The 57671-nt window shown below is 66.9% G+C and carries 35 protein-coding genes (2 of these 35 running past the window's edge); 20 read left to right on the forward strand and 15 right to left on the reverse strand.

The window, feature by feature from the left end; genetic code table 11:
* The 3 genes from mutT1 to cofC form a co-directional block, all read right to left on the reverse strand.
* Window positions 1–886, reverse strand: partial view of an 8-oxo-(d)GTP phosphatase MutT1 gene (gene mutT1 / locus MAAFP003_RS08210; RefSeq protein ID WP_096290971.1) — the 5' portion only. Its footprint begins 62 nt before the window's first position; only the first 886 of its 948 coding nucleotides appear in the window; it begins with the start codon at window positions 884–886; its stop codon lies off the left edge, out of view.
* 72 nt (window positions 887–958) lie between these two features.
* The gene (locus MAAFP003_RS08215; RefSeq protein ID WP_096285968.1) at window positions 959–3142 is read right to left on the reverse strand and encodes an RNA degradosome polyphosphate kinase; all 2184 of its coding nucleotides are present in this window, start codon (window positions 3140–3142) and stop codon (window positions 959–961) included.
* Between the two features lie 80 nt (window positions 3143–3222).
* The gene (cofC, locus tag MAAFP003_RS08220) at window positions 3223–3873 is read right to left on the reverse strand and encodes a 2-phospho-L-lactate guanylyltransferase (protein WP_096285970.1); all 651 of its coding nucleotides are present in this window, start codon (window positions 3871–3873) and stop codon (window positions 3223–3225) included.
* Window positions 3874–3996: 123 nt separating this feature from the next.
* Here cofC and MAAFP003_RS08225 point away from each other — a divergent pair, with 123 nt between their 5' ends.
* Entirely contained in the window at window positions 3997–5019 is a 1023-nt protein-coding gene (locus tag MAAFP003_RS08225) for an NAD(P)H-dependent glycerol-3-phosphate dehydrogenase (RefSeq protein WP_096285972.1), read from the forward strand.
* 88 nt (window positions 5020–5107) lie between these two features.
* Entirely contained in the window at window positions 5108–6217 is a 1110-nt protein-coding gene (locus MAAFP003_RS08230) for a D-alanine--D-alanine ligase family protein (protein ID WP_096285974.1), read from the forward strand.
* Here MAAFP003_RS08230 and MAAFP003_RS08235 read toward each other — a convergent pair.
* Window positions 6214–6786 carry a DUF3515 domain-containing protein gene (locus MAAFP003_RS08235; RefSeq protein WP_096285976.1) on the reverse strand — a complete coding sequence of 191 codons (573 nt, stop codon included), beginning with the start codon at window positions 6784–6786 and terminating at the stop codon, window positions 6214–6216. The genes MAAFP003_RS08230 and MAAFP003_RS08235 overlap by 4 nt on opposite strands.
* A 148-nt stretch (window positions 6787–6934) precedes the next feature.
* Here MAAFP003_RS08235 and MAAFP003_RS08240 point away from each other — a divergent pair, with 148 nt between their 5' ends.
* Together MAAFP003_RS08240 and MAAFP003_RS08245 are read left to right on the forward strand one after the other, a co-directional pair.
* Complete coding sequence (locus MAAFP003_RS08240) at window positions 6935–7903, forward strand: thiamine-phosphate kinase (protein ID WP_096285978.1); 969 nt, start codon at window positions 6935–6937, stop codon at window positions 7901–7903.
* Window positions 7904–7912: 9 nt separating this feature from the next.
* Window positions 7913–8596, forward strand: coding sequence for a uracil-DNA glycosylase (locus MAAFP003_RS08245; protein WP_096285981.1), 684 nt, complete (start codon window positions 7913–7915; stop codon window positions 8594–8596).
* 2 nt (window positions 8597–8598) lie between these two features.
* Here MAAFP003_RS08245 and MAAFP003_RS08250 read toward each other — a convergent pair whose 3' ends face one another.
* The 4 genes from MAAFP003_RS08250 to MAAFP003_RS08265 are packed head-to-tail and all read right to left on the reverse strand — an operon-like array spanning window position 8599 to window position 12318.
* Window positions 8599–9429, reverse strand: coding sequence for an oxidoreductase (locus tag MAAFP003_RS08250; RefSeq protein WP_096285983.1), 831 nt, complete (start codon window positions 9427–9429; stop codon window positions 8599–8601).
* A gap of 1 nt (window position 9430) precedes the next feature.
* A complete protein-coding gene (locus tag MAAFP003_RS08255; protein ID WP_096285985.1) occupies window positions 9431–10675 on the reverse strand; it encodes a DUF1214 domain-containing protein in 1245 nt (414 codons plus the stop codon).
* Window positions 10668–11870 (reverse strand): sulfotransferase family protein, encoded by a 1203-nt coding sequence (locus tag MAAFP003_RS08260; RefSeq protein ID WP_096285987.1) that lies wholly within the window; start codon window positions 11868–11870, stop codon window positions 10668–10670. Before MAAFP003_RS08260 ends, MAAFP003_RS08255 begins: the two co-directional genes overlap by 8 nt.
* A gap of 4 nt (window positions 11871–11874) precedes the next feature.
* Window positions 11875–12318, reverse strand: coding sequence for a nuclear transport factor 2 family protein (locus tag MAAFP003_RS08265; RefSeq protein ID WP_096285989.1), 444 nt, complete (start codon window positions 12316–12318; stop codon window positions 11875–11877).
* A gap of 61 nt (window positions 12319–12379) precedes the next feature.
* Here MAAFP003_RS08265 and MAAFP003_RS08270 point away from each other — a divergent pair, with 61 nt between their 5' ends.
* On the forward strand, window positions 12380–13279 hold the full coding sequence (locus MAAFP003_RS08270; protein WP_096285991.1) for an SDR family NAD(P)-dependent oxidoreductase: 900 nt from the start codon (window positions 12380–12382) through the stop codon (window positions 13277–13279).
* Window positions 13280–13287: 8 nt separating this feature from the next.
* Here the strand turns inward: MAAFP003_RS08270 and MAAFP003_RS08275 are convergent, their stop codons facing one another.
* Together MAAFP003_RS08275 and MAAFP003_RS08280 are read right to left on the reverse strand one after the other, a co-directional pair.
* Window positions 13288–13794 (reverse strand): hypothetical protein, encoded by a 507-nt coding sequence (locus tag MAAFP003_RS08275; protein WP_096285993.1) that lies wholly within the window; start codon window positions 13792–13794, stop codon window positions 13288–13290.
* A 53-nt stretch (window positions 13795–13847) separates the two neighbouring features.
* Complete coding sequence (locus MAAFP003_RS08280; protein WP_096285995.1) at window positions 13848–15509, reverse strand: putative alpha/beta hydrolase; 1662 nt, start codon at window positions 15507–15509, stop codon at window positions 13848–13850.
* Window positions 15510–15569: 60 nt separating this feature from the next.
* Between MAAFP003_RS08280 and MAAFP003_RS08285 the strand changes: the two genes are divergently transcribed.
* Window positions 15570–16391: a mycofactocin-coupled SDR family oxidoreductase gene (locus tag MAAFP003_RS08285; protein WP_096290972.1), complete on the forward strand. Its 822-nt coding sequence runs from the start codon at window positions 15570–15572 to the stop codon at window positions 16389–16391.
* A gap of 6 nt (window positions 16392–16397) precedes the next feature.
* Here MAAFP003_RS08285 and rpmB read toward each other — a convergent pair whose 3' ends face one another.
* Window positions 16398–16592, reverse strand: coding sequence for a 50S ribosomal protein L28 (gene rpmB, locus MAAFP003_RS08290; protein ID WP_036467958.1), 195 nt, complete (start codon window positions 16590–16592; stop codon window positions 16398–16400).
* Between the two features lie 225 nt (window positions 16593–16817).
* Here rpmB and MAAFP003_RS08295 point away from each other — a divergent pair, with 225 nt between their 5' ends.
* Genes MAAFP003_RS08295 through MAAFP003_RS08305 form a run of 3 tightly spaced genes read left to right on the forward strand, consistent with a single transcriptional unit; the run spans window position 16818 to window position 21492 of the window.
* Complete coding sequence (locus MAAFP003_RS08295; protein ID WP_096285997.1) at window positions 16818–18491, forward strand: DAK2 domain-containing protein; 1674 nt, start codon at window positions 16818–16820, stop codon at window positions 18489–18491.
* A gap of 2 nt (window positions 18492–18493) precedes the next feature.
* A complete protein-coding gene (recG, locus tag MAAFP003_RS08300; RefSeq protein WP_096285999.1) occupies window positions 18494–20731 on the forward strand; it encodes an ATP-dependent DNA helicase RecG in 2238 nt (745 codons plus the stop codon).
* Window positions 20732–20778: 47 nt separating this feature from the next.
* A complete protein-coding gene (locus MAAFP003_RS08305; protein WP_096290973.1) occupies window positions 20779–21492 on the forward strand; it encodes an HNH endonuclease family protein in 714 nt (237 codons plus the stop codon).
* A gap of 83 nt (window positions 21493–21575) precedes the next feature.
* Here MAAFP003_RS08305 and MAAFP003_RS08310 read toward each other — a convergent pair whose 3' ends face one another.
* Both MAAFP003_RS08310 and MAAFP003_RS08315 read right to left on the reverse strand, forming a co-directional pair.
* On the reverse strand, window positions 21576–22427 hold the full coding sequence (locus tag MAAFP003_RS08310; protein WP_423790865.1) for an aldo/keto reductase: 852 nt from the start codon (window positions 22425–22427) through the stop codon (window positions 21576–21578).
* The gene (locus MAAFP003_RS08315) at window positions 22428–23273 is read right to left on the reverse strand and encodes an aldo/keto reductase (RefSeq protein ID WP_096286000.1); all 846 of its coding nucleotides are present in this window, start codon (window positions 23271–23273) and stop codon (window positions 22428–22430) included. It lies immediately after the preceding gene.
* Here MAAFP003_RS08315 and MAAFP003_RS08320 point away from each other — a divergent pair.
* The 6 genes from MAAFP003_RS08320 to coaD all read left to right on the forward strand — a co-directional run bounded on the left by MAAFP003_RS08320 (window position 23272) and on the right by coaD (window position 30326).
* The gene (locus MAAFP003_RS08320; RefSeq protein WP_096286002.1) at window positions 23272–24390 is read left to right on the forward strand and encodes an alpha/beta hydrolase; all 1119 of its coding nucleotides are present in this window, start codon (window positions 23272–23274) and stop codon (window positions 24388–24390) included. The two genes, MAAFP003_RS08315 and MAAFP003_RS08320, sit on opposite strands and share 2 nt — an antisense overlap.
* Before the next feature lie 90 nt (window positions 24391–24480).
* A complete protein-coding gene (locus MAAFP003_RS08325) occupies window positions 24481–25248 on the forward strand; it encodes a DsbA family protein (RefSeq protein ID WP_096286004.1) in 768 nt (255 codons plus the stop codon).
* A complete protein-coding gene (locus MAAFP003_RS08330) occupies window positions 25245–25883 on the forward strand; it encodes a vitamin K epoxide reductase family protein (protein ID WP_423790866.1) in 639 nt (212 codons plus the stop codon). Before MAAFP003_RS08325 ends, MAAFP003_RS08330 begins: the two co-directional genes overlap by 4 nt.
* Before the next feature lie 10 nt (window positions 25884–25893).
* Complete coding sequence (locus MAAFP003_RS08335; protein WP_096286006.1) at window positions 25894–29277, forward strand: pyruvate carboxylase; 3384 nt, start codon at window positions 25894–25896, stop codon at window positions 29275–29277.
* The gene (gene rsmD, locus MAAFP003_RS08340) at window positions 29274–29828 is read left to right on the forward strand and encodes a 16S rRNA (guanine(966)-N(2))-methyltransferase RsmD (RefSeq protein ID WP_096290976.1); all 555 of its coding nucleotides are present in this window, start codon (window positions 29274–29276) and stop codon (window positions 29826–29828) included. The genes MAAFP003_RS08335 and rsmD overlap by 4 nt, the downstream gene beginning before the upstream one ends.
* A gap of 24 nt (window positions 29829–29852) precedes the next feature.
* Window positions 29853–30326 (forward strand): pantetheine-phosphate adenylyltransferase, encoded by a 474-nt coding sequence (gene coaD / locus MAAFP003_RS08345; RefSeq protein WP_096286008.1) that lies wholly within the window; start codon window positions 29853–29855, stop codon window positions 30324–30326.
* A gap of 7 nt (window positions 30327–30333) precedes the next feature.
* Here coaD and MAAFP003_RS08350 read toward each other — a convergent pair whose 3' ends face one another.
* Entirely contained in the window at window positions 30334–31884 is a 1551-nt protein-coding gene (locus MAAFP003_RS08350; protein ID WP_096286010.1) for an HNH endonuclease signature motif containing protein, read from the reverse strand.
* Between the two features lie 209 nt (window positions 31885–32093).
* Here MAAFP003_RS08350 and MAAFP003_RS08355 point away from each other — a divergent pair, with 209 nt between their 5' ends.
* The 3 genes from MAAFP003_RS08355 (at window position 32094) to MAAFP003_RS08365 (ending at window position 47789) form a co-directional block, all read left to right on the forward strand.
* The gene (locus MAAFP003_RS08355; RefSeq protein ID WP_096286012.1) at window positions 32094–33698 is read left to right on the forward strand and encodes a PfaD family polyunsaturated fatty acid/polyketide biosynthesis protein; all 1605 of its coding nucleotides are present in this window, start codon (window positions 32094–32096) and stop codon (window positions 33696–33698) included.
* A 643-nt stretch (window positions 33699–34341) separates the two neighbouring features.
* Complete coding sequence (locus MAAFP003_RS08360; RefSeq protein ID WP_096286014.1) at window positions 34342–40374, forward strand: type I polyketide synthase; 6033 nt, start codon at window positions 34342–34344, stop codon at window positions 40372–40374.
* A 26-nt stretch (window positions 40375–40400) separates the two neighbouring features.
* Window positions 40401–47789 (forward strand): beta-ketoacyl synthase N-terminal-like domain-containing protein, encoded by a 7389-nt coding sequence (locus MAAFP003_RS08365; protein ID WP_096286016.1) that lies wholly within the window; start codon window positions 40401–40403, stop codon window positions 47787–47789.
* Here the strand turns inward: MAAFP003_RS08365 and MAAFP003_RS08370 are convergent.
* Complete coding sequence (locus MAAFP003_RS08370) at window positions 47783–48952, reverse strand: permease (RefSeq protein WP_096290977.1); 1170 nt, start codon at window positions 48950–48952, stop codon at window positions 47783–47785. The two genes, MAAFP003_RS08365 and MAAFP003_RS08370, sit on opposite strands and share 7 nt — an antisense overlap.
* Before the next feature lie 556 nt (window positions 48953–49508).
* Between MAAFP003_RS08370 and MAAFP003_RS08380 the strand changes: the two genes are divergently transcribed.
* Window positions 49509–51248, forward strand: a complete 1740-nt coding sequence (locus MAAFP003_RS08380; RefSeq protein ID WP_096290978.1) for an AMP-binding protein — start codon at window positions 49509–49511, stop codon at window positions 51246–51248.
* A protein-coding gene (pks2, locus tag MAAFP003_RS08385; RefSeq protein WP_096286020.1) for a sulfolipid-1 biosynthesis phthioceranic/hydroxyphthioceranic acid synthase crosses the window boundary here: on the forward strand, window positions 51245–57671 show its 5' portion. 131 nt of this gene lie beyond the right edge of the window; 6427 of the gene's 6558 nt are visible here — the first part of the coding sequence; the start codon lies at window positions 51245–51247; its stop codon lies beyond the right edge, outside the window. Before MAAFP003_RS08380 ends, pks2 begins: the two co-directional genes overlap by 4 nt.

A 57671-nucleotide genomic window follows, 5' to 3' on the forward strand; every position in this document is an offset into this window, starting at 1 on the left:
CGGACAGCGACAGCACCCAGGTGCTGCCCTTGTGGTTGCGTGACTTGTCCGGGTCCACGCCGTCGCGTTCGCACCACCAGGTGATCAGATCCGGAATCACCTTGCCCTGCGTGCAGATCACCGGTGTGCCCTCGCGGCCGGCGATGCGCAGCATCCGCTGCCGGCCCCGTTTGGGGCTCTTGGCGTACGCCTCTTCGGTGAGCGTGGACTCGCTCTCGATGCTCACACCCAGTTCCTCGGCGAGTGGTTCGACCGTCTGATGGCAGCGCACCCGATCGGCGGCGTACACGTCGGTGACGCCGAACGCCATCAGCTGGGCGACCAGCGCCTCGGCTTGCGCGCGTCCTTTCTTGTCCAGCGGTCGCTTGGTGTCGTCGCCGGAAAAGCGTGACTTCCGGCCTGCGGTGCCGTGCCGCACCACCAACACGGTATGCGTGTCGGCGGGCTGTTTCATGAAGCGCCGCAACACATTTCGGTCCTGAGTGTAGTCGAGCTTCTTCATCGCGGCAGCGACGGGCAACCAGATCAGTTCGTCGACCTCTTTGCCCGGCACGAATTTGCCGCCGGTGCTGCGCGCCGCCCAGTAGTACACCTTCTTGACACCCGCGTCGATCGGATAGCTCACCTTGGCCAGGCGCCGGCCGAGGACGGCGTGGTGCCCGGTCTCCTCCAGTACTTCGCGTACTGCGGCCATGGGCGCCGTTTCACCCGGGTCCACCTTGCCCTTGGGCAACGACCAGTCGTCGTAGCGGGGGCGATGGATGAGCGCGATCTCCAGCTCGGGGTTGTCCGAATCAGCACTGCTGTGTCGCCACAGCACCGCGCCTGCGGCGTAGACGATCCGCTTCCCTGAGCGCCGACCGCCCGACGAGTTCTGGTCCGACAACTTACTCCTGCAGGTCAATTCGGCCAGCGCCATGCCGGCCATCGGGTGGCCTGGAAAATTACCACATGGGCGTTAGGCGCCCCGGTGCCGCTCCATCAGCGACTCCTGGTGGTCGCGCACGGAGTGACCTTCCCGTGGCGACGCGATCCACTGCCCGTCGGCCTCGAGCTCCCAGCACCGCGTGGACGGGTCCAGCGCCGAGTCGAACAACTCGTTCAGATAGGAGGTCAGCTTCGGATCCTTGACCTGAACCAGCGCCTCGACGCGACGGTCGAGATTGCGGTGCATCATGTCGGCGCTGCCGATCCAGAACTCGTTGAGGCGATTGAAATGCATGATCCGCGAGTGCTCCAGGTACCGGCCGAGGATCGAGCGCACGGAGATGTTCTCCGAGAACCCTTCTGCGCCCGGGCGCAGCGCGCAGATTCCGCGCACCACCACCTCGACTTGCACACCGGCTCGCGAGGCGCGATACAACGCGTCGATCACCTGCTCGTCGACCAGAGCGTTCATTTTCATCCGGATCCGGCCGCCGCCGTGTTCGCGGTGCGCCGCGATCTCGAGATCGACGCGTTCGATGATGCCCGTCCGAATGCTGTGCGGCGCAACCAACAGATTGCGGTAGGAAACCTTGCGCGAGTAGCCGGTCAGCGAATTGAACAGATCGGTCAGGTCGGCCCCGATTTCGGGAGACGCGGTGAGCAGACCGACGTCCTCGTAGAGCCGCGCCGTCTTTCCGTTGTAGTTGCCGGTCCCAATGTGGCAGTAGCGCCGGATGGTTGAACCTTCGCGGCGCACCACCAGACACGTCTTGCAGTGCGTCTTGAGCCCGACGTAGCCGTAGACGACGTGCACGCCCGATTGCTCAAGGGTGCGTGCCCAGCGGATGTTGGCCTGCTCGTCGAAACGTGCCTTGATCTCCACCATTGCCACGACTTGCTTTCCGGCCTCGGCGGCTTGGATCAGCGCCCGAACGATCGGCGAGTCACCGGAGGTGCGGTACAGCGTCTGTTTGATCGCCAGCACGTTGGGGTCGGCGGCGGCCTGCTCGATGAATCGCTGCACGCTCGTGGAGAACGACTCATACGGATGGTGAAGCAGCACATCGCCTTCGCGCAGCGTCGCGAAAATGCTCTTGGGTGTTTCCTTGTCGGCGAACGCCGGGCTGGTGGCCGGGACGAAGGTCCAGTCCTTGAGCGCCGGCCGGTCGATGCCGTAGATCTGCCACAGCGACGAGAGGTCGAGCAGCCCGGGCACTTCGATGACATCGCTGGGATTTACGTCGAGTTCGCGCAGCAGCAGCTCCAACATGCCCTCGGTCATGTCGTCGGAGATCTCGAGTCGCACCGGCGAACCGAACCGCCGGCGCGCCAATTCCCGCTCCAGCGCCTGCAATAGGTCTTCGTCGCGGTCCTCTTCGACCTCATAGTCGGCGTTGCGGGTAATGCGGAACGTGTGGTGTTCGACGATCTCCATGCCGGGGAACAGCTCCGGGAGGAACGCCGCGATCAGCTCCTCGGTCGGCAGGTAGCGGACGACGGCTTGTCCCTCGTTTCCGCCCTCCTCGCCGCCGAGTTCGACGAAGCGATCGACGTTGTCGGGCACCTTGACTCGGGCGAAGTGCTGGCCACCACCGTCCTTGACCGTGACGGCCAGGTTCAGGCTCAGCCCGCTCACGAACGGGAACGGGTGCGCTGGGTCCACGGCGAGCGGGGTCAGGACCGGGAAGACCTGCTCGGTGAAATAGGTCGACAGTTGGTCGCGCTCAGCCTGATCCAAATCGGCCCACGTGACGATATAGATGCCTTCTTGCGCGAGCGCCGGGCGCACCGAGTCGAGGAACTCGCGCGCATGCCGGGTCGCGATCCGCTGCGTCTGCTCGCCGATGCGGGCCAATTGCTCGCGCGGCGTGAGGCCGTCGGCCGAGCGGACGGACAACCCCATCTCGTCGCGACGCTTGAGGCCGGCCACCCGGACCATGTAGAACTCGTCGAGGTTCGACGCGAAGATCGCCAGGAACTTAGCCCGCTCCAACAACGGCAGCGAGGTGTCGGCGGCCAGTGCCAGCACTCGCGCGTTGAAGTCCAGCCAGCTCAGCTCACGGTTGAGGTACCGGTCCTCCGGCAGCGCATCATCGATCACCGCGTGGGTGGTAGCAGGGGGAGCGCCCAGGGCGCTGTCGCCGTGTTGCCACACGGTTTCGTCAATCCGTGCTTCAGCTTCGATTTCGGTCACGAGGGAATCATTGCTCATCACCGGGTGGTGCTGCTAGCGCTCGGTAGACATCCATCCGCCGTTGGCGTGCCGTTCATCCTCCGGACAGGTTTGCTACGCCCTCAGGGGTGGGCGATAGCGCGGGCGGTTGACCCGCCAATGCCGAGCCGGCGGGCAGCGGCCAAATCGGCGGGGGTGTCGACGTCGCAGCGCAGGCCGGGCCACGCGCCGGGCAGCTCGATCGCACCCGAACGACGATGTCGCGCGGCCGAATCCGAGCCGAACTGTGGCTCCAGTGCCGTGCCGAATGCGCACAAAGCCGCGGTGCCGGTGGCCAGCCGGTCGGCGACGAAGCTGCGCCGGTGCGCGCGTGCCGCGGCGATCGCCTCGGCCAGCTCCTGGGTCTGTAACGCGGGCAAATCACCTTGCAGCGCAACAACATTGGCGAACGACTCCGCGACGAAGCGTTCGGCGGTGGCGATCGCATGGTTCAGCGGATCGTCGTGGCCCTCGGGCGTCGGGTCGGCGATCACCTGCGCCCCGAGCCGTACCGCCGCGGCCGCCGCGGCGTCGTCGGGGGTGACGACCGTGATCGAGCCGACGGCGGCGACGCCGGCCGCGGCCGTCACGGTGTCCACCAACATGGCCAGCACCACGCTCTCGCGGGTCCGCGCCGAGAACACCGGAGCCAGTCTGGTCTTGGCGGCGGCCAACCGCTTGACGGCGATGATCAACGCGACATCGCCGGCGCCGTCACCCCGGGTGCCGCTCATGGCGTCAATCCTGCCAGCGCGCGTCGCCGCGCCGGTCGCGAGCCGTCATGGTGACGGCGGCGGGTCGCTGTTCTAGGGTGTAGCGGCTGCAGATGCCGCGTTTGTTACAGATCGGGATGGGAAATGGCCAGCACAGCGGGCGCCGTTGCGGTGATGGGCGCCGGAGCATGGGGAACGTCGCTGGCCAAGGTGCTCGCCGAGGCCCTCGAGGGGACCGGAGCGCAGATCAGGCTGTGGGCGCGGCGATCCGATGTCGCCGAACAGATCAACGCCACCCGCTACAACCCCGCCTACCTGCCCGGCACCCTGCTGCCGCCGGGTATCCGGGCCACCGCCGAGGCGGCCGAGGCGTTAGACGGCGTGACGACGGTGCTGCTGGGCGTCCCGGCGCAGAACCTGCGCAGCAACCTCGAGCAGTGGGCACCCCTGATCGCCGACGGCGCGACCCTGGTCAGCCTCGCCAAAGGCATCGAGCTGGGCACCCTGATGCGAATGAGTCAGGTCATCGTCTCGGTGACAGGCGTCGACATGTCGCAGGTGGCGGTGATCTCCGGGCCGAACCTGGCCAGTGAAATCGCCGAATGTCAACCCACCGCCACCGTGGTCGCGTGCAGCGACTCCGGGCGCGCGGTCGCCCTGCAGCGCATGCTGAACACCGGCTACTTCCGCCCGTACACCAACAGCGACGTGGTCGGCACCGAGATCGGCGGGGCCTGCAAGAACGTGATCGCGCTCGCGTGCGGGATGGCGGCCGGCGTCGGGCTGGGCGAAAACACCGCCGCGGCGATCATCACCCGGGGTCTGGCCGAGATCATGCGGCTTGGCATCGCGCTGGGCGCCAAGGGCGCGACCCTGGCGGGCCTGGCCGGCGTTGGCGATCTGGTCGCTACCTGCACATCTCCGCATTCGCGCAACCGGTCGATGGGTGAGCGCCTGGGACGGGGCGCAAGCATGCAGGCGGCGCTGGAAGGAAAGGACGGCCACGTCGTCGAGGGCGTGACATCGTGCGAATCCGTGCTCGCGTTGGCGTCCAGTTACGACGTCGAGATGCCGCTCACCGATGCGGTACACCGGGTCTGCCACAAGGGACTCTCGGTGGACGACGCGATGGCCCTGCTGCTGGGCCGCAGCACCAAGCCGGAATGAGCGCGCCGCCGGCCGCCGTTCCGGCAATACCCCGCCACACCTCGGCGACCTGACCCGTTGGCATCCCAACCGGTAGCCTCTCCAGGTTGTGAACGCCAGTAGCCGGGTGCGCGTCGCCGTTGTCTTCGGTGGGCGCAGCAACGAACACGCCATTTCGTGCGTGTCCGCGGGCAGCATCCTGCGCAACCTCGATCCGCAACGATTCGATGTGGTCGCGATCGGCATCACCCCCGAAGGCTCGTGGGTGCTCACCGACGGCGACCCGGACGCGCTGGCGATCAGTGACCGGCAACTGCCCGGGGTGACCACCGAATCGGGAACCGAGCTGGCCCTGCCGGCAGATCCGCGCCGCGGCGGCCAGCTGGTGTCGCTACCGCCGGGCGCCGGTGAAGTCCTGGGTTCGGTCGACGTGGTCTTCCCCGTTCTGCACGGACCCTACGGCGAGGACGGCACGATCCAGGGGCTGCTCGAACTCGCCGGTCTGCCCTACGTCGGCGCCGGTGTGCTGTCCAGCGCCGTCGGGATGGACAAGGAATTCACCAAGAAGCTGCTTGCCGCCGAGGGGATTCCGGTCGGGCCGTATGTGGTGCTGCGCCGGTCGCGGCAGACGCTGGCGCCCGAGGAGCGCGAGCGGCTGGGCCTGCCGGTGTTCGTCAAACCCGCGCGCGGTGGTTCCTCGATCGGGGTCAACCGGGTCGCGAGTTGGGATGCACTGGCCGCCGCGGTGGCCGATGCACGCCGGCACGATCCGAAGGTGATCGTCGAAGCCGCGATCAATGGTCGCGAGCTGGAGTGCGGTGTGCTCGAAATGCCGGACGGCACAATAGAGGCCAGCACGGTAGGTGAGATCCGGGTGGCCGGTGTGCGCGGTCGCGAGGACGGCTTCTACGACTTCGAAACGAAATACCTCGACGACGCAGCCGAATTGGATGTGCCCGCCAAGGTCGATGACGAGATCGCAGACGACGTGCGTCAATTGGCGATCCGGGCGTTCAGGGCCATCGACTGCCAAGGCCTGGCCCGGGTCGACTTCTTCCTCACCGAGGACGGGCCGGTGATCAACGAGGTCAACACGATGCCGGGGTTCACCACGATCTCGATGTACCCGAGGATGTGGGCGGCCAGCGGCATCGACTACCGGAGTCTGCTGGCCACCATGGTGGAAACGGCGCTGGCCCGGGGCACGGGTCTGCGCTAACGCTCACCGGGCCGGGCGGGGTCGATCGGCACCGCCGTGACGGTGCGGTCGATCACCTCGGAAAGCTGCTGGATCGGTGTCGGTCCGGATCCCGACGGCAGGGTGAGCGCCAGATACACCGGCCGGTCCACCGTGTACCAGGTGGATCTGCCTGCGTCACCGGCGGATTGCTGCTCGGCCGCCACCTCGAACCACTGCACCCGGTCGACGATCTGGATCGGGGACCCCACCACAAAGGCGGTCGGACGGTCGAGCCCGCAGCGCAGGACCAACGGCTCGTTGCCGGTTCCGGTGCGCCAGGCGGCCGCGCCCTCGGGTGCCGGCTGTGCCAGCGGCGCGCGCTGATAGTCGCCGAGCCGCTGTGGCAGCGCCGCCGACAGCGCATGGCATGCGGGGCTGTCGGCCTGCGGCGCCGGCACCGTGGGAAGGGCGACCGGCTGCGGCGGCGCTTCGCGGGTAGCGGCGATGACCAGCACGATGCCGATGGCCAGGACCGCCACCACAACCGCGGCAATCAGCAGGGCCCGCGGCGGTCCGCCTGGGTCGTCGGAGTCCGAACCGGTCATCATCGCCCGGCCGTCGACGCCCGAAGCGTCGAGAACCGGGCACCTCCCATCTCATACACTGGCGCCGTCCGCCCGCGCGGGCAGGGACCAAACTTACCGCAGGTCGGGCCGCTGTACGAGAGCCGTGTAGTACCACGCCGGAGGAGCTGACGTGCGCGAAGAAGTATCCGGCGAGTCGCCCACCCTGGGGCAGCTCGGTGAATTCGCCGTCATCGACCGGCTGGTGCGCGGCCGGGTTCAGCCCGACGCCGTGCTGCTTGGGCCCGGTGACGACGCGGCGGTGGTATCGGCCGGCGACGGCCGCAGCGTGGTGTCGACCGACATGCTGGTGGCCGGCCGGCATTTCCGGCTGGACTGGTCCACGCCGCATGACGTCGGCCGCAAGGCGATAGCCCAGAACGCCGCGGACATCGAGGCGATGGGCGGGCGGGCCACGGCGTTCGTGGTCGGCTTCGGCGCCCCCGCCGATACGCCGACCGCGGACGCGGACGCGTTGGTGGACGGAATGTGGGACGAGGCCGCGCGAGTCGGCGCCGGCATCGTCGGCGGCGATCTGGTCAGCGCCCCGCTGTGGGTGTTGTCCGTGGCGGTGCTGGGCGACCTGGGCGGCCGGGCCCCGGTGTTGCGCTCGGGGGCGAAGCCCGGCGCGGTGCTCGCCGTCGCCGGCGAACTCGGCCGCTCGGCTGCGGGATACTGGTTGTGGCGCAATGAGATCAGTGGATTCGACCAACTGCGTGCCCGTCATCTGGTGCCTGAGCCGCCCTACGGCCAGGGTGCCGCGGCCGCGGCCGCGGGCGCGCAGGCCATGATCGACGTCTCCGACGGCCTGATCGCCGACCTGCGACATGTCGCCGACGCCTCGGGGGTGGGCATCGACTTGTCCAGCGCGGCGCTGGCGCCCGATCGCGACGCGCTGAGCGCCGCCGCGGCGGCGACCCAGGCCGATCCGTGGTCGTGGGTGCTGGGCGGCGGCGAAGACCACGCCTTGGTGGCCTGTTTCGCCGGCGCGGTGCCATCCGGGTGGCGCGTGATCGGGCGGGTGCTCGACGGGCCGGCGCGGGTGCTCGTCGACGGCGCCGCGTGGCAGGGATACGCGGGCTGGGAGTCGTTCGAAGGTTAGGGTTGCCCGGTGACCGCACGTCCATTGAACGAACTCGTCGAGCAGGGGTGGGCGGGTGCGCTCGAGCCGGTGGCCGAACAGGTGACCAAGATGGGGCAGTTCCTGCGCGACGAGATCGCGGCCGGCCGCAAGTACCTACCCGCTGGTCCGAACGTGTTGCGCGCCTTCACCTTTCCGTTCGATCAGGTGCGGGTGCTGATCGTCGGACAGGATCCCTACCCCACGCCGGGGCATGCGGTCGGCCTGAGCTTCTCGGTGGCTCCCGAGGTGCGGCCGCTGCCGCGCAGTCTGTCCAACATCTTCGACGAGTACGCGGCCGACCTGGGCTACCCGCAACCGTCCTGCGGCGATCTGACGCCCTGGGCGCAGCGTGGCGTGCTGCTGTTGAACAGGGTCCTCACGGTTCGCCCGAGCAACCCGGCGTCGCATCGCGGCAAGGGCTGGGAAGCGGTCACCGAGTGCGCTATCCGCGCCCTGGTCGCGCGGTCGCAGCCGATGGTGGCGATCCTGTGGGGCCGCGACGCGTCCACCCTCAAACCGGTGCTGGCAGAGGGCAATTGCGTGGCGATCGAGTCGCCGCACCCCTCGCCGTTGTCCGCCTCGCGCGGATTCTTCGGCTCGCGCCCGTTCAGCCGCGCCAACGAGCTACTCACCGGGATGGGCGCCGACCCGATCGACTGGCGGCTGCCCTGAGCTCACGATTCGGGGAAGTTCACGTCCTTCGTGACGGCTTTCCACTCTTCGATCGACGCCGACATCGCGGCGATCTTGTCGCGCATCGCCTTCAGCACGTCGCGGCCCAGCAGTAGCCGCAGCGGTGGCTCGTCCAGCGTGGTGACCATCAGCACCGCCTCGGCCACCTTGCGCGGGTCGCCCGGCAGATGGTCGGCGAACTGCTTGATCAGGTCCTTGCGCGCGGCCACGTCGGCGTAGGCGGCGATCGGGTTGCGCGATTCCTTCATCGACCGCGTGGCCCAGTCGGTCCGGAATGCGCCCGGCTCGATCGCGGTCACCTTGATGCCCAGCGGCCGCACCTCGGTGGCCAGCGCCTCGGTCACGGCCTCGAGCGCGAACTTGGTCGACGAGTAGTACGCGTTGGGCGGGTTGGCCACCAGACCGGTCATCGACGAGATGTTGATGATGTGTCCCGCGCCGCGCTCGCGCATGGCCGGCAGTACCGACTTGATCATGTCGACGGCCCCGAAGTAGTTGACGTCGAACAACTTTCGCACCTCGGCGTCCTCGCCCTCTTCCACCGAGGACAGGTAGCCGTGGCCGGCGTTGTTGACCAGGACGTCGATGCCGCCGAACGCCTGCTCGGCCGCCGCTACCGCGGCCGCGATCTGGGCGGCATCGGTCACATCGAGCGCTACGGCGACGGCCCGGTCCCCGAATTCGTCGGCCAGATCCTGCACCGTCTCGGCCCGTCGTGCGGTCACCACCACACTGTGGCCGGCTTCCAATGCGGCGCGGGCGATTTCACGTCCGAAGCCGGTGGAGCAGCCCGTGATCAGCCAGCGCGCCATCTCAGGCCGTCCCTTCCGGCAGCCGGCGCAGATACGCCGCGCGCCGCTGCGCCAGCGTGGTGGCCCGCTCTTGGGCGCTGACCCGCGGCAAGTGCGGCACCTCGGCGTCGAGCCGGTCCAGCTTGATCACTCGTCCGCGGGCCCCGAGGTCCTCGCGCGGGCCGGTCTCGCCGAACTCCGCCATGCGCAGGGTCAGGATGGCCTCGCGCAGGCCGTCGGAGTCGATCCAGTTCGCGACGCCGGGGTCGACCGGCGAGATGACGTAGGTGTAGCTGCCGTCCGCATTGGGCACCGACTGCGCCTTGTTGAGGCTGCCGGTGCGGTCGACGAGATCGAGTGTGGTGCCCCAGATATTGCTCAGTGGCACGGTGAAGTATTCGGCGCCCCCGTCGTTGAGGTCGACGACGAACGCTTCGTCGGGCGCGAGTTCGAAGCGGCCCATCACGTACACCTGGTTGCGCATCGCCCCGACCTTGTCCGCCGACCAGGCCAGGTTGAAATGGTTGGCGGGCATCTTGTAGACGCCATGGCTGAGCTTGCCGGTGAAGTTGGCGAAATACGCCATCATCGCCGCCGTCGCCTCGGCCTGCTCGTCGAGCGTGCGCGCCGCAGTGGCCGGTGAGCTGCCAAGTCGTTGCACCTCAATGTAATTGGGGTCGTCGCGGCCCCAGTCCAGTAGCACATCGCGGATGTAGAACTCGTGAGCCTCCGGGGAGGTCTGCACATGGTTTCTCCGCCCGTCGGCCGGGTCGGCATCCACGGTGATGGTGTAGCTGCCGTCGGAGTCGACCTCCATCGTGCGGCCGTTGAGCACGTTGACGGTGCCCATGTTGGCGTCCCACAGCGTGAAGTAGTTCTCGGTCATGCGGTGCTCGCCGACTCGCCCGCGGATCTCGTAACGCTCGTCGCCCGAGATCGGGATCACCCGATACACGCTGTCGGGATTGTCTATGCCCCAACGTGATCCGGGAATGCGACGGCCCGCAACCGGGTGCGCCAGCCGGGTGATGCAGGTGACCTTGGGCCGCAACTTGTCCTGATTGGACGACCACATCGCCGCCGAGAACATCACCTCGGCGAACGAATCGTCGAACCGCTCGCGCATCGCGTCCGACGCCTTGGCCCGTCCCAGCCAGGTCTCGGCCACCGTGCGATACGCGGTCTTGACGGTGGGATGGGAGATCAGGTCGAGGGCGGCCAGCTCCTGTTCGCGCTGGGATGCGGTCGAGACTGGATCGTCAGGCATGTGCTGTTCCTCCAAGGTGCTGTCCGAAACGCTGGTTGTACATGGTGAATCGCTCGTCGACCTGCTCGGGTAGCAGGCCGTAGTTCGCCAGCCCGTAGGGCGGGCGGGCCGCCTCGCGGGGACGCTCGTTGAGCCATCGCCGCATCGCATCCTCGGCGTGACCGGTGAGCGGCAGGCCGACGGCGTCGTAGACCCGGGCCACCTGTCCGATCGGATCGGCCACCGCGGCGTCGAATCCGATATCGGTCACCACGGCGGCGTCGTCAGTCCAGCCGGCGCGGGTCGACATGGCCCGATCGTTGGTCCAGCCCATCCGCTGCAGCCACTGCTCGCCCACCCGATGCACATCGACGCCGTCGGCGTGCATCGCGTGCAGGGTGGTGTTCAGGCTGGCCCCGGAGGCGATCGTGGTGCGCGGGTCACGGTGCATGTGGACGATGTGCAGGCCGGGGAACCGCGCGCGCAGCAGGTCCAGATACCCAAGGTGCGCAGGCGATTTCAGTACCCAGCGCTGCGCCACCTGTCCGCGCCTGCGCTTCTGCCACTGGATGAACTGCAGCATGCGGTGCAGGTGGTCGTAGGCGGGGGAAAAGTCTTGCTGGTCGAGCCAGGACCGGTAATGCGGAAGGTGCGCACCGGATTCGGGGACGTGGGACAGAAACGCGTCGGCCAGGAAGACGATCTCTTCTTCGGCCTCGCGTGCGTACATCGGGTGGATCGCGAACAGATCCGGCGCCAATTCGCGCGACTTCGCCTCTCGCGCTTCGCTGATCGCGATGCGCGGATCGTCGTCGGCAACACTGAATTCATAGTCGAGCCGCGGCGCGACCTCGACAACCTCCCAGCCGTAGGCGCAGACGAAACGCGGGTCGGCGGCCAGCAGTCGCTGCAGCAGGGTGGTGCCGCTGCGCATCATCCCGACGACGACGATCGGCGCGGCGACCTGCTCGTCGAGGATCTCCGGGTGCCGGCGGATCCACTCCTGGGTGCGAAGCCGCATGCGCAGGCTGTGCACGATGCCGGAGCGCAGGATGTGCACGCCGACGGCGTTGAGGTCGGCGCGCGCGTAGTCGTCCAGCAGCACCCGCAGCGGGCCCTCGAATTCGCCCGGGCCCCAATCGGTTAGCGTCTCTTTGCGCTGCGCGTCGGCCAGCACGCGGTCAAAGGCGCTGTCGAAGGCGCTGGGGGCTGTCACGCGTTCAGAGCTTCAGGTGCTGGCTGACGTCGCCGACCTGGTCGACGAACATGATGCGGCTGTCGAACCACCAGGCGCCGTTGACCCGGTGGAAGGTGTCCTTGTAGTGCCCGGTGACAATCACCTGCAGCGGAAGCTCGGGGGTGGCCTGGGTGACGCAGTAGTAGGACGTGCTGCGTGCGGTGCCCGCGGCCTCGTCGATGTGGAGCTGCACGTTGCTGGTGTTGTGTTTGGTCTTCGGGGTGCCGTCCTGGTAGATCCGGGTGGCCATGTCGTACATCTGGCGCACCCGGGCCGACCCTTCGAACACCGTTTCCGGTGGGCCGTCTTCCATGCCGCAGATGCGGCCATGCGCGAAAAGCCCGGCCACCCCGTCCAGGTCGCCACCGTCGAGGAGCTCGGCGTACCGGTAGATCAGGTTGGTGATTTCGCGTCCGCTGTCACTCATGCAGACCATGTTGGCAGAACTGACCCAACTTACATAGAACCGCCCATTACTCTTAAGCGTCGTGACGACACCTTGGACGCCGAGCCGCCTCGGCAACTTGACCGGCAAGCGAGTCATCGTGACGGGCGCGACCAACGGCGTCGGCCTGGGCACCGCGCAGGCGCTGACCAAAGCCGGTGCACACGTGATCCTGGCCGTGCGCAACACCGACCTCGGCAAGGAGCGCGCCTCTGAAATGTCTGCGATGGGCGGCTCGACGTCGGTGATCAAGCTCGATCTCGCGGACTTGTCCTCGGTGCGGGCGTTCCCCGAACAGGTCGACGGGGACGTCGACATTCTGATCAACAACGCCGGCACGCTCACCGACCATCGCAAGGAAACGGTCGACGGTTTCGAGATGACGCTGGGCACCAATCTGCTCGGGCCGTTCGCGTTGACCAATCTGCTGCTGCCCCGGGTGCGTTCGCAGATCATCAACGTGGGATCCGATGCGCACAAGTCGGCCAAGCTGCGCCTGGACGACATGCACCTGCGTCGCACCAAGTGGACGCGACTGGGCTCCTATGCCATGTCCAAGCTCGCGGTCATGCTGTGGGGGCTCGAGCTGGATCGCCGGTTGCGCGCCGCCGGATCGGCGATCGTCACCCAACTGACTCATCCCGGATGGGTGGCCTCGAACCTGTCGAACATCTCCGACGCGCCGCTGATGTCGTTGGTGCAAAAGGGCGTCACCGTCGTGGCCGACCGATTGGCCAACGACATCGCCGAAGGCGCGGCCACCACGTTGTACTGCATCAGCGAACCGGTGCCGCCGGGTAGCTTCGTCGGTGTCAGCGGCAGGCTCGGCCTGCGCGGCGAGCCGGCGCTGATCGGCCGCACACCGCTGGCGTCAAACTACGACGTGGCCGCCCGCCTGGTGGCCTTCGCCGAAGAACAGACGGGCACCACGCTGGCCGTCTAGCCGCCCGTTCACACGTGCGGCAGCCAGCCGGACCCGTGTGCCGACAGCACGAAGCCATGGCCGTCGGGGTCTTTGCACGCGGTGGTGCCGGCGTTGTCGACGCCGCACATCACGCCGTCCACGGTGATCGAGTGCAGCGGCGGCAGCGTCTTGACTCCGGTCGGCGTGCCCCCGGAGGGTGCGATCTGTTGCAGGCCGGTCCGGGTTCCCATCCAGTTCGTGCGCGCAGCACCCTTGGACGTCGGTGAGGCAGCCGGGATTCCGGGAAGATTGTTTCCCGTGCACTGCGCTTGTCCCGATTGGAAGTTGCAGTTGACGCCGTCCGGGGTAACGAAAAACACTTGCGCCGCAGGTATTCCCGGGGTGGACGCGTCTACTTCGTAGTCCGCGACATTGACCGGTGCATAGCTTGCGATGTCAGGGAACGACGGCGGATCGGCGTGGGCGGTGCAGGCGCTGAACACCGCGGTGACCGCCGGTGCCGCCACTACTGCTGCGAACGCCTTGGTGATCATGTATGTCCTATCGAGAGTTGTGGTCTATCTATTACTTTCGTGCGGCGCGACGATCATGGCCCCGGATTGACCAGAACCTGCTGCACGTTGTACGGGACATTCAGCTGGGTGTTCCACTGGCTGACGAAGATGTTCAGGTTGTCCAGGGTCGAGCCGGGCATGATGTAGCCGCCGTAAGGCTGGGGAACCGAGACCGGGGTGCCCTGATTGTCGTTGTGCGCGATCACGGTTGGAGAATTGCCGCTGAATACGTCCGTCGGAGTGTTGGCGACGCGCACCTCTACTTGATTCACACCCGGGCTGCTGTTGAATCCGGACACCACCGGCTTTCCGCCTACTTCCTGGAAGCTGAGTTCGCCGTACCTGTCCGGGCTCAGCGGTACGGTCGCGACTTCACCGGCTTTGCCCCAGCCGCTGCCGTTCCAGGGTTGCCATGCGCCACGGTCGCTAACGTGCTCGGGATCCACGCGGTACATGGTGACGCCCTGGCTGCGGTCGAAGGAGTCCGCGGCGATGTACACGTTGCCGTCGTTGGCCTGATAGCCGCTGATCTGGGTTGGTTGGCTGGTCAAACTGGTGCCGGGGTGCGGGACATTGTTCGGGTTGGGCGCCGGTGTCCACGGACGCCACGATCCGTCGATGGGCTTCCAGCCACCGGCCGGGTCGTTGGTGACTTTGGTCAGCCACGTACCGCCGTCGGGATTCAGGTCGGTGGTGCCCGCGACCATCATGTACGTGGTGCCGTCGCGCATCCGGATGCTTCCGGCCGGGAGTGTGTTCTTGCCCGCGGCTTGCGGCGGCGGGGGAAACAGGATGGTCGGGCTGCCGTCCGGCCCGGTCAGGGGCTCGCCGAAGTGGGGACGGCCCTGCTCGTCGAAGGTCACCGGCACGGCCACCGACGGGTAATGCGTCCCGTCGTAAGCCTTGTTGCCGGAGAACGAATCCCCGAAGATCGCGAGATAACGGCCGTCTGGCAGCTGCACCACTTCGCCTAGGTCCGCCGCTCCGATTCCGGGGATGCCGGGATTGGCGCCGGTTCCGGCGATCGGACCCAGATTCCGTACCTGGCCGGGTAGCAGCGGGCCTTCGAACCAGCCACCGACGGTCTGCGGCGGGTCGTAGCCTTCGCTGTGCAGGCTCGCCATCGTGGTCTTCAGCGTGCCTTCGTAACCGTTGCGCGTCGCCAGCAGATCGTTGAGCGCAGCCTTGGTGTCATTGATGGCGTTGTCTTCACACGTCGTGATGAAGGCAGCCAGCGCACGCTTATCCGCTTCGCTGAGATCGGCTTGCTTTTCCATTGCCAACGCTTGGGTGATCATGTTGTCGAGCGTCTGCAACTGGCTCTCGAGAGCGGCGATCCGTGCCGCGCCGGCCTTCTGGGCTTCGGCCAGTGCCGCGGCGATCTTTTCCAGGTCGACGCCGATCTTGGGTAACTGCAGCGACTGCGCACCAAGGGATTTGGTGACGCGCTGCACCTCGTCGGAGTCGTTGATCGGATGGCCGCCGTTCTCCCTGTTCCAGGCCGCTTCGAAGCGCTGGCGGGCGTCCGCGAAAGCCTGACTGGATTCGGCGGTGCACACCGCCGCGCCGTGAAAGGCCTCCGCCAAATCGGAAATCTGGGCGGGACGCCCCGCTTGCAGGCTTTGGTTGACGGCCCAGGGATCGCCGCCGGCATGGGCAATGAGCATGGGGATGTTGATCGACTGCAGCTGCATTGTCATAGCCATCCTCCCCTGATGCAGATGGTAAGCCCGCAGGCAGGTACGTTGCCCGTCATGGGTGAACTCGACAATTCGGTAGCCGTCATCACGGGTGCGGCACGCGGCCAGGGACGCAGCCACGCCGTGGCGCTCGCCGAACAGGGCGCCGACATAGTCGCCGTGGACATCTGCGCCGATATCGACGCGATTCCCTATCCGTTGGGGACCAAAGCGGATCTCGAAGAGACCGCGCGCCTGGTCGAAGCCGCGGGCCGCAAGGCGGTGCCCGTCGTCGCCGACGTCCGCGACCTGCCCCAGTTGGAGGCCGGCGTGCAGACCGCGATCGACGAACTCGGCGAGGTGGACATCGTCATCGCCAACGCCGGGGTGGTGGCGATCGGTGACACCGAGATCCGCAACGAGCCGGTGTTCAACTCGATCGTGGACACCAACCTCAAGGGGGTCTGGCACACGCTGCTGGCGACGGTGCCGTCGATGATTCGCGGGGGCAAGGGCGGATCGATTGTGATGGTCAGCTCGTCGCAGGGCCTCACCGGCCGGGGTGGCGACGGCACCGCGGCGATGTTCGCCTACGCCGCATCCAAGCACGGCGTGGTGGGGCTGATGCGTTCGGCCGCCAACGCCTATGCGCCGCACAAGATTCGGGTCAATTCGATCCATCCGGCCGGTGTCATGACCCCGATGATCCTCAACGACTTCGTAGTGAACCGGATGCTGGAGAATCCGAACCCGGCCGTCGCGCAGATGCTGCTACCCGACGTGCCGCTGGTCGAGGCGCAAGACGTGACCGAAGCCGTGCTGTGGCTGGTCGGTCCCCGCGCGCGCTACATCACCGGCGTATCGATACCCGTGGATGCCGGACACATCGTGATGTAGTCGCGGCTAGCCGCGTACGACCTTGCCGGCCTTGATGCAGGACGCGCAGACGTTGAGGCGTTGCTTGTTGCCGCCGGGACGCGCCACCACGTGCACCGTCTGGACGTTCGGGTCCCAGCGCCGGCTGGTGCGCCGGTGGGAGTGCGACACCGACTTACCGAAGCCGGGGCCTTTCCCGCAGATATCGCACACAGCGGCCATCGTTCAAGCTCCTCAAATGTTCGGGGGTCCGGCACGGATTGCGCGCCGCGACAGCCCAGGATACCGACTGTGGTGGGCAACCACCAAAACGATCCACAACTGACGCTCGGCTTACTTCTGAGCGCGTCGCCGCGGCTGGCTAGGCTCAATAGGCCGGTCAGCCCATACCGGCAAGATGTGGATTCCGGGCGGTCTGCTCGAAAGGCTCCGAGGAGGTGGGTCGCAGTGGGCAGTTCGGATCGTCTGCTCGACGCACCGGCGCTGCGGGACTGGGCGCACACCGCAGTCAGCGACCTGATCACGCACATCGACGAGATAAACCGTCTCAACGTCTTCCCGGTCGCCGACTCCGACACCGGGGCAAACATGCTGTTCACGATGCGTTCCGCGCTGGCCGAGGCCAACGCCGGGATCGGCGCGGACGCCAGCCCGCGCTGCGTCGCCCGGGTCGCATCCGCCCTGTCCGCCGGTGCGCTCAACGGCGCGCGCGGCAACTCCGGGGTGATCCTGTCGCAGATCCTGCGCGGTATCGCCGACGTCACCGCTACTGCGGCCGCGGGCTCCGGCGGTGAGCTGTCACACATGGACGCGATGCTGCTCGGGGCGGCGTTGCAGCGCGGCGTCGAGCTGGTGATCACCTCGATGGGCGGCCGGGAAGTCCCGGGAACCATCGTCTCGGTGCTGCGGGCGGCTGCCGACGCCGTCGAGAAGTGCGCGAACGACGGGCTGGCCTCGGCCATCACCGCGGCCGGCGACGCCGCCGTCGTCGCGCTGGAAAAGACCCCTGAGCAGCTGGATGTGCTGGCCGACGCCGGTGCCGTGGACGCCGGTGGGCGGGGCCTGCTGGTCCTGCTGGACGCGCTGCGCTCGACGGTCGGCGGCCAGCCGCCCGCTCGCACGGTCTATGAGCTTTCACCACGCGAGCAGCAGGTGGCCGGTGCCCCCGAACGGCCGGCACCGCAGTTCGAGGTGATGTATCGGCTGGACGGAAGCAATCCGCCGGCGGCCAACGCGCTGCGGGACCGGCTGATGAAATTGGGTGATTCCGTGGCCATCGCCGCCGCGCCGTTCACCAACCAGGCCAGCTATTCGGTGCACGTGCACACCGACGACGCGGGCGCGGCCGTGGAAGCCGGATTGGCGGCCGGACGGCTGAGCCGGATCATGGTTTCGTCGCTGAGCTCGGGGGCCGTGGGGTTGCCCGCGGGCAGCTGGACCAAGGAACGGGCCGTGCTGGCGGTCGTCGACGGTAGCGGCGCCGCCGAGCTGTTCGCGGGCGAGGGCGCTCACGTGTTGTCGCCCGCGGCGGACGCGGGCGAACCGGTCACCGGTATCAGTGCCCACCAACTGATGCGGGCCGTGGTCGACACCGGCGCCGCGCAGGTGATGGTGCTGCCCAACGGCTACGTGGCCGCCGAGGAGCTGGTCGCCGGCTGCACCGCGGCCATCGGCTGGGGCATCGACGTGGTGCCGATACCGACCGGGTCGATGGTGCAGGGGCTGGCGGCGCTGGCCGTGCACGAAACGGACCGGCAGGCGGTCGACGACGGCTACACGATGGCGCGTGCCGCCGGCGGCGCCCGGTACGGATCGGTGCGTATCGCCACCGAGAGCGCGCTGACCTGGGCGGGCCGCTGCCAGCCCGGCGACGGCCTGGGCATCGCGGGCGACGAGGTGTTGATCGTGGCCGCCGACGCGCCCGGGGCGGCGATCGGCCTGCTCGATCTGTTGTTGGCGTCCGGTGGTGACCTGGTGACCGTGCTGGTCGGTGCCGGCATCGACGACGATTCGGTGACGGCCATCCTGCAAGAGCACGTCCACGACCGCCATCCGGGCACCGAGCTGGTGACCTACCGCACCGGCCACCGCGGCGACGCTCTGCTGATCGGCGTCGAGTAATCGTGGCGTCGCGCAGCGATCGGCTGGACTACGTGCTGGGCGCCAAGGCGGCGAATTCCCTGGACGAGGTGTTCGGCATCCGCACGGTCGACGACCTGCTGCGCCACTACCCGCGCAGCTATACCGAGACGGCCGCGAGATGGGATGCCGCGGACGGGGCCGAGCGGCCCGAAGTCGGCCAGCACATCACCCTCGTCGACACGATCACCGACACCCACTCGTTCCCGATGAAGAAGAATCCGCGGCGCAAATGCCTGCGCATCACCGTGGGCTCGGGTCGCGGCAAGGTGACGGCGACGTTCTTCAACGCCGACTACCTCAGCAAGGACCTCACCCAGGGCACCCGGGTGATGCTCTCCGGTGAAGTCGGCTACTTCAGAAACGCCATGCAGCTGACCCATCCGGACTTTCTCATCCTGAATTCGCCGAGCGGACGCAACCGCGGCAGCAAATCGCTGAAAACCATCGCCGACACCTCCGCGGGCCTGTCCGGCGAGGAACTGACATCGGTCTTCGACCGCCACTTCTTCCCGATCTACCCGGCCAGCACCAAGCTGCAGAGCTGGGACATCTACGCCTGCGTGCGCCAGGTGCTCGAGGTTCTCGATCCGGTGACCGATCCGCTGCCCGCGGAGTTGCTCGCCGAACACGGTCTGATGTCCGAAGACGCCGCGCTGCGGGCTATTCACCTCGCCGAGGACGAGGCGGAGCGCCGCCGTGCGCGCGAACGATTGACGTTCGACGAAGCCATCGGCCTGCAATGGGCACTGGTTGCACGCCGGCACGGCGAGCTGTCGCAATCGGGACCATCGGCGCCCCGGCGGTCAGACGGTTTGGTCGCGCAACTGTTGGGCCGCTTGCCCTTCGAGCTGACCGCCGGACAGCGCGAAACGCTCGAGGTGCTGTCCGATGGACTCGCGGCAAATCGCCCGATGAACCGGCTGCTGCAGGGGGAGGTCGGCTCGGGCAAGACGATCCTCGCGGTGCTGGCGATGCTGCAGATGGTCGATGCCGGCTACCAGTGCGCACTGCTGGCTCCCACGGAAGTCCTTGCCGCACAACATCTGCGGTCGATCAACGACGTGCTAGGGCCACTGGCGATGGCAGGCCAGCTGGGCGGGGCCGATAGTGAAGGCGGCGTGGCGACCCGGGCGGCGCTGCTGACCGGATCGATGTCGACCGCGCAGAAGAACCAAGTGCGCCGCGAGATCGCCGGCGGTGAGGTCGGCATCGTCATCGGCACGCATGCCCTGCTGCAGGACGTGGTGGAATTCGCCAACCTGGGCATGGTAGTCGTCGACGAGCAACACCGATTCGGCGTCGAGCAACGAGACCAGTTGCGCGCCAAGGCACCTGCGGGCATCACGCCGCACCTGCTGGTGATGACGGCGACGCCGATACCGCGCACCGTCGCGCTGACCGTCTACGGTGACCTGGAAACCTCGACGCTTCGCGAGCTGCCGCGCGGCCGCCAGCCCATCACCAGCAACGTTATTTTCGTCAAGGACAAACCCGCCTGGCTGGACCGCGCCTGGCAGCGCATCCGCGAGGAGGTGGCGGCCGGCCGGCAGGCCTACGTGGTGGCACCGCGCATCGACGAGACCGACGATTCGGGGAAGGGGCCCGAGGACGCGCGCGCGACGGAGACCGCCGAGGGGCTTTATGCCCGCCTGCGGTGCGGTGAGCTGTCAAACGTGCGGCTGGGGCTGATGCACGGACGGTTGGCCGCCGACGACAAGGACGCCGCCATGGCCGCCTTTCGCAACGGCGAGACCGATGTGCTGGTGTGCACCACCGTGATCGAGGTCGGTGTCGACGTCCCCAATGCCACGGTGATGCTGGTGATGGACGCCGACCGATTCGGGATCAGTCAATTGCATCAGCTGCGTGGCCGCATCGGCCGCGGCCGTCATCCGAGCCTGTGCCTGCTTGCCACGTGGAGCTCGCCGGCCTCCGCGGCGGGCCGGCGGCTGACCGCGGTCGCCGCGACGCTGGACGGGTTCGCCCTTTCCGAGCTGGATTTGCGAGAGCGCCGGGAAGGAGATGTGCTGGGCCGCAACCAGTCCGGGCGGGCGATCAATCTGCGGCTGCTGTCGCTGGCCGATCATCTGGCCTACATCGAAGCGGCACGCGAATTCTGCACCCGGGCGTTTGAGGTCGACCGTCAAAATCCCGAATTGGATTCGCTGGCAGCACAATTCACCGACACTGATCGCATCGAATACCTGGATAAGTCGTGACGCCCCAGCGACGATGCAGAGCGGAGCGATGAGCAGAAGTGGTGCAGATTAATCGCAAAGTGCTGCTGTGGTTATCGGCAGTCGCGGTGCTCGCGGTGCTGGTCGCCTACCAGACGCTGGGATCGACATCGGCCAGGCACGCGGAGATCGTCGCGCGCGCCGACGTGCCCACGGTGGCGCCCGGAGTCGATGTGCTGGCCGGCATCGCGGTGGCACCGCTTCGGGTGCACCACTACGACTACCGCAGGTCGGCATTCGGCGATGCGTGGGACGACGACAACGACGCGCCGGGCGGGCACAACGGATGTGACACCCGCGACGACATCCTCGACCGCGATCTCGTCGATAAGACATATGTGGCGATCAAGCGGTGCCCCACCGCCGTTGCCACCGGCACGCTGCACGACCCGTATACCAACACCACGATCGCATTCCAGCGCGGCGCGAAAGTCGGCGAAGCGGTGCAGATCGACCACATCGTCCCGCTCGCCTACGCCTGGGACATGGGGGCTTTCGGCTGGCCGGATGCCGAGCGGTTGCGCTTCGCCAACGATCCGGCCAACCTGCTGGCGGTGCAGGGCCAGGCCAATCAGGACAAGGGTGACCAGGCGCCGGCCCTGTGGATGCCGCCCAACAAGGCGTTCGCCTGTCAGTACTCGATGCAATTCATCGCGGTGCTGAGGGGCTATCAACTCCCGGTGGATCAGGCATCGGCGAGCGTGCTGCGTCAGGCCGCCACTACCTGCCCGGCGGGGCCGTGAGAGCGCGAGTGTGAATCTCGCGACGCGACACGCCGCCGGGGCGTCGTCAGACGCACAGTCGGGGTGCCGGCCCGGCGCCGGCGCTAGGTGCCTTCGTAGGTGTCGGGATCCGGGCGCAGCCGGGTTCCGTCGCTGAGCGCGTTGATCGCGTCCATGTGCTCGGCGGCCAATTCGAAGTCGAAGATGTCGAAGTCGGTGGCGATGTGCTCCGGTGATGCCGAGCGGAAGACGACGGCGTTGCCCAGTTGCACGTTCCACCGCAACAACACCTGCGACGCCGTCTTGCCGTACTCACCGGCCACCGAATTCACGGTCGGATTGTCGTTCAGCTTGCCCAGGGCCAGCGGTGTGTAGGACTGCGTCACGACATTGTGCTGCGCGTTGGTCTTGCGCATGTCGTCTTGGTTCAGCAGCGGGTGCAGTTCGATCTGATTGACCGCCGGAGTGGTGAAGGTCAGGTCGATCACCATCTCGAGGTGTTCGGCGGTGAAATTCGAGACACCGATCGAGCGGGCGTGTCCGGCGGCGCGGACCTGCAGCAGTCCACCGAAAGAGTCCACATACTTGCCCAGCGCCGCAGCCGGCCAATGGATCAGATACAGGTCCAGGTAATCCAGGCCCAATCGTTCGAGGCTGGCTTCGCAGGCATCCTGCGCGCCCTTGAGACCCTGGTCCGCGGTGGCGAGCTTGGTGGTGACGAACAGCTCCGCGCGGGGAATCCCGGATGCGGCAATGGCGCGACCGACGGCTGCTTCATTGCCGTAAGCCGCCGCCGTGTCGATCAGCCGGCAGCCGATCTCCAGCGCCGCCGAGACAGCACGTTCGGTCTCGTCCTCCGACAAATCCGCGACGCCGAGGCCAAGCACCGGCATCGTGTTTTCGTCATTGAGAGTGATCGAGGGCACGGCGAGGCCCGCATCGCCAGTCAACGTCATTCACCTACCTGTGAAACTGAAGGTTCGTGGGTCAGGACCAAGCCGACTTCCGTCGTCGAGGGAGGAAATCGTCGCCATTTCATCGGCGCTGAGATCGAAATCGAACACGTCGAAGTTACTCGCAATCCGGGCAGGGTTCACTGACTTGGGGATCACGATATTACCGAGCTGGATGTGCCATCTGATCAACACCTGGGCGGGTGTCCGCCCACAACCTTGCGCAACGGCGGTGACGGTCGGATTTGTGAGCAGCGCTCCTTGCCCCAGCGGCGCCCATGCCTCGGTCGCGATTCCGCTCTGGGCGTGCACCTTTCGTAGTTCCGTCTGCGGAAAACGAGGATGCAGCTCGATCTGATTGACCGCGGGAACGATGCCAGTGGCATCGATCAGAACCATCAGATGCTCGGGTTCGAAATTGCTGACACCGATGGAGCGGATCCGGCCCTGGTCGCGCAGATGCGCGAACGCCTTGAAGGTTTCGACAAACTTTCCCAGCGCCGGCATCGGCCAGTGGATCAGGTAGAGGTCGAGATAGTCGAGGCCGAGCCGGTCCATGCTGGCGTCGAAGGCCGTCAACGTGCTGTCGTAACCCTGCTCGGAGTTCCACAGCTTGGTCACCACGTAGAGTTGATCCCGCGGCACGTCGGAATCGGCGATCGCGCGCCCGGTTTCCCGTTCATTGCGGTAGGCGGCAGCGGTGTCGATATGCCGGTAACCGGCTTGCAGCGCGGTACGCACCGCCTGCTCGGTCTCTGCCGGAGGGACCTGGAAGACTCCGAACCCGACGGCGGGGATCGCATGACCGTCATTGAGGGTGACTGAGTTTGATTCAAGGGGGCCGGACATGACACAGAGTCTGCCAGGCGCGCCGGACCTGCATCCCGGAGCTCGACGCGGATCGACGCGCTGGGCCGATCGCGTGCAGGACGTCGTCACCAACGTCGGCGTCAAGGCCATTCCCTGGATTCCGACACCGGCGAAGCGGCTGCTATTCGGCGGCCGGTCGATCATCATCGATGGCAACACGCTCGACCCGACGCTGCAGCTGGTCCTGTCCGCGACGCGGCTCTCCGGCATCGAGGGGCTGGACGTCAACGACGACCCGGTGGCGTCGCGGGCGCAGATGCGCCAGACCCTGCTGTCGCTACCCGGTCCCCAGATTCACGTCATGGTCGACGACCTCACGATTCCCGGTCCGGCGGGCGGGATCGGAGCCCGCCACTACCGCCCGGCCAGCGATGGGCCCGCGGACTTACTGGTCTTCTATCACGGCGGCGGCTGGACGATCGGAGATCTGGACACCGCCGATGCGCTGTGCCGCCTGACCTGCCGCGACGCCGGGATTCAGGTGCTGTCGATCGACTACCGGCTGGCGCCGGAGCATCCGGCGCCAGCCGCGATCGACGACGCCTACGCGGCGTTCAAGTGGGCCCACGACCATGCCGGAGAACTCGGCGCGAACCCGGGGCGCGTCGCGGTCGGGGGAGACAGCGCGGGCGGCAACCTGGCCGCCGTCGTGTGCCAGTTGGCGCGCGAAGAGGATGGGCCGGCGCCGCTGCTGCAGTGGCTGATCTACCCGCGGACCGATTTCACCGCGCAGAATCGTTCGCTGAGCCTGTTCGCCCGCGGCTTCCTGCTGACCAAACGCGATATCGACTGGTTCACCGCGGAGTACCTCAACGGCACCGGCATCGACCTGACGGATCCGCGCGTCTCGCCTGCGTATGCCGAGTCATTGTCCGGGTTGGCGCCCGCGCTGATCGCCGTGGCGGGCTTCGATCCGTTGCGCGACGAAGGTCAGGCTTACGCCTCCGCGCTGCAGGACGCCGGCACCCCGGTGGACCTGCGGTACATGGGCTCGCTGACTCACGGATTCGCCAGCCTGTTTCAGCTGGGGGGCGCCAGCGCCGCCGCCACCAGTGATCTGATTTCCGCACTGCGCGCTCACCTGAGCCGGGCCTGATTTGCCGCGCGGCGCTCGCCGGTAATCTAGTACCGCGGTCTCCGACGTAACGCCCGCACGCCGCCCCAACACAGAAGGATCACCGAAGCTGTGGCCGACAAATCGAAACGTCCCCCCCGATTCGACCTGAAGGCGTCAGACGGGAAGTCCGGTCGGCTCATTCAGATCGGCGGCACCGCGTTCATCATCGTCTTCGCGGTCGCGCTGGTGTTCTACATCGTGACATCGCATAAGGACAAGAAGGGTGGCATCGCCGGTCAGGGTGACACCGTTCGCGTCACGTCGAGCAAGGTGGTCAACCAGCCCGGGACGAACAACCCGAAGGCTGTCGTGACGTTTTATGAGGACTTCTTGTGCCCGGCCTGCGGCAATTTCGAGCGCACCTTCGGGCCGACGGTCGCCAAGCTGATCGATTCCGGAGCCATCGCGGCCGACTACTCGATGGTGGCCATTCTCGACAGCTCCAAGAACCAGAACTATTCGTCGCGGGCGGGGGCGGCAGCGCTGTGCGTCGCCGACGAGAACATGGACGCGTTCCGCCGTTTTCACACCGCACTGTTCACGACCGGTATCCAGCCCGACGAGCGGGGGAGCAGCTTCCCCGACAACGCCAAATTGATCGAACTCGCCCGCGAGGCCGGCGTCGTCGGCAAGGTGCCCGATTGCATCAACAGCGGGAAGTACATCTCCAAGGTCAGTGGCGAAGCCTCGGCCGCGGGCATCACCGCGACCCCGACGATCAAGATCAACGGTGAGAACTACGAGCCGTCGACACCCGATGCGCTGGTCGGAAAGATCAAGACCATAGTGGGCGACGTGCCGGGTATCGACGCACCCGTCGCTCCTCCGGCTTCGTGACGGTCCCGGTGTCGGTCGAACCCGCCGGGCGGTCCGGCGATCCGACATCGGCTTCGACGCGTGATCCATCGGTACCGACGGCCAGCGCGTGGTGGGTGCTGATCGCCGGAGCGATCGGGCTGGTCTCGTCGGCGACCCTGACCGTCGAGAAGATCGACCTCCTGCTCAACCCGTCGTATGTGCCGTCGTGCAACCTCAACCCGATCCTGTCGTGCGGTTCGGTGATGGTTACGCCGCAGGCGTCGTTGTTCGGCTTTCCAAACCCGCTGCTGGGCATCGGGGCGTTCACCGTGGTGCTAGTTGCCGGCGTCCTGGCGGTGGCGAAAGTTGAGCTACCCCAGTGGTTTTGGGTTTCGCTCGAGGTCGGACTGCTGGTCGGAGCGGGGTTCGTGCACTGGCTGATCTTCGAAAGTCTGTACCGGATCGGGGCGTTGTGTCCGTATTGCATGGTGGTGTGGGCGATGACGATCACGCTGCTGGTGGTGGTCGGGTCCATCGTGTTTCGTCCGGCACTCGACAGCACCGCTGCGCGGTTGCTCTATCAATGGCGATGGTCGATCACCGCGCTGTGGTTCACCGCGGTGTTTCTGCTGATCATGGTGCGGTTCTGGGACTATTGGTCGACACTTCTGTAAGGAGTCGCGGGTGATCTCCAAGGTGCTGGTGGCCAATCGCGGTGAGATCGCGATACGCGCGTTCCGCGCAGCCTACGAACTCGGCGTCGGCACGGTGGCCGTGTATGCGTACGAGGACCGCAACTCGGTACATCGGCTCAAGGCCGACGAGTCGTATCAGATCGGCGACGTCGGTCATCCGGTGCGCGCTTACCTGTCGGTCGACGAGATCGTCGAAACCGCCGCCCGGGCCGGCGCCGACGCCGTCTATCCCGGGTACGGCTTCCTGTCGGAGAACCCGGCCTTGGCCGCGGCCTGTGCGGCCGCCGGCATCACGTTCGTCGGTCCCAGCGCCGAAATCCTTGAACTGACCGGGAATAAGGCACGGGCAATCGAGGCCGCCCGCGAAGCCGGGCTGCCCGTGCTCGCATCTTCGGCGCCCTCGGCGTCGGTCGAGGAGCTGGTGTCCGCCGCCGCCGACATGCGGTTTCCGTTGTTCGTCAAGGCTGTTGCCGGCGGCGGGGGACGAGGTATGCGGCGCGTCGCCGACATCGATGCGCTGACCGAGGCGATCGAGGCCGCCAGCCGTGAGGCCGAGTCGGCGTTCGGTGACCCGACGGTCTATCTCGAGCAGGCGGTGGTCAAGCCGCGCCACATCGAGGTGCAGATCCTGGCCGACAATACCGGAAACGTGATCCACCTGCACGAGCGCGACTGCAGCGTGCAGCGCCGTCACCAGAAGGTCATCGAATTGGCGCCCGCGCCAAACCTTTCCGCGGAGTTGCGCGACATGATCTGCGCCGACGCCGTCTCCTTCGCCCGGCATATCGGGTACAGCTGTGCCGGCACCGTGGAGTTCCTGCTGGACGAGAGCGGTCATTACGTCTTCATCGAGATGAATCCGCGGATTCAGGTGGAGCACACCGTGACCGAGGAGATCACCGACGTCGACCTGGTGTCCAGCCAGTTACGCATCGCCTCCGGCGAGACGCTGGAGGATCTGGGCCTGAGCCAGGAGAACATCCGGCCGCACGGCGCCGCACTGCAATGCCGGATCACCACCGAGGATCCGGCCAACGGGTTCCGTCCCGACACCGGGCGGATCAGCACGTACCGCAGTCCCGGCGGTGCCGGCATCCGTCTGGACGGCAGCACCAACCTCGGCGCGGAGATCAGCGCCCACTTCGATTCGATGCTGGTCAAGTTGACCTGCCGGGGCCGCGACTTCCACACGGCGGTGTCCCGGGCCCGGCGCGCGATCGCTGAGTTCCGGATTCGCGGGGTGTCGACGAATATTCCTTTCCTGCAAGCGGTTCTGGACGATCCGGATTTCCAGGCCGGGCGGATCACCACGTCGTTCATCGATGAGCGCCCACACCTGCTGACCGCGCGCGGCTCGGCCGACCGGGGCACCAAGATCCTCACCTACCTGGCCGATGTGACGGTCAACCATCCGCATGGCACGCACCCGTCGACGGTCTACCCACACGACAAGCTGCCTTTGGTCGATCTCGAGGCCGAGCCGCCGGCCGGATCAAAGCAGCGGCTAGTTGAGTTGGGGCCCGAGGGTTTTGCGCGCTGGCTGCGCGAGTCACCGGCGGTGGGCGTGACCGACACGACCTTCCGCGATGCCCACCAGTCGCTGCTCGCGACCCGGGTGCGCACCAGTGGGCTGATGATGGTGGCGCCCTATCTGGCCCGGACGATGCCGCAACTGCTGTCGGTCGAGTGCTGGGGTGGCGCCACTTACGATGTGGCGCTTCGCTTCCTGAAAGAGGATCCTTGGGAGCGGCTGGCCACGCTGCGCGAAGCGATGCCCAACATCTGTCTGCAGATGCTGCTGCGAGGCCGAAACACGGTGGGGTACACGCCATATCCGGAACTGGTCACCTCGGCGTTCATCGAAGAGGCGACCGCGACCGGTATCGACATCTTCCGCATTTTCGACGCGCTCAACAACCTGGACTCGATGCGCCCGGCTATCGATGCCGTTCGCGAAACCGGTTCAGCGATTGCCGAAGTCGCGATGTGCTACACCGGTGACCTGTCCGACCCGGGGGAGCGGCTCTACACGCTGGACTACTACCTGAAGCTGGCAGAGCGGATCGTGGACGCAGGCGCGCACGTGCTGGCCATCAAGGATATGGCCGGGCTACTACGGCCGCAGGCGGCACATCAGTTGGTCAGCGCGTTGCGCAGTCGGTTCGACCTGCCCATCCACGTACACACCCACGACACCCCGGGCGGCCAGCTGGCCAGCTATATGGCCGCCTGGCACGCGGGTGCCGACGCCGTCGACGGTGCCGCCGCGCCACTGGCGGGCACCACCAGCCAGCCGGCACTGAGCTCGATCGTCGCCGCCGCCGCGCACACCGAGCACGACACCGGTCTGTCGCTCTCGGACGTATGCGCACTGGAGCCGTACTGGGAGGCGCTGCGAAAGGTCTACGCGCCCTTCGAATCCGGGCTTCCCGGTCCGACGGGGCGGGTCTATCACCACGAAATCCCGGGTGGCCAATTGTCGAACCTGCGCCAGCAGGCGATCGCGCTGGGATTGGGCGATCGATTCGAAGAGATCGAAGAGGCGTACGCGGGTGCCGACCGCGTGCTGGGCAGGCTGATCAAGGTCACTCCGTCGTCGAAGGTGGTCGGCGACCTGGCGCTGGCCCTGGTCGGTTCAGGGCTGACCGCAGACGAATTCGCTTCGGAGCCTTCGCGATTGGACATCCCGGAATCGGTGGTGGGATTCCTGCGTGGCGAGCTCGGGGATCCGCCCGGTGGCTGGCCGGAGCCGCTGCGCAGCGCCGCGCTGGAGGGCCGCGGGCCCGCCAAGCCGGTTCAGCAGCTCAGCGGAGAAGACGAGGCCGGGCTCGCGTTGAGCGGTACCAAACGCCAAGCCACCCTCAATCGACTGCTATTCCCCGGTCCGACAAAGGAATTCGAGGAGCACAGGGAAACCTACGGCGACACGTCGCATCTGTCGGCCAATCAGTTCTTCTACGGTCTGCGGCAGGGCAAAGAGCACCAGGTGACACTGGAACGCGGGGTCGACCTGTTGATCGGTCTGGAGGCCATCTCCGAGCCCGATGAGCGCGGCATGCGCACGGTGATGTGCATCATGAACGGCCAGCTGCGTCCGGTGCTGGTGCGCGACCGCAGCATTGCCAGCACGATCCCGACCGCCGAGAAGGCCGAACGAAACAACGCCGACCACATCGCGGCGCCCTTCGCCGGGGTCGTCACCGTGTCAGTGGCAGAGGGCGATCGGGTGAGCGCGGGCCAGACCATCGCCACGATCGAGGCGATGAAGATGGAAGCGCCGATCACCGCTCCGAAGGACGCCACCGTGGACCGGGTGGCGGTGTCGAGCACCGCGCAGGTCGAGGGTGGGGATTTGCTGGTGGTGCTGAGCTGACGCGCATCATCGGCGGCGTCGCCGGAGGGCGACGCCTCGCAGTGCCGCCGCGCGGGACCCGGCCGACCACCGATCGGGTGCGTGAGTCGTTGTTCAACATCGTCACCGCGCGGCGTGATCTGACCGGCTTGGCGGTGCTCGACCTCTACGCGGGCTCGGGCGCACTGGGTCTGGAAGCGCTCTCGCGCGGCGCGGCCTCGGCGCTGTTCGTCGAGTCCGATCAGCGCACCGCGGCCGTCATCGCGCGCAACATCGACGCCCTGGGTCTGCCGGGCGCGACGCTGCGCCGGGGCTCGGTGGCCGCGGTGCTGGCCGGCGGGACCGCATCCCCGGTCGATCTGGTGCTCGCCGACCCGCCCTACGACGTCGAGGCCGCCGAGGTCGAGGCGGTCCTGACCGCGCTGAGCGCTCATGGCTGGGTGCGCGCGGCCACGGTCGCAGTCGTCGAGCGGGCCGCCGCCGGCGCCTCGCTGACCTGGCCGGACGGCTGGACCTCATGGCCGGAGCGAATTTACGGCGACACCCGTTTGGAGCTGGCCGAATATGACTGAGACGCCCTGCTACCTTGGTCGCTTATGAGCGGCGCCGTATGCCCGGGCTCATTCGACCCGGTGACGTTGGGCCACATCGACGTCTTCGAACGCGCCGCGGGTCAGTTCGACGAGGTCGTCGTGGCGATCCTGACCAACCCCGCCAAGAAGGGAATGTTCGAGATCGACGAGCGCGTGGCGATGATCGAGGAAGCGACGGCTCATCTGCCGAATCTGCGTGTCGAGGTCGGGCAAGGCCTGGTGGTGGACTTCGTCACCTCCCATGGGATGACCGCGATCGTCAAGGGCCTGCGCACCGACACCGATTTCGAGTATGAGTTGCAGATGGCGCAAATGAACAAGCACATCGCCAACGTGGACACCTTCTTCGTGGCGACCGCGCCGCAGTATTCGTTCGTGTCGTCGTCGTTGGCCAAAGAGGTCGCGATGATGGGCGGCGACGTCTCGAAGCTGTTGCCGGAGTCGGTGAATCGCCGTCTGCGCGAAAGGCTTTCGTGAGGCTTTATCAATAGGGCGGGTCGTCGGGCAACCGCGTCGGGGCGTCGGGGACCCAATCATCGGGTAGTTCCTCGGGCTCGCGGGGTTCGTTGATCCAGGTGCAGAACGGGCTGGTGCTCGATGCGCCCTTGAATGCGAACAGACTGTCGCGCATATAGTTTCGGAACTTGCGCGCGGCAACTTCCTCTTTGCGGGCTTGCGACCGCCGATTCTGCATGCGCGCTTGACTGATCCGAGCACGTCGCTGCTTGGATCTGTCACGTCGCACCGGAGTCGGTGTGGCACACGCCGGTCCGCGCGCGTGAGCGAAAAGATCCGCCCCGGCCGGGTGCGTCCGGTATACCCGCCCGCTGGGTGAGGTCCAGTCGACGGTGCCGTCGGCAAGTTGTGTGTCGCGCCATCCACCGTGGAAGGTCTTCAGCCGATGATGTTGGCGACAAAGGCATTTGAGATTGTGTGCCACCGTCAGGCCACCGGCTGTTGGGTCCTGGTGGTTGAACGGGATGGTGTGGTCGATATCACATACCACTGCGGGACGGCTACAGCCCGGGAAGCGACAGGTCAGATCCCGGCAACGAACAAAGCGTTCGAGTGCCGCGGATGGCTGGTAGCGCAGTGCCTCCGCCGGGCTGGAGAGCGGGTTGGCAACGAGTTGTGCTGCGGCGCCGGACAATTCACGTACCTGCTCGGCGTCGATGATCCCGTAACCCTCGAGGTAGCCCGGCTCATCGCCGTCGGCATAGACCGTTTGTGCGCTGGCGACCACGTTGATGACCACCCGCACACCGGCTGAATCCGGATCGCTGTCGTCGGCGCCGGCCGTGGCAGGACAGTTCGGCTGTTCGCAGCGGCACACCAGGGCCCGCCCCTGCGTCAGCGCGGCCAAGGCGTCGGCACGGCGCTGATCCATCGTCCGCGGGTCGGCGGCGCACACTTGGCCCGCGAGTTGCGAGAGCCGACGATCGAAGGCGGTCGCGGCCGTGGCCCCGACGGTGCCGTAGATGTCCGCCATCCCGTTGTTCAGCGTGCTGATCGCGATATACCGGTCATTCTCGGCGGTCTCGCGTCGTTGACGGGCAGCATCGGGATCGACCGCCCGCACCGTGGCGTCGACCGCATTGACGATGCGTTGTCGTGACCAGCCGTGCCATTTCCCGATGCGGGTGGCCAGTGAACGGTCGACCTCGGCGATCAGCCGGTCATCGGTGATCAGGTCGGTGCGGCTGATGATCAACCGGACGGTGCGCCAATCGGTGCGGCCCTCCGACAGCAGAGCCGCGAGGTTGGGAAGCCGGGTATCCAGCGACTCCGCGTATGTCACCAGATAACTTGCCGCCATCGGGGAGAGGTTCATCGCGGCGGCCACCTCGGCCGCGGTCCGCTCGAACCCGTCGATCACGGCATAGCCATGCCCGCGTTCGGTCTGCTTGGTGGCGGCCGCCCGGTGCCGAAGCAATGCCGCCACGGCGGCCATCCGCCGCGCCACCAGCATCGACTCCTGCCGGTGCGTTGACTCGATCTCCGTCACCAGATCGGCGGGATCGGCTGATTCGAACACAAGTTCGATTATAGGAGAGTGCCCCGACAACTTTCCGGACGGAGTTGAGATTCCTCAGCCGCACGGTCGCGGTCCATGAGAAGCTCATTCTTGATTTTTCGACAGACGGCTTCGGCCACCGCGGGGGATACGCGTCAACGCTGTGATGGAAGGACTCGGCAGTGGATGAGCGACCTACCGCTGTATTAAGCGATCGCACCGAAGCGGCTGTGAGCCCTAGCTTGGGCGGCTGGCGAGCGACGACCGCGCCGGCGGCGTTCGCGCCGCAAGACATCGCTCACATCCTGCAGTACGTGCGCCACCCGGTTCATGTCGTCCGCGAGGACGCCACCGGTCAGCTGGGCCTGGCGATGGGCGGCGAACTGGTCGGCGCCGGTGGGGCCGACATATCACTGATGGGGACGCTTCCGCCGATCTATCCGGAATGGCTCGGCGACCGCGAGTTCTGCGAGTCCCACGGGATCCGCTTCCCCTACGTCACCGGTGCCATGGCCAACGGGATCGCCACTCCTGCACTTGTGGTGGCCATCGCGGAGGCCGGGATGCTGGGCTTCTTCGGCGCGGGCGGCCTCTCGTTCGCTGCCGTCGAACGAGGGCTGGCGGAGATTCAGGCGAGGCTGGCCGGCAGGCCACTTGCCTGGGGCGCCAACCTGATCCACTCGCCCAACGAGGTTGCGCTCGAGGGCCGGGTCGCCGAGCTGTTCATCGAACGGGGCGTCCGCGTCGTCGAGGCCTCGGCGTTCATGAAGCTGACCCTCGCGGTCGTGCACTACGCCCTGTCGGGCCTGTCGACCGATCCGGCCGGCGCGATCGTTCGCAAGAACCACGTGATGGCCAAGATCTCGCGTCCCGAGGTCGCCCGCATGTTCATGGAGCCCGCGCCCGCGGCGTTGGTGTCGGCGCTCGTCGCGTCCGGCAAGCTGACTCAGCGGGAAGCCGAGCTCGCGCCGCATGTACCGGTGGCCGAAGACATCACGGTCGAGGCCGACAGCGGCGGCCACACCGACAACCGCCCGCTGCCGGCGTTGTTCTCGGAAATCGTCCTGCTGCGCGACAAGCTGGCACAGCAGCACGGCCTGGCCACCCGGATCCGCGTGGGTGCCGCCGGGGGGCTTGGAACACCACAGTCGGTCGCGGGCGCGTTCGCGATGGGCGCCGCCTACGTACTGACCGGCTCGGTCAACCAGTCGTGCATCGAGTCGGGCCTTTCGCCGCACGCCCGCGGGATGCTGGCCAAGGCCGGAGTGGCCGACGTGATGATGGCCCCGGCGTCCGACATGTTCGAGATGGGCGTGAACCTCCAGGTCCTCAAGCGTGGTGCCATGTTCGGCCCCCGGGCGAAGAAGCTCTACGAGTGGTATGCGGCCAACCCCAACCTGAGTGCCGTCGTGGACAAGCACGGTGCGGAGCTGGAGAAAATCCTCGGCAAGAGTGTCGGGGAGGTCTGGGCCGAAACACATCAGTACTGGGAGCAGCGCGACCCCGCGGTGCTTGAACTCGCGACCCGAGACTCGAAATATCAGATGGGGCTGGTCTTCCGCTGGTACCTCGGCAAATCAAGCCGGTGGGCGATCGATGGGCAACTGGATCGTGTCCTGGACTACCAGATCTGGTGCGGCCCCTCGATGGGAGCCTTCAACAGCTGGGTGGTGGGTAGCTATCTGGAGGACGCCGAGCAGCGGACAGTCGATCAAGTAGCGCTGAATTTGCTTGAGGGCGCCACCCACATCAGCCGGGCCCACCAGGCTCGCAAATGCGGTGTGCCCGTTCCGGCGCAAGCGTTCAACTACACCCCACGCCCGCTTTCTTTGTAGGTGTTTCCGGCCTGCAGCAGACGAATGCGGGCCCTTTCCGCATGGCGACAAACTGTGCCGGTGTTGCGGAATTGTGAGCTGCTGACGTGCGGTTAGCGCATTGTGATCCGATAATTCCGCGGAGACGACCCGCTTTCGGGGCGCACCGAAGCTGACACGGCCTATTCACGTGCTCGCAAAAGGCGGCGGAACGCGAACAATATCCAGATATTTCCTGTTACTCGTCAGTAACCGCGAATTGACGGATTTGGTGACGCCTGAATTCAACGCCGCCGACCGCCGCAGCGGCGTATCCAGGCGCTTTAGCAAAGCTCGCCGGGTGTGTTTACGCGTGCGCCCGGCGGCTGTTGGCGCGGAGACCGTACGCACGGTGTGCGACAACGGAAATTGCTGGCAGAGGCACCCGAATCACCCATAACCAACTATGTCAACCCGCAAAACCGTTGGTCATCACCGGCCCGGAATGTCGGTCAAACGGTATTGACAGTTCGTCAGTACAACAGGCGCGGTTCTGATATGGTCCCCGCGAGCGCTCGGCCTGTCTGGGGGGACAGGTCAATGCAGCAAAACCCGGACGATCAATCTTCGGCGTGCCGCAAGTAAACACTCGATGTTGCTCGTCTAGCCAATGCAAAGGTGATCGATGGCATCCAAGCACCCCCCAGTTGCGGTTGTTGGCGTCAGCGCGCTGTTTCCCGGGTCTCCCGAAGCCGAGCGCTTCTGGCGCAACATCATCGGCGGCGTCGACCTGTTCTCCGAGGTCCCCGAGTCACACTGGCGCATTGACGACTACTACCACCCCGATCCGCATATGCCGGACAAGGTATACGCGCGTCGCGGCGGATTCTTGCCTGATGTCGACTTTTCACCAATGGATTTCGGCATTCCGCCGAACGTTATGCCCGCGACCGATACCGCCCAGCTGCTTGCACTACGGGTCGCGCAACAAGTTTTAGAGGACGCGGCGGGTGGTGATTTTTCTCACATCGATCGCGAACGGATCAGCGTCATCCTCGGTGCCTCCGGCGGCACGGAGCTGATCACCTACATCAGCGGCCGTCTGCACCGGCCGGTTTGGGAGCGAGGACTGCGGGCTGCCGGTCTGTCGGAGCCCGAGGTTGCCGCGTTCAGCAAAAGCGTGACGTCGAACTACGCGACCTGGCAGGAGAACACCTTCCCCGGGCTGCTCGGCAACGTGATCGCCGGGCGGATCGCCAACCGCTTCGATCTCGGCGGTACCAACTGCGTCATCGACGCGGCATGTGCCAGCTCGCTGGCAGCACTCGAAGCCGGGCTGCACGAGCTATACCTCGGCGAATCGGACATGGTGCTCGCCGGCGGAGTCGATGCCTTCAACGACATCTTCATGTACATGTGCTTCGCCAAGGTGACGGCGCTGTCGGCCAGTGGCGACTGCCGCCCCTTCTCCGACCAGTCCGACGGCACGATGCTGGGCGAAGGACTGTCCATGTTCGCGCTCAAGCGTCTCGACGACGCCGAGCGCGAGGGCGACCGGATCTACGCGGTGATCCGGGGCATCGGCACCTCCTCGGACGGCCGGGCAAAGAGCATCTATGCGCCCAGCCCGGCTGGTCAGGCGAAGGCCCTACGGCGCGCCTATGAGGCTGCGGGCTACGGCCCGGAAACGGTCGGGCTCGTCGAAGCGCACGGCACCGGGACCAAAGCCGGGGACGCCGCCGAGTTCGAAGCGTTGCGGGAGGTCTTCAACGCGTCGGGGCGCGAGGATCGGCAGTGGTGCGCACTCGGCTCGGTCAAGTCCCAGATCGGGCACACCAAGGGTGCGGCTGGCGCGGGTGGGCTGTTCAAGGTGGTGATGGCGCTGCACCACAAGGTATTGCCGCCGACGATCAAGATCGACCGGCCGAACCCGGCCCTCGAGATCGAGCAGTCGCCGTTTTACCTTTCCACCCAGTCCAAGCCATGGCTGGCCGACAACGGTGTTCCCCGGCGTGCGTCGGTCAGCTCGTTCGGCTTCGGCGGCACCAACTTTCACGTCGCCGTCGAGGAGTACGCGGGCACCGGAAAGCGTGCCTATCGGTTCCGCTCGTGGGATTCCGAACTGGTCGTGCTCGGCGCGCCTTCTGCGGCGGCGCTCTCCGAGCAAGCCGCTGCGCTGTCGGCATCGCTGGTCGACAGTCCGGACATGCTCAGCTGGATCGCGCGCAACACGCAAGCCGCGTACAACGCCGCGCAACCTCACCGGCTGGCTGTCGTCGCCGACAGTATTGCGACCTTGCAGACCATGCTCGACGACGTCGCGGCGAAGCTCAGCGCGGCGGATGTCCCGTCGTCGTTCGCCTCCCCGAGGGGCTACTTCTACTCGGCGCAGCGACCGGGGCCCGTCGCATTGCTGTTCCCGGGACAGGGCAGCCAGTACGTCGGCATGGGCGCCGACCTGCCGCAGCTTCACGAGTCTGCGTTGGCGGCATGGGAGTGCGCGCGAGCTGACCGGTTGAATGCCGATCGCGATCTGCACGACGTCGTCTGGCCGAAGACGGCCTTCGCCGATGACGAGCGCGCGCGGCAGGCGGCCGAGCTGACGAAAACCGAGTGGGCACAACCGGGTATTGGCGCGCACAGTCTGAGTCTGCTCTCGGTGATTCACTCGCTGGGCATTGCACCCGTTGCCGTCGGTGGTCACAGCTTCGGCGAAGTCACCGCGCTAAGTGCCGCAGGAGTTTTCAGCGGCGAGGTGGCGCTGCAGATTGCGCGTAAGCGCGGTGAGCTGATGGCCGAAGCGGCCACTAACAGCGACGGCGCGATGTGTGCGGTGACAGCGCCCGTCGAGCAGGTCCGCCAACTGATTGGGGAGTGGGGGCTCCCGGTTGTCATCGCGAACCACAATGCTCCCGATCAGGCTGTGCTGTCCGGGAATAGCACCGCCATCGACCACGCGGCGCAGCGGTTTGCCGCGGCGGGCATCAAGGCGCGACGCCTGGATGTCGCTACCGCATTCCATTCCGACATCGTCAGCCCGGCGGCGGTCCCATTCGGTTCATTCCTGGCCGGTGTCGCGTTCGGCATGCCCGAGGTGCCCGTCTACGCCAATGCGACAGCGCAGCCGTATGCCGGTGATGCCCAACAAATGCGGACCACGCTTGCCAACCAGATCGCTCAGCCGGTGCGGTTCGTCGAGCAGATTCAGGCAATGTGGCGCGCCGGTGCGCGCACCTTCATCGAGGTCGGCCCCGGCGGCGTGCTGACAAATCTTGTCGGCAAGTGTCTCGCCGGCGAGGAGCACTCCGCGGTGTCGCTGGATGCCAAGGGCCGCAATGGCATTCGATCGCTGTGGATCGGATTGGCCCAACTCGTCGCCGCGGGCGTCCCGATGAATTTCGAGGACCTGTGGGCCGACTATCGCATCGGCGACGATCCGCGCAACCGCGAGAAGCCGAAGCTGACCTTGAAGATCAACGGATCCAATTATGGACGGCCGCCAATCAGCGATGAGGCTGTGCGGCGACCGTCCGATACCGAAACAATTCTCGTCCGCAGTGGCCGCAGCAACGGGCACAGGACCGAATCGGAGTCCAAATCTATGCCATCTGAATCCATTACCCCCGTGGTCCACATCAACGGCACGCCGTCCGCGGTCCCGCCGCCGGCGCCGGTTGCCCCGACGGTGATGCCCGCCGCGCCCGCGGCCGCGCTCAACGGTCATGCCGCGAGCAATGGCAACGGTCATGCCGTCAGCAATGGCAATGGCAATGGCCACCTCGGTGCGTCCGCGACCGCCGTGATCGCTCCGCCTGCGCCGGTGACGATGGCGGCTCCTGCGCCTGTCGCGGCGCCCGCGGCCGCACCCGTGCTGAGTGCCGAAGCGGTGACGGAGATGATCGCAGCGGTAGGAACGCTGCGGGACGCCTTCGACAGCCTGCAACGCGTTTTGCAAGGTCTGGTGGCCCCGTCGGCGGCGACCGCGCCACTTGCTCCAATTCCGGCTACTGCCAACGGAACTGCATTGGTGACCCCGGTCGCTCCGCCTGCCCCGGCCCCGTCGGCGGCGACGGCTGCGGTGGCCCCGGTGGTTGTGTCGGTGGTGGGGGTGGATTTGGTGGGTCAGATGTTGGATGTGGTGGCGGAGAAGACGGGTTATCCCGTTGAGATGCTTGATTTGTCGATGGCGTTAGAGGCGGATTTGGGCATCGATTCGATTAAGCGGGTGGAGATTTTGTCGGGGGTGCAGGAGCGGGTTCCGGTGTTGCCTGATGTGGAGACTGGGGCGATGGCGTCGTTGGGGACGTTGCAGGAGATTGTTGATTATCTGCAGTCGCTGATGGCCCCCGTCGCCCACACTGGCGCCCCACCGATGCATGCCCCACCGCCGGTCCCTGCCATCTCCAGCGGCGCCATGGCGGGTGACCGCCTCCCTTTTGAGTTAGCCGGAGTAGCGATCGCGCGCCACGCGGTGCGCGCAATCGCTGCTCCGGCAAGCGGAATGGCGATGCCGGGCCTCTACAATGCCGCCAACGTGGAGATTGTCGCCGCCGCACCGGGCGTCGGTGAGGCCCTGGCCGGCCTCCTTCGCGACCACGGGATCAGCGCCACCACCGTTAACCAGCCGAGCGCCAGCGCCGAGGCCGTGATCCACCTCGGCGGGCTGCAGCAGACAACCAGCCGGGAAGACTTGCTGGCCCTCAACCGCGCGGTCTTCGCCGATGCACAACGCATCGCCGCGCGATATGAAGAACACGGCGGCGTCTTCGTCACCGTTGCGGATACCGGCGGCACCTTCGGTCTGCTCACCGAGCCGGGCTCGCGCGCATGGGCCGGCGGCATCGGCGCCCTGGCCAAGACAGCCGCGCAGGAATGGCCCAGGGCACAAGTCAAGGCCATCGACATCGCGGCCGCACAGCTTGCCCCGACCGCCATCGCCGAGCACATCGCGCAGGAGATATTGGCGGGTGGGGCCGAATTGGAAGTCGGTCTGGGCAGCGCGCACGGACGAGTCACGGTGGTCGCCGACGCGGCGCCGGTGGCCACCCACACCCGTCGCATCGACCAGCGTGACGTCATTGTCGTCTCGGGTGGCGGCCGCGGAGTGACCGCCGCGTCGGTGATCGCGCTGGCGGAACAGACTCGGGCCAGCTTCGTGCTGATCGGGCGCACCGAACTCGGCGACGAACCAGCCGCCGCGCGGGGGCTGACATCCGACGCCGAACTCAAGCGCGCCTTGCTGACTGGCGCTGCGGCACAAGGACTTAAGCTGACGCCCAAGCAGCTCGAACAACAGGTGCAGCGCATCCTGGCCGATCGCGAGGTGCGCGCCACGCTTGCTGCCCTATCCGCCGCCGGCTCGCGGGTCCGCTACGCCACGGCCGATGTGCGCGATGCGTCTCAACTCGGCGCGCTGCTTGACCGCGTGCGCGCCGACTTCGGGCCCATCACCGGGTTGGTCCACGGCGCCGGTGTATTGGCCGACGCGCCTTTGCACAAGAAGACCCTGGACGGATACGACCGTGTCTTCGAGACGAAGGTCGGCGGTCTGTGCGCCCTGCTCGACGCGACAGCCGGTGACTCGCTGAAGCTGGTCTGCCTGTTCTCGTCGGTGGCAGCACGCAGCGGCAACGTCGGCCAAAGCGACTACGCCATGGCCAACGAGATACTCAACAAGGTCGCCCTGGCCGAACAGGCCCGCCGCGGTCCCGGCTGCCTTGTTCGCGCATTAGGCTGGGGCCCTTGGGATTCGGGTATGGTGACGCCCGGTCTCAAGGCGATGTTCGAGTCCCGGGGAATCTCTTTGATCCCGCTTGCCGACGGTGCCCACGCATTCGTCTCCGACGTGCTGGACGGGCAGACGGCCAGTCCGGAGGTGATCCTCGGAGACGGCGTATTGGCAGGTGTGCCAACCCATCCGGTGTCCGCCGAGGGCCGGGTCGCGCGTGTGGTGGCCCAGGCCGCCCGCCAACCGTATCTGGCCGACCACCGCATCCAGGGCAACGTGGTCCTGCCCATCGTGCAGGCGCTGGAATGGTTTGTGCGGATGGCGCAGGCGTGCCGCCCAGGCCAGCGTGTGGATCGCGTCGTCGACCTGCGGGTGCTGCGCGGCGTGACGCTGTCCGAGTTCGACCAACGCGGGGACGCACTGCTGGTGCGTTGCGCGTCGATCGATGGTCACCCACATCGGCTGGCGTGCACGTTGTCCGACGCTTCCGGATCGAACGCCTACTATTCCGCGACGCTCGAAATAGGCAGGGGCTCAACGGCGGTGCCGACTCTGGCTAGCGCGCCGGCCGGCGGCAAACAGCTCAACCGCGATACCTGCTACACCAACGGTGCGCTCTTCCACGGTCCCGCCTTCCAGGTCCTCGAGGGCGTCGACTGCCAGACGTCGTCCGCCACGGCCCCCTTGTACGGGCTCTCGGTGGCGGGTTGGGCGGGGGAAGGCTGGGCGACCGATCCGGCCGCGCTCGACGGCTGCCTGCAAGCGGCACTGGTGTGGAGCTTTGAACAGCTCGGGGCCAAGGTGCTGCCGCTGCGGGTGGGCGAGATCGTGCGCTACCGAGCCGGTGCGCTCGGCGATGGGCTGCGCTGCGTGCTCTCCAATGGCGCGGCGAAAAACAGCCGAACCGTCTGCGACCTGGACCTCGTTGACGCGGACAATCACGTGGTTGTCAGCATCAAGCGGCTTGAGATGTACCCCTACGGCAGCTGATCTCAACCGAAAGCCGCGGAGTCGTCTTGAAATTTGAACCCATCGCGATCGTCGGCCAGGGCTGCGTTCTGCCCGGCGGCCTGAGTCCCGACGGGCTGTGGGACACGGTGCGTGCGGGCCGCGACGCGCTCGGCTCGGCGCCGCCCGGCTACTGGGGCGTATCGGCTGAGCACATCCTGCGCGACCCGAAGAACTCCGCCTTCCTGGACCACACCTGGTCGGACCGAGGTGGATATGTGCGTGGCTTCGATCAGGCTTTCGCGCCTCGGGACCTTCTCCTCGACGCCGCGGCGCTCGATGGTCTCGATCCGCTGTACCTCTGGGCCATCGAGGCGGCCCGGCAGGCCATTGCGGGGGCGGGCTGGCGTGCCGGCGAAGTCCCGGGCTCGGCCGGGGTGGTCCTCGGAAACTTGAGCTATCCGACCAAGACGATGACAGACCTGGCTGAAAAGGTCTGGCGCGGAACAGCACACAGGATCGATTGGCGTAACCGGTTCATGTCCGGCCTGCCCGCTCATCTCATCGCGAACGCGCTCGGCCTCACCGGGGGTGCCACCGCCCTCGACGCCGCGTGCGCTTCATCGTTGTACGCCATCAAGCTCGCCTGCGACCGGCTGCACGACCGTACCGCGGATGTGATGCTGGCCGGCGGTGTCAACGGGGCCAGTGATCTGCTGTTACACGTCGGCTTCAGCGCGCTGCAGGCGCTGAGCCGGTCCGGCAGGTCGCGCCCGTTCCATCAGGACGCCGACGGTTTGGTGCCGGCCGAAGGCGCGGCGATTCTGGTGCTGCGCCGGCTGGAGGACGCGATCGCCGACGGTGACACCATATTGGGCGTCATCAGGGCGGTCGGCCTCGGCAACGACGGCCGCGGACGCGGTCTGCTGGTGCCCTCGCAGGAGGGGCAAGAACGCGCGATGCGGCTCGCCTACGAGATGGCCGAGCTCGAGCCGCAGGACATCTCCCTGATCGAGTGCCATGCCACCGGAACCGCCCGGGGCGATCTGACCGAATTGATGAGCATGGCGCGCATTTTCGACGGAATGACGAACGTGCCGATCGGATCGCTGAAATCCAATCTCGGCCACTCCATCACGGCATCCGGTGCCGCTGGAGCCATCAAGGTGCTCGCGGCGATGCGGGCACGAATCCGGCCCCCGACGCTGCACGTGGACGATCCACTGCCGTTTATCGCCGACTCCCCGTTCCGGCTGCTCACCGAAGCAGAAACCTGGCATTGTGTCGGGCCACGTCGCGCCGCGATCAACAACTTCGGCTTCGGCGGCAACAATGCCCACCTGTTGCTGGAAGAATGGGTCCAACCTGCCAACAAGCACCTCGCCCGTCCACAATGGCCGGTGACCGTGACCGGAGCCGACGCTGACATCGCGATCGTCGGGCTGGGACTGCTGGTGGGCGATGGACACGAAACCCTCTCGGTAGCCGATCATCTGGTGAAGAATCAGCCGATTCCCCGCCGCGATGACAGCGGTGCGGTACGGGCGCGGATGTCCGAGGTCTGCCTCGACCTTACTCAGACACGTTTCCCCCCAACCGATCTCAAGCAGACCCTGCCCCAGCAAATCGCCCTTCTCGGTGCGGCGATGAATGTCGGTGGTCTGATCAAAGATCTCCCGCCCGACACCACGAGCGTTATCGTCGGGATGGGCTGTGACGCCGAGGTGACACGACTCGGGGTGCGTTGGCGGCTGGCCGGCGAGATCGATGACCCGGATCTGCTGGCGCCGGCGCGCGACGCGGTGGCGCAGGGATGGACCGCCGCCGGGGTGGTCGGCGCGATGCCCAACGTTGTGGCCAACCGGTTGAACAGCCAATTCGACCTTCGCGGACCGAGTTTCACGGTATCGCGCGAGGAGCTTTCCGGCACCACGGCATTGGAGATGGCCGCCCGCGCATTACGGGCCGGCGAGATCGACGCGGCAGTCGTGGGGGCGGTGGACCTCAGCTGCGAACCCGTGCACGAAGCGGCGGCCCGGGAGCTGTTGGGATCCGGTGAGCAGATATCCGGTGACGCCGCCGTCGTACTCGTCCTCAAACGCGCCGACGATGCACACCGTGACGAAGACACGGTTCTTGCCACTGTGTCCGCGGGCCGAGGACCGAGCGGCGATTGCCTTCGGTTGGGCACCGCACCCGGCGCAACGGACCTCTCGCCCCTACTTGGGCACGCCCACGCCGCATCCGGGCTGCTGCACGTCGCCGCCGGTGTGATCTACGGCTTTCTCGGCGTACGTCCCGACGGCACGCAATGGTCTTCGCGGCGGCGAGAAGTCGCCATCGCCCTCGACGCGCTGGCCGGCCAGGAACAGCAAATCGTGCTGGTGGCAACGCCCGTCGACCAGCATGACGCCAGCGCGCTCGACGCACACCGGACCGAGACGGGATCCGGGTCGGGAAAGTCGACCTGGCTGCGATTCCCCGGTCATCTTCCCGACGTCCTGCTACCTAAGAACGTTGTTGACGTCGAACAGGATTCACGCTTTATCACCAGTAGAGGGGAGCAGCGCATGGCAACACACCTCCCGGTTCCCCCGGTTCTGCCCAAGGCGCAGCAGGCGTTGGTGCGGGTGCCGCTCGGCGCGGCGCTGACCGCCAGGACGCCACCAGAGCCGCTGACGGTTGTCTACGACCGCGGCACGCACCCGGCCGCCACTGGGGACAGCGTCCGCAACGGCTCTGGCCACAACGATTCCACGTCGACTGCGCGCAACGGCGACACGGTCTCGAAGCCATTGGCGCCCAAAGAGATCGACAAGCCGCCCCTGGCTGGTGCCTGCAGGGCGGTTCAGCCGGTCCGGCCCGCGGAAAAGCACGTTCCGGCGCCTACACCCAAGCGCGCGCCGGTAGGTCTCGCGCTCGACAAGGACGGTCTGCGGGTGCACGCGTCGGGGAAGATCTCCGACATCTATGGCCAGGCGTTCACGGTGCAAGACAATTACCTTCGTCAGGTCCGGATGCCGGAACCGCCGCTGCTGCTGGCGGATCGCCTCCTGGGCATCGACGCCGAGCCGGGCCGCAACGGTACCGGAACCCTGTGGACCGAAACCGATGTCACCTCCGATGCGTGGTATCTCGATCAGGGCCGGATGCCCGCGGGCGTCATGATCGAGGCCGGGCAGGCCGACCTGATGCTCATCTCATGGATGGGCGCCGATTTCGCCAACAAGGGTGACCGGGTGTACCGCCTGCTGGGCTGTGAGGTGACCTACCTGGGCGGACTACCCGAAATCGGCGACACCCTGCGATTCGACATCCACGTCGACGGCCACGCCCGGCAAGGCGACATCCGCATCTTCTTCTTCCACTACGACTGCGCGATCGACGGTGTCGAGCGCATGTCGATGCGCAACGGCCAGGCCGGATTCTTCTCCGACGAAGAGCTGGCCTCCTCCGGCGGGATCCTCTGGCGTCCCGAGGACGAGACCGTCGACGGCCCGATGGAACCGGCGCCGTCGCCGACGTCGCGGACCTCGCTGTCCCGCGCCGACCTGGAGGCAATGTCGGGCGGTGAGATTTGGCGCACATTCGGCCAGGGGTTCGAACGTGCGGCCAGCCACACCCGCACGCCCAGCATCGGCGGCGGCGACATGTTGTTCGTAGACGAGGTCGTCCAGCTGGATCTATCCGGCGGCCCGTGGGGGCGCGGCTACCTGCGGGCGGCCGCGCACATCGATCCCGAAAAGTGGTACTTCGCAGGACACTTCAAGAACGACCCGTGTATGCCCGGCACGCTCATGTTCGAAGCGACCATGCAGACCATGGCCATCTACATGACCGCGCTCGGGATGACGCTGGAATGCGACGGTTGGCGCTTCGAACCCGTGCCTTTCGAGACCTATAAGTTGTCGTGCCGGGGTCAGGTCACACCGCAATCGCGCGAACTCGTTTACGAGGTGTTCGTACGTGAGGTGCTCGCCGGGCCCGAGCCGACGTTGTTCGCCGACCTGCTGTGCACCGTCGACGGGTTGCCGGCGTTCCACTGTCGCCGGATGGGTCTGAAGCTCTCGCCCGGCTGGCCGATGGATCTGGGCGCCAAGGAGTTGGTCGGACACGTCGAACCCAAACCAGTCGCCGAGGTCGACGGCTTCGCGTTCGACTACCAAGCGATGCTGGCAAGCGCTATCGCCAAGCCTTCCTTGGCGTTCGGCCCGCTGTTCGAGAAGTTCGACTCCCATCGCAAGGTGGCCAGGCTGCCCGGCCCGCCTTACCACTTCATGTCCAGGGTCACCGAGCTGGTCGGTGAGACCGGCGTCGTGAAGGCCGGTGCGGAAGTCGTCGTGGAGTACGAAGTACCCAGCGATGCTTGGTATTTCGCGGTGAACGGGACGCCGACGATGCCCAACGCGGTGCTGATGGAGGTCGCCCTGCAGCCCTGCGGTTGGCTGGCCAGCTACGTCGGCTGCCCGTTGAACAGCGAGAAGGATCTTTACTTCCGCAACCTCGATGGCACCGGCCGGCAGCACCGCGAGGTCACACCGTCGACCGGAACCCTGCGGACCAAGGTCTGTTTGAAGAGCATCGCCCAGGCGGGCGGAACCATCATCGTGACCTTCGACGGTCAGATTCACGCCGACGAGGGTCCCGTCTACACCTTCGACACGGTCTTCGGATACTTCGGCCGCGAAGCGTTGCAACAGCAGGTGGGGCTCCCGGTTACCGACGAGCAGCGCGCCGTCGCGCAGCGCCCATGCGACGCACCGGTCATCGACCTTTGCGCGCGCCCGCACGAGTTCTTCGGTCCCGGAGCGCGATTGGCCGATCCGATGCTGTTGATGATCGACCGGGTGACGGGACGATGGCCAACCGACGGCGAGGCCGGCCTCGGTCGGTGGCGCGCCGTCAAGGACGTCGACCCGGCGGAGTGGTACTTCAAGGCCCACTTCTATCAGGATCCGGTGCAGCCCGGTTCGTTGGGCATCGAAATGATGTTGCAGCTCCTGCAATTCGCGATGCTGGACCACGGGCTGGGCACAGAGGCGGGACCCTCGGCTCGCTTCGAGCCGGTCGCGCTGGGCGATGCGATCACCTGGCGCTATCGCGGACAGATCGTACCGACGAACAAACAGATCTCCTCCGAGCTCGAGATCACCCGCATCGCCCGCGACGAGGGTGATGTTCCGGGCATTCTGGCCGTGGCCGACGCCTCGCTGTGGGTGGACGGCAAGCGGATCTACAGCGCGACCAACCTCGGCATGCGCATCACACGCCATGTGCCGCAAGGACAATCGGAACCGCAGCTCGGCTCGTCGACGACGTCACCCACCCTACCCGCCACGGCCACGGTGCCAACGTCCGCGACGGCGCAGGCCACGACGGTGGAGACGACCATCGATCCCGCCGCCGACAGCTGGATCACCGACCACTGCCCGACGTATGTCATTCCGTCGCTGCCGATGATGTCGGTGCTGGATCTGTTGGCGCAGGCGGTCAGCCGCGCCGCGGGCACGGCCAAAGTGGTCGAGGTCACCGACCTGCGGGTGGTTCGCTGGATCATCGTCGATTCACCCAAGCGGCTGCGGGCGATCGTCGTGCCCGTCGGACCCGGACGTTTCGAGGGCCGGCTCGAGGTGTGGCGAGACGCCCCGAAAGCGGCGTTGTCGCGCTGGGAAACTCACGCCCACGCCACGATCGTCACCGCGGAGCAGTACGCCGGCGAACCGGCGACTCCGGCCGAGTTGACCGGGGCGGTGCCCTTCGCCACCCCGTACGCCACCAGTGCGGTGTTCCACGGACCCGCATTCGCCACGCTGACCGACGGCGCCCGGATAGCACGCAACGGGTCGTCCGGGACGCTTGCGGTCGAGCTGTGCAAGGTTCCGGCGGGCCTGCAGCAGCCGGGACTCCTCGACGGTGCGCTGCATATAGTTCCCCACGCCGCGATGAGCGTATGGACCACGGACAGTTGTGCGGTCGAGTCGTATGCGGACGCGGCGGACCCGACCGTAGCATTTCCAAGCCGGGTCGTCTGGGCGCGGTTCTACCGTGACGCCCCCACCGATGGTGCCGTGGAGGTCGAAGCCCGTTTCGTCGGTTTCGACGACGACGATGGCCGCTTGCCGGTTATCGATCTGTGGTTGAGCGCCGGGGGCAAGCCGTGGGCCTACATTCGGCTCGTCGAAATCCTGTTGTCCAAGGGACCGCTCGCCCAGGCCGGCGGCTTGAAGCGCCGCGCGTTCCTGGCCGAACGCCGGGCGGTGCCCGCGATGTCGCTAAGCGAGCGGCTCGACGAGGGCGTGGTCACGCTCGATTCGGTCCGCGCGGCAACGCTGGACTGGTTCAAGGGCACCCTGCACGCGGTGTATTGCACCGACAGCCAAGGGGATTCGCTGCTCGTCGACATCGCGGCGAAAGAAGCGGTCGCCGATGCCGCCCACAACGCCATCCACCCCGGCCAGGTTCTGGTTGCCGGAAGCCAGGTGAGCTGCCCGGCGCTGCCGCTGGAGCGCATCCGGATCGAGATCGAGCAACCGCGCCAGCGGGTGTGTCGCGCCAGTGCGTCGTTGCAGACGGATTGGCGACCGGTGCGCGACTGGTGGGCCGCCACGCTCGGGATGCAGCGCGACGGTTTCGCAGATGTGCTGCACGGGGCCCTGCTGTCGCGCTATGTCCGGCATGTCATCGTCGCGGACCCACCGTCGATGGCGGCGATTCAGGGTCGCCCGGTCCTGCTGCTGGGCAACCACCAGGTGCAGATCGAATCGCTGTTGGGCACCACCATCGCGTCATGGCTGACCGGCACGCAAGTGGTGCCGATCGCGCATGCCAAACACGAAAACCGTTGGATCGGTGAGCTGTTGCGGCTGCTCGACGCGGTAGCGGGCAGGCAACTGCGCACCATCCGGTATTTCGATCAGCAAAACCCCCAGCAGTTCCTGCACCTGGTCGAGGAAATCAAGCGCGATATCGACGCCCACGCCGTGTCGACGATGGTGCACGCCGACGGGACTCGCCAGGTCCACTCCGGTCAGCGCGTCGAGCGGCTGACTTCCACCCTGCTGGACATGGCGATCGAGATGTCACTGCCGATCGTGCCGGTGTACTTCGCCGGGGGCTTACCCGAGGAGCCGGTGAGTCACAAGCTCGAGGTGCCGTATCGCCAGGCCGCGCAGGACTACATCTTCGGCCGACCGATCATGCCCGAGGAGCTGATTGCATCGCCGTACGCGCACCGGCGACGTCTCGTCATCGATGCCATCAACGAACTCGCTCCGTTCAGCGATGCGCCCAATCCGCCAAACCTGGCCGTGGAGAACCGAATTGCGGCCGCCGCCCCCGGTGCGTCGCCCCTGGAGTCGGTATGGGCCTGCATCGAGGACGCCCTGGATTCCGTCGGCGTGAATTGGCGCGACATGATCAGCACCGAACAATGGACGGCGGCACTGGCGCGTCAGTGATGGTGACCGTCGGCCGCTTCCGGGGAGCCGCCCATCATCCGTACCATCGGCATTCCTCCGGACGTGACGAACCGGACGATCAGCACCGCTGCGACGACGAGAAAGACGATGTTGAGCCAGCTGGTGTAGTTCCACGAGATCGACGCTTCCATCACCGTGGCGGTGCGCCCGGCCGGAATGAGATTCGTTGTGCCGAACAGTAATTCGACGAGATACCCGGCCCCGACCATTGAGGCGTAGAAGGTGCCGAGCAAGGTCAGCATCATCGCGGTGCCGTAGTACTTCCGGTAGATGTTCAAGATCGGCAGGATCAACAGGTCGGCGTAGATGAAGGCGATGACGCCGCCGAAGCTGATGCCGCCGTTCCACAGCACCGCTGCCAACGGCACGTTGCCGATCGAGCACACGAAGGACACCATCGCCACGATCGGCCCGACGATCGGGCCCCACACCGCGGCCCAGCCGGGGTCGTCAGCCAAGAAGAAACCCCGCCAGAAGGTTTCGGGCACCCACGCCGCGATGGCGCCGGCGATCAACAGGCCCAGCACCAGGTCCCGCAGGATCGCCAGCCATTCCATGACAAACACGTGCGACACCGACGTGAAGCCTTCTGCGGAAAACAGGCGCTGGGCAAATGAACCGTCCCTCTTGACGGACATGTCCATGGCGGCATGTCCTTCCATCGATCCGGCGATGCCCCGGTCGGCCTGCTCGCGCGCGGCGTCGACGAGGCGGGACCGGACGAACAGCCGGAACAAGACGGCCAGGATGATGATCATCAGCGGGCCGCCGACGAACTCGGCGGCGGCGAACTGCCAGCCCATCAGCAGCGCCAGGATGATGCCCAACTCGACGACCAGGTTGGTGGAGCCGATCTCGAACGCCATGGCCGCGGTGAAATGCGCACCCTTGCGGAACAACGACCGGGCCAGGGCGACCGCCGCATACGAGCACGACGACGATGCCGCCCCGAGGCCGGCCGCTACCGCCAGGGTGCGCGGACGATCGTCGCCCAGCAGCGCCACGATCGTCGAGCGCCGCACCACCGCCTGCACCACCGCGGACAGCACGAAGCCGAGAATCAGCGCCCATAAGATTTCCCAGGTCATCGACCCGGCCAGCGCCAGGGCATGCTCGATTGCTGCCAGCGCCTTGCCTGTCATGGGCCGCTTCCTCTCTTCGGTGCTCTCCTCGGTGTCGATCATCGCGTATGCGCCGGCGCCGTGCAGTGGCTATTTGTGGGACCAGCGTGCCGGTCGCCCGGCGATATTGGCTGGTCAACGATATCGCCGATTCGCCAACGTGGCCGCGAGAGAACGGGTAGGTTCCTCGCGTGGAGGTGGTGATGACCGCGGGCGCTCGCTCATGTCGGCTCAGCGCGACCACGGCGCCACACCGGGCGCCGGAAAAGCGCGGGCAGGCTGGATCGTCGCTGAACCGCGCGGCGGTACACTTCGTCGCACAGAGGGTGGAGCCGATCGTCGGAGTGCAAGTCGGCACGGTCGCGAAAGCCATGTGCTCACGCACTGGAGTAGCCGCCGCCGATGAACCCGCGGACACCCGCCTCACCTTTGAAGTCTTCTCATCCAGGGTGGTGCTGCACAGATAGAAGTTCCTATCGGTTAGTGGCATGGGGTGGTGCCGCGAAAAACCAAGCCGCTGCATCCCGTGGGGGACGTGATGCGCACCGATATTTTGAAGAATCAGAAGGGTAGCGTTATGTCCGTTATCGAGTCCTCCATCCCCGCAGTGCTGAGCGACAATGCGCGCCGGCAACCCAATGACACGGCATTCACGTTCATCGACTACGACGTCGATCCCAAAGGCTTCGCAGAGAGCCTGACCTGGTCGCAGCTGCGCCGACGCGCATTGACCGTTGCCGCGGAGCTGCGGCGTTGCGGGACGACCGGCGATCGAGTGGCGATATTGGCCCCGCAGAGTCTCGACTACGTCGTCGGTTTTCTCGGGGCGTTAGAGGCGGGTTTCATCGCGGTTCCGCTGTCGGTCCCGCAATTCGGCGCCCACGACAGCCGCATTTCGTCGGCACTACAGGATTGCACTCCCGCCGCCATTATCACGACGTCCGCCGCCGTTGATGGGGTCGTCAAGTATGCGGAATCGCACGGCGGATCGGTCGCGCCGACGGTCCTTGAAATTGACTCTCTCGACTATTACTCCGCCGGGGAATTGACGGCGGAATACGAGCATCCGAAGGAAGCGTATCTGCAGTACACGTCGGGGTCGACGGGCCAGCCCGCCGGTGTCGTAATCACCCACGAGAACGTGGTGACGAATTGCCAGCAGCTCGAGTCGGGCCTGTTCGACGTTTCCGGGCCGCCCGAAACGCTGGTGTCGTGGCTGCCCTTCTACCACGACATGGGGCTCATCCAGGGAATCTGCTACCCCATCGTGTGGGGCCTGCCCGCGGTGCTGACCAGTCCGATCGCGTTCCTGATCGAGCCGGCCCGCTGGATGCGGCTGCTGGCGAGCAACCCCCGGCCGTTCTCCGGCGGACCGAACTTCGCCTTCGATCTGGCGGTGCGCCGGATTTCGGACGACGACATGGCCGGGCTCGACCTGAGCGGCGTGGTGGGCCTGGCCAATGGCAGTGAACGCGTGCAGCCGGCATCGATCACCCGCTTCATGGAGCGGTTCTCCCAATATGGCCTCCCCGAGCCGGCCATCCGGCCGTCCTATGGCCTGGCCGAGGCGACGCTGTACGTCGCCAGTGCGAAGACGGGACAGGCGCCCAAATCAGTGCGCTTTCAGTACGAGCAGCTGTCGGGGGGTCAGGCCACGCCCTGCACCGAGGCGGAGGGCGGCAGCGATCTGATCAGCTACGGCGCCATGAAGTCGCCGCTGGTGCGAATCGTCAACCCCGACACCAAGACCGAGACGGCGCCCGGCGTCATCGGAGAGATCTGGGCGCACGGCCGCAACATCGGCAACGGGTACTGGCGCAACCCGGAGCGGACCAAGCGCACGTTCGGTGCCCGGATCACCCACCCCTCCGCGGGCACACCCGAGGGGCCCTGGCTGCGGACCGGCGACCTGGGGTTCATCTCCGACGGCGAACTGTTCATCATGGGCCGGCTGAAGGATCTGCTCATCGTGGACGGCCGTAACCACTACCCGGACGACATCGAATCGACGATCGGGCAGATCACCAAGGGCCGGGTGGCGGCGATTTCGGTTGCCAACGACACCAGCGAGCAGCTTGTCGCCATCGCCGAGGTCAAGAACAAGGCCGGCTCCGACGAGGACGCTCAACAGAAGCTCCGCTCGATCAGGCGCGATGTCGCCGCGGCGATTTCGAGTGCGCACGGTGTGCGTATTGCCGATCTCGTGCTGGTGGCGCCGGGTTCGCTTCCACTCACGACGAGCGGCAAGGTGCGCCGGTCGACGTGCGTCGAGTCCTACCGGCTCGAGGAGGTTGAACGTTTGGACGTTTCGGCGTGACGTCGGCCGGTCCTGATGCGGCCGGGGGGCTCGAGCGCTGGTTGATCGACTATCTCGTCAGCGAGATCGGTTGTGATCGTGGAGAGGTCGGCCTCGATGTGGCGTTCAACGACTTGGGAGTGGGCTCGCGCGACGCGGTCGTACTCTCGGGCGAGTTGGCGACACTGGTCGGCCGGTCGGTCTCGCCGTTGGACTTCTGGCAGCACCCCACGATCAACGAATTGGTGCGGTTTCTGACCACGCCCGAGTCGGAGTCCGAGGCGCCGGCCGATTCGGAGCGTGGTTGGGCCGACGAGCCGGTTGCCGTGATCGGAGTGGGATGCCGTTTTCCCGGTGACATTTCCGGACCGGAAGCGTACTGGCGGTTCCTGTGTGAGGGGCGTTCGTCGGTAACCGAGGTGCCCGCGGACCGATGGCTGGCGTTCGACGACGGCTCACCGGAGATCACGAAGGTGCTGGCCGGTACCACCCGGTGGGCTTCGGTGTTGAGCGACGTCGAAGGTTTCGACGCCGAGTTCTTCGAGATCTCCCCGCGGGAAGCGACCGCGATGGACCCGCAGCAGCGGCTATTGCTGGAAGTGGCCTGGGAAGCGTTGGAGCATGCCGGGATTCCCGCGGAATCACTGCGTCGTTCCCAGACCGGGGTCTTCGCCGGCGCGTGTGCGACCGACTACGGGTACCTGGCCGGAACGGATCTGTCCCGGGTCGACGCGTGGAGCAACATCGGCGGCGCGCTGAGCATCATCGCCAACCGGCTGTCGTATGTTCTGGATCTTCGCGGCCCCTCGGTGTCGGTGGACACGGCCTGTTCGTCGTCGCTGGTGGCCGTGCACCTGGGATGCCAGAGCCTGCGCACCGGGGATTGCGATCTGGCCATCGCCGCGGGAGTGAACCTGCTGTTGTCGCCGGCCATCTTCCGCAGCTTCGACGGGGCCGAAGCGTTGTCACCGACCGGGCAGTGTAAATCCTTCGATGCCGACGCGAATGGATTCGTCCGCGGCGAAGGGTGCGGCGCGGTGATACTCAAGCGAGTCAGCGACGCTGTGCGCGACGGTGATCGGGTGCTGGCGGTGCTGCGTGGATCGGCCGTCAATCAGGACGGCCGATCGAATGGGCTGATGGCACCGAACCCGGCTGCACAGATGGCGGTGCTACGCGCGGCGTGTGCCAACGCCGGCGTCGCTCCGCATCAGGTCGATTACGTCGAGACCCACGGAACCGGAACGCTTTTGGGCGATCCCATCGAGGCGCGCGCACTGGGTACGGTGCTGGGCCGCGGGCGCCCCGAAGACGGTCCGCTGCTGATCGGCGCCGTCAAATCGAACATTGGCCACCTGGAGGGCGCGGCCGGAATCGCCGGCCTGATCAAGGCGGTGCTGGCGGTACACCGCGGGCATATCCCGCCGAACCTGAACTACCAGACCCCGAACCCGCACATTCCGTTCGACCAGATGCGGCTGAAAGTCGTTGCCGAGCCTACTGATTGGCCCGACACCGGGCTGCCGCGACGGGCGGGGGTGTCGTCCTTCGGCTTCGGCGGCACCAATGCCCACGTAGTGATCGAACAGGCTCCCGAGACGGGTCCCATTGCATCCCAACCGGTTCCGGCCGTGAGCACGCTGGTGCTGTCGGGCAAGACCACCGAGCGCGTCAGTTCGCTGGCGTCGGCGTTGGCAGACTGGATGGACGGTGACGGCGCGGATGTGGCATTGCCCGATGTCGCGCACACGCTCAATCACCACCGGTCCCGGCACCCCGTGTTCGGCACCGTGTGCGCGCGCGATCGCAAGCATGCGATTGTCGGATTGCGCGCACTGGCCGACGGCACGCCGGCCGACGGTGTGGTGGCCCCACAGCAGACAACGTCGCGGCCCGGCACGGTGTTCGTGTATTCCGGGCAGGGCTCCCAGTGGGCGGGGATGGGCCGCCAGCTGCTGGCCGACGAACCGGTGTTCGCCGCGGCGATCGCCGAGTTGGAACCGATATTCGTCGCACACGCCGGGTTTTCGCTGCAGCGGGTGCTGGCCGACGGCGAGCCGGTCACCGGTATCGAGCGGATTCAGCCGCTGCTGGTGGGCGTGCAGCTGGCGCTGACGGCGTTGTGGCGCTCCTACGGCGTCGAGCCGGACGCGGTGATCGGGCATTCGATGGGCGAGGTCACCGCGGCGGTGGTCGCCGGCGCGCTGAATGTTGCCGATGGATTGCGGGTGATCGCCACCCGGTCGCGACTGATGTCGCGGCTGTCCGGCCAGGGGGCGATGGCGTTGGTGGAGTCCGACGCCGCGACCACCGAGGCGCTGCTCGCCGATTACCCGCAGGTGAGCCTCGCCGTGTACGCCTCGCCCAGTCAGACGGTGATCGCCGGCCCGCCCGATCACGTCGACGCAGTGATGGCCGTTGTGGCCGACACCGATCGGCTGGCCCGGCGCATCGAGGTCGACGTGGCCAGCCATCACCGCATCATCGAGCCGATCCTGGCCGAATTGCGTTCTGAGCTAGCCGATTTAGACCCGGATACGCCGGCCATCCCGGTGATCAGCACGACGGCCGGCCCCGGCGACGACACGCCGGCTTTTGACGCCGACCACTGGGTGGCCAACCTGCGCAACCCGGTTCGGTTCAGCCAGGCCATTGCTCATGCTGCTAGCCAAGCCGGTGGGGCCCATGCCACCTTCATCGAGATCAGCCCACACCCGTTGCTCGCCCACGCCATCAACGACACCCTTGGCGCCGGGGACTACCGGGTCGTCAGCACCCTGCAGCGCGACACCGACGACACCCTCACGTTCCACACCAACCTGAACGCGAGCCACACCGGTCATCCGCCCCAGACCCCGCACCCGCCCGAACCGCACCCGGCTCTGCCGTCGGCGCCCTGGCACCACACCCGCCACTGGCTCGGCGTCGCCGAGCATCATGCGCAGCTGTCGACCCGCGACTCCGAGGCAGCCGGTGGCCGAACCGTTTCCGTGCATCCCTTGTTGGGCGCCCACGTGCGGCTACTCGAAGAGCCCGAGCGTCATGTCTGGCAGGGCGAAGTCGGCACCACGGCACAGCCGTGGCTGGCAGACCACCAGGTGCACGGCGTTGCGGCTCTGCCGGGAGCCGCCTACTGCGAGATGGCGCTCGCGGCGGCGCGCGCGACGCTGGGTGACGCGTCGGAGGTACGCGACATCCGGTTCGAACGGATGCTGTTGCTCGACGGTGAGACGGCGCTGAGCGCCGACGCGGCGGTCCAGTCGCCCGGGGTGGTGGCCTTCGAGGTGCAAACCGACGAGGAGGGCGAGTACACGCGGCGGGCCGCGGCAACCTTGCAGGCCATCGACGAGCTGGGCCAACCACCCGTGCACGACGTCGCGGCGCTGCTCGCCGCCCACCCGAACCGGATCGACGGGACGTCGCTGCGGGAATGGTTCGACGACCGCGGGGTCCGGTTCGGCCCCGCGTTCGCCGGCCTGGCGGCCGTACGCACCGGCAACGCGGCAACCGGCACAGTGCTGGCCGAAGTCGCGGGCTCACCGCACGTTAGCCTGCAGCGCAGCGCGTTTCGTGCCCATCCCGCGCTGCTCGATGCCTGCTTCCAGTCGATCGCGGCTCATCCACGCAGCGGCGATATCGCCGAGGGCAGCCTGCTGTTGCCGTTGGGGGTCCGTCGGCTGCGCAGTTACGGATCGCTGCAGGACGCTCGTTACTGCCTGAGCCGGGTGACCCAGGCGAACCAGATCGGGATGGAAGCCGATCTCGACGTGTTCGACGAGAACGGAACCGTGCTGCTGGTCGTGCGGGGGCTGCGAGTGGGCAGCGACGTCTCCGAAAGCGTTGCGCGCCAACAATTGTTAGCCGAGCGCCTGCTGGCGGTCGAATGGGAACCGCGCGAGCTGCCCGTCGGCCAGAGCGCCGATGCCGGGAGCTGGCTGTTGCTGGCCGATGACGACGATCCGCTGTCCGCCCCGCTCGCCGAGGCGCTGAAAAGCGAAGGCGCCCAATGCGAGATCGCTGGACAGCTCGGCTCGCCGTCCAGCGATGTCACCGGTGTGGTGGTGCTGGCCGGGCCACCGGCCGCCGCCTTCGATGAGCAGTCCCCGGCCCGCGGCTGCGAGCAGGTGCGGGCTCTGGTGCGGATCGCCCGCTCGCTGGACGAGGGCGCCGGGGCGCCGCCCCGGTTGTACGTCGTGACCCGCAACGCCCAGACCGTGTTGCCCGATGACCAGCCCGACCTGGACCAGGCGGGCCTGCGTGGCCTGATGCGGGTGATTTCCGCCGAAGACGCCGAACTGCGGGCGATTCAGATCGATATCGACCAGGAGACCGACGCCGCGCAGTTGGTGCGTCAACTGCTGTCCGGATCGGACGAGGACGAAACCGCCTGGCGCGCCGCGCAGTTCTATGCCGCGCGGCTACGGCCCGCCCCGCTTCGCCCCGACGATCGGCAGACCGCCGTCGCGAACCATCAGCTCGACGGCATGCGCGTGGAGATTCGCACGCCGGGGGACCTGGAGGGTCTGGAACTCGTTGCGTTCGACCGCACCGCACCGGGGCCGGGCCAGATCGAGGTCGCGGTCACCGCGTCCAGCCTCAACTTCGCCGATGTGCTCATCGCCATGGGCCGATTCCCCAGCGTCGACGGGCGTCAACCACGCCTCGGTATGGATTTCGCGGGCGTGGTGACCGCGGTCGGGCCGGATGTCACCGACCATCAGGTCGGTGACCGGGTCGGCGGCGTATCCGAAAACGGCTGTTGGGCAACGTTTGTCACCTGCGACGCCAAACTTGCCGTGACGCTTCCGACTGGCCTGGATGCCGAGCAGGCGGTCGCGGCCACGACCGCGTACGCCACCGCCTGGTACGGCCTGCGGGACCTGGCCAGGATCAAGCCGGGGGAGCGGGTGCTGATTCACTCGGCAACCGGCGGAGTGGGGCGGGCCGCAATCGCGATAGCCCGGTCGGTTGGGGCGGAGATTTTTGCCACGGCGGGCAGCCCGCAGCGGCGTGCGCTGCTGCACGAAATGGGCATCGAGCACGTTTACGATTCGCGCAGCACCGAATTCGCCGATCTGATTCGCCGCGACACCGACGGGGACGGCGTCGACGTCGTGCTCAACTCGGTCACCGGCGCCGCCCAGCGCGCGGGCTTCGAGCTGCTGGCCATCGGTGGACGATTCGTCGAGATCGGTAAGCGCGACGTTTACGGTGATACCCGGCTGGGTCAATATCCGTTCCGCCGCAACCTCACGTTCCACTACCTCGACCTCGCGCTGATGGCGGCCAGCCAGCCCCGGCAGGTAGGAGATCTGCTGAGCACGGTCTACCGGCTCGTCGGAGCGGGTGAGCTGCCGCCGCTCGAGCACACAATCTATCCACTTGACCAGGCGGCCAAGGCAATTCGGGTGATGGGTGCGGCCGAACACAACGGCAAACTCGTGCTGTCCGTACCGCGGGAGGGACACAGCACAGTGCTGGTGCCCCCGGAGCGGGCCACCGTTTTCCGCGGCGACGGTGCCTACATCATCACCGGCGGGCTGGGCGGGCTCGGGCTGTTCCTGGCGGCCGAGATGGGCAAGGCGGGCTGCGGCCGGATCGTGCTGACCGCCCGGGCCAATCCAACTCCCAAGGCGCGCCAGGCCATCGATCGGATCCGGGCCGGCGGGGTCGACGTCGTCGTGGAGTCCGGCAACATGGCCGAGGCCGATACCGCGGACCGGGTGGTGGCCGCGGCCACGGCCACCGGGCTTCCGCTGCGCGGGGTGCTGCATGCCGCGGCTGTGGTGGTCGACGCCACGTTGGCCAACATCACCGACGAGGTGATCGATCGTGACTGGGCGCCAAAGGTTTACGGCGCATGGAACCTGCACCGCGCCACGCTGGGCCAGCCACTGGACTGGTTCTGCTGTTTCTCCTCCGCGGCGGCACTACTGGGCACGCCAGGACAGGGTGCCTACGCGGCAGCCAACAGCTGGGTGGATGCCTTCACGTTGTGGCGGCGCCGCCAGGGCCTGCCGTCGTTGGCTATCGCATGGGGGGCGTGGGGCGAGGTCGGGCGCGCCAAGCACCTGGCCGTCGGCGGACGTACCACGATGATCACCCCCGACGAAGGCGCGCAGGCGTTTACCGAACTGCTGCGCTATAACCGCGGCTACACCGGCTACGTCCCGATGACCGGGTCGTCGTGGCCGGCCGAGTTGGTGGCGCGCCGTCCGTTCGCCGAAGCCTTCCGGCACGCGGGACCGCACCAGGTCGGCGAGACCACGCTGCGCACCGAACTTCGATCGCTACCGCGGGACGAATGGCCCACCCGGCTTCGGCGTCTGATCACCGAGCAGACCGGTCTGATCCTGCGTCGCACCGTCGATCCGGACCGCCCGTTCGTCGAACACGGACTGGACTCATTGGGCAATCTGGAGCTGCGGACCCGCATCGAAGCCG

The organism is Mycobacterium ahvazicum (assembly GCF_900176255.2).
In the GTDB taxonomy this organism is placed as follows: Bacteria; Actinomycetota; Actinomycetes; order Mycobacteriales; family Mycobacteriaceae; genus Mycobacterium; species Mycobacterium ahvazicum.

Excerpts from the sequence above, each read along its gene's own strand:
- MAAFP003_RS08370 (WP_096290977.1), bottom strand. The coding sequence starts at position 48,952 with ATGACAGGCAAGGCGCTGGCAGCAATCGAGCATGCCCTGGCGCTGGCC.
- MAAFP003_RS08265 (WP_096285989.1), bottom strand. The coding sequence starts at position 12,318 with ATGAGTGACAGCGGACGCGAAATCACCAACCTGATCTACCGGTACGCC.
- MAAFP003_RS08320 (WP_096286002.1), top strand. The coding sequence starts at position 23,272 with ATGACACAGAGTCTGCCAGGCGCGCCGGACCTGCATCCCGGAGCTCGA.
- MAAFP003_RS08380 (WP_096290978.1), top strand. The coding sequence starts at position 49,509 with ATGTCCGTTATCGAGTCCTCCATCCCCGCAGTGCTGAGCGACAATGCG.
- MAAFP003_RS08280 (WP_096285995.1), bottom strand. The coding sequence starts at position 15,509 with ATGCAGCTGCAGTCGATCAACATCCCCATGCTCATTGCCCATGCCGGC.
- MAAFP003_RS08235 (WP_096285976.1), bottom strand. The coding sequence starts at position 6,786 with ATGATGACCGGTTCGGACTCCGACGACCCAGGCGGACCGCCGCGGGCC.
- coaD (WP_096286008.1), top strand. The coding sequence starts at position 29,853 with ATGAGCGGCGCCGTATGCCCGGGCTCATTCGACCCGGTGACGTTGGGC.
- MAAFP003_RS08285 (WP_096290972.1), top strand. The coding sequence starts at position 15,570 with ATGGGTGAACTCGACAATTCGGTAGCCGTCATCACGGGTGCGGCACGC.
- MAAFP003_RS08255 (WP_096285985.1), bottom strand. The coding sequence starts at position 10,675 with ATGCCTGACGATCCAGTCTCGACCGCATCCCAGCGCGAACAGGAGCTG.
- MAAFP003_RS08250 (WP_096285983.1), bottom strand. The coding sequence starts at position 9,429 with ATGGCGCGCTGGCTGATCACGGGCTGCTCCACCGGCTTCGGACGTGAA.
- rpmB (WP_036467958.1), bottom strand. The coding sequence starts at position 16,592 with ATGGCCGCTGTGTGCGATATCTGCGGGAAAGGCCCCGGCTTCGGTAAG.
- MAAFP003_RS08310 (WP_423790865.1), bottom strand. The coding sequence starts at position 22,427 with ATGACGTTGACTGGCGATGCGGGCCTCGCCGTGCCCTCGATCACTCTC.
- MAAFP003_RS08360 (WP_096286014.1), top strand. The coding sequence starts at position 34,342 with ATGGCATCCAAGCACCCCCCAGTTGCGGTTGTTGGCGTCAGCGCGCTG.
- MAAFP003_RS08275 (WP_096285993.1), bottom strand. The coding sequence starts at position 13,794 with ATGATCACCAAGGCGTTCGCAGCAGTAGTGGCGGCACCGGCGGTCACC.
- MAAFP003_RS08225 (WP_096285972.1), top strand. The coding sequence starts at position 3,997 with ATGGCCAGCACAGCGGGCGCCGTTGCGGTGATGGGCGCCGGAGCATGG.
- MAAFP003_RS08315 (WP_096286000.1), bottom strand. The coding sequence starts at position 23,273 with ATGTCCGGCCCCCTTGAATCAAACTCAGTCACCCTCAATGACGGTCAT.
- cofC (WP_096285970.1), bottom strand. The coding sequence starts at position 3,873 with ATGAGCGGCACCCGGGGTGACGGCGCCGGCGATGTCGCGTTGATCATC.